At 60.0% G+C, this 56,156-nt stretch carries 60 protein-coding genes and 5 tRNA genes (1 of these 65 running past the window's edge); 61 read left to right on the plus strand and 4 right to left on the minus strand.

The genetic code is table 11. The features are described 5' to 3' along the window. The first annotated feature begins 220 nt into the window (after positions 1–220). From birA to bfr, 50 genes are all read left to right on the plus strand, one after another. On the plus strand, positions 221–1,180 hold the full coding sequence (birA, locus tag IRZ56_RS13400; RefSeq protein ID WP_196145390.1) for a bifunctional biotin--[acetyl-CoA-carboxylase] ligase/biotin operon repressor BirA: 960 nt from the start codon (positions 221–223) through the stop codon (positions 1,178–1,180). After that, the gene (locus IRZ56_RS13405) at positions 1,170–1,919 is read left to right on the plus strand and encodes a pantothenate kinase (protein ID WP_196145391.1); all 750 of its coding nucleotides are present in this window, start codon (positions 1,170–1,172) and stop codon (positions 1,917–1,919) included. The genes birA and IRZ56_RS13405 overlap by 11 nt, the downstream gene beginning before the upstream one ends. Before the next feature lie 7 nt (positions 1,920–1,926). Beyond that, positions 1,927–2,352 carry a hypothetical protein gene (locus IRZ56_RS13410; protein ID WP_196145392.1) on the plus strand — a complete coding sequence of 142 codons (426 nt, stop codon included), beginning with the start codon at positions 1,927–1,929 and terminating at the stop codon, positions 2,350–2,352. 144 nt (positions 2,353–2,496) lie between these two features. Then, positions 2,497–2,581: transfer RNA gene (locus IRZ56_RS13415), tRNA-Tyr, on the plus strand. Positions 2,582–2,604: 23 nt separating this feature from the next. Then, positions 2,605–2,678: transfer RNA gene (locus IRZ56_RS13420), tRNA-Gly, on the plus strand. A 28-nt stretch (positions 2,679–2,706) separates the two neighbouring features. Continuing rightward, a tRNA-Thr gene (locus IRZ56_RS13425) sits at positions 2,707–2,782 on the plus strand. Between the two features lie 80 nt (positions 2,783–2,862). Next, positions 2,863–4,056, plus strand: a complete 1,194-nt coding sequence (gene tuf / locus IRZ56_RS13430; RefSeq protein WP_196145393.1) for an elongation factor Tu — start codon at positions 2,863–2,865, stop codon at positions 4,054–4,056. A 55-nt stretch (positions 4,057–4,111) separates the two neighbouring features. After that, a tRNA-Trp gene (locus tag IRZ56_RS13435) sits at positions 4,112–4,187 on the plus strand. 43 nt (positions 4,188–4,230) lie between these two features. Beyond that, positions 4,231–4,599 carry a preprotein translocase subunit SecE gene (secE, locus tag IRZ56_RS13440; protein ID WP_196145394.1) on the plus strand — a complete coding sequence of 123 codons (369 nt, stop codon included), beginning with the start codon at positions 4,231–4,233 and terminating at the stop codon, positions 4,597–4,599. A gap of 9 nt (positions 4,600–4,608) precedes the next feature. Beyond that, complete coding sequence (nusG, locus tag IRZ56_RS13445; RefSeq protein WP_011531880.1) at positions 4,609–5,142, plus strand: transcription termination/antitermination protein NusG; 534 nt, start codon at positions 4,609–4,611, stop codon at positions 5,140–5,142. A 119-nt stretch (positions 5,143–5,261) separates the two neighbouring features. Next, positions 5,262–5,693 (plus strand): 50S ribosomal protein L11, encoded by a 432-nt coding sequence (gene rplK / locus IRZ56_RS13450; RefSeq protein WP_084859380.1) that lies wholly within the window; start codon positions 5,262–5,264, stop codon positions 5,691–5,693. After that, entirely contained in the window at positions 5,693–6,388 is a 696-nt protein-coding gene (gene rplA / locus IRZ56_RS13455; protein ID WP_084859378.1) for a 50S ribosomal protein L1, read from the plus strand. Before rplK ends, rplA begins: the two co-directional genes overlap by 1 nt. A gap of 200 nt (positions 6,389–6,588) precedes the next feature. Beyond that, a complete protein-coding gene (gene rplJ / locus IRZ56_RS13460; protein WP_084859376.1) occupies positions 6,589–7,089 on the plus strand; it encodes a 50S ribosomal protein L10 in 501 nt (166 codons plus the stop codon). 80 nt (positions 7,090–7,169) lie between these two features. Further along, positions 7,170–7,541, plus strand: coding sequence for a 50S ribosomal protein L7/L12 (rplL, locus tag IRZ56_RS13465; protein ID WP_043215349.1), 372 nt, complete (start codon positions 7,170–7,172; stop codon positions 7,539–7,541). A 220-nt stretch (positions 7,542–7,761) separates the two neighbouring features. Then, entirely contained in the window at positions 7,762–11,835 is a 4,074-nt protein-coding gene (rpoB, locus tag IRZ56_RS13470) for a DNA-directed RNA polymerase subunit beta (protein ID WP_196145395.1), read from the plus strand. Between the two features lie 64 nt (positions 11,836–11,899). Next, complete coding sequence (rpoC, locus tag IRZ56_RS13475) at positions 11,900–16,099, plus strand: DNA-directed RNA polymerase subunit beta' (RefSeq protein ID WP_196145396.1); 4,200 nt, start codon at positions 11,900–11,902, stop codon at positions 16,097–16,099. A gap of 210 nt (positions 16,100–16,309) precedes the next feature. After that, a complete protein-coding gene (gene rpsL / locus IRZ56_RS13480; protein ID WP_003257088.1) occupies positions 16,310–16,681 on the plus strand; it encodes a 30S ribosomal protein S12 in 372 nt (123 codons plus the stop codon). A gap of 106 nt (positions 16,682–16,787) precedes the next feature. Beyond that, positions 16,788–17,258 (plus strand): 30S ribosomal protein S7, encoded by a 471-nt coding sequence (gene rpsG / locus IRZ56_RS13485; protein WP_003246741.1) that lies wholly within the window; start codon positions 16,788–16,790, stop codon positions 17,256–17,258. Positions 17,259–17,288: 30 nt separating this feature from the next. Beyond that, positions 17,289–19,433 carry an elongation factor G gene (fusA, locus tag IRZ56_RS13490; RefSeq protein WP_196145397.1) on the plus strand — a complete coding sequence of 715 codons (2,145 nt, stop codon included), beginning with the start codon at positions 17,289–17,291 and terminating at the stop codon, positions 19,431–19,433. Between the two features lie 30 nt (positions 19,434–19,463). After that, positions 19,464–20,657 (plus strand): elongation factor Tu, encoded by a 1,194-nt coding sequence (gene tuf, locus IRZ56_RS13495; protein WP_196145393.1) that lies wholly within the window; start codon positions 19,464–19,466, stop codon positions 20,655–20,657. Positions 20,658–20,799: 142 nt separating this feature from the next. Next, the gene (gene rpsJ / locus IRZ56_RS13500) at positions 20,800–21,111 is read left to right on the plus strand and encodes a 30S ribosomal protein S10 (protein ID WP_003186070.1); all 312 of its coding nucleotides are present in this window, start codon (positions 20,800–20,802) and stop codon (positions 21,109–21,111) included. Between the two features lie 80 nt (positions 21,112–21,191). Beyond that, entirely contained in the window at positions 21,192–21,827 is a 636-nt protein-coding gene (rplC, locus tag IRZ56_RS13505; protein ID WP_043210317.1) for a 50S ribosomal protein L3, read from the plus strand. A gap of 12 nt (positions 21,828–21,839) precedes the next feature. Next, positions 21,840–22,442 (plus strand): 50S ribosomal protein L4, encoded by a 603-nt coding sequence (rplD, locus tag IRZ56_RS13510; protein ID WP_043210315.1) that lies wholly within the window; start codon positions 21,840–21,842, stop codon positions 22,440–22,442. After that, positions 22,439–22,738, plus strand: coding sequence for a 50S ribosomal protein L23 (rplW, locus tag IRZ56_RS13515; RefSeq protein ID WP_003255484.1), 300 nt, complete (start codon positions 22,439–22,441; stop codon positions 22,736–22,738). Before rplD ends, rplW begins: the two co-directional genes overlap by 4 nt. 14 nt (positions 22,739–22,752) lie before the next feature. Next, complete coding sequence (rplB, locus tag IRZ56_RS13520; protein WP_084857313.1) at positions 22,753–23,577, plus strand: 50S ribosomal protein L2; 825 nt, start codon at positions 22,753–22,755, stop codon at positions 23,575–23,577. A 16-nt stretch (positions 23,578–23,593) separates the two neighbouring features. Further along, a complete protein-coding gene (gene rpsS / locus IRZ56_RS13525) occupies positions 23,594–23,869 on the plus strand; it encodes a 30S ribosomal protein S19 (protein ID WP_010486981.1) in 276 nt (91 codons plus the stop codon). Positions 23,870–23,880: 11 nt separating this feature from the next. Beyond that, the gene (gene rplV / locus IRZ56_RS13530; protein ID WP_003103908.1) at positions 23,881–24,213 is read left to right on the plus strand and encodes a 50S ribosomal protein L22; all 333 of its coding nucleotides are present in this window, start codon (positions 23,881–23,883) and stop codon (positions 24,211–24,213) included. Positions 24,214–24,226: 13 nt separating this feature from the next. Next, positions 24,227–24,913, plus strand: coding sequence for a 30S ribosomal protein S3 (rpsC, locus tag IRZ56_RS13535; RefSeq protein ID WP_003255481.1), 687 nt, complete (start codon positions 24,227–24,229; stop codon positions 24,911–24,913). A gap of 12 nt (positions 24,914–24,925) precedes the next feature. Then, on the plus strand, positions 24,926–25,339 hold the full coding sequence (gene rplP / locus IRZ56_RS13540; RefSeq protein ID WP_009397508.1) for a 50S ribosomal protein L16: 414 nt from the start codon (positions 24,926–24,928) through the stop codon (positions 25,337–25,339). Continuing rightward, entirely contained in the window at positions 25,339–25,530 is a 192-nt protein-coding gene (gene rpmC / locus IRZ56_RS13545) for a 50S ribosomal protein L29 (RefSeq protein WP_042123524.1), read from the plus strand. Before rplP ends, rpmC begins: the two co-directional genes overlap by 1 nt. A gap of 2 nt (positions 25,531–25,532) precedes the next feature. After that, the gene (rpsQ, locus tag IRZ56_RS13550; protein WP_084857315.1) at positions 25,533–25,799 is read left to right on the plus strand and encodes a 30S ribosomal protein S17; all 267 of its coding nucleotides are present in this window, start codon (positions 25,533–25,535) and stop codon (positions 25,797–25,799) included. 23 nt (positions 25,800–25,822) lie between these two features. Next, complete coding sequence (gene rplN / locus IRZ56_RS13555) at positions 25,823–26,191, plus strand: 50S ribosomal protein L14 (protein ID WP_008089810.1); 369 nt, start codon at positions 25,823–25,825, stop codon at positions 26,189–26,191. 11 nt (positions 26,192–26,202) lie between these two features. Beyond that, positions 26,203–26,517: a 50S ribosomal protein L24 gene (rplX, locus tag IRZ56_RS13560; RefSeq protein WP_013970637.1), complete on the plus strand. Its 315-nt coding sequence runs from the start codon at positions 26,203–26,205 to the stop codon at positions 26,515–26,517. A 20-nt stretch (positions 26,518–26,537) separates the two neighbouring features. Then, complete coding sequence (gene rplE, locus IRZ56_RS13565; RefSeq protein WP_084857317.1) at positions 26,538–27,077, plus strand: 50S ribosomal protein L5; 540 nt, start codon at positions 26,538–26,540, stop codon at positions 27,075–27,077. Between the two features lie 13 nt (positions 27,078–27,090). After that, positions 27,091–27,396 carry a 30S ribosomal protein S14 gene (gene rpsN, locus IRZ56_RS13570; RefSeq protein WP_013970638.1) on the plus strand — a complete coding sequence of 102 codons (306 nt, stop codon included), beginning with the start codon at positions 27,091–27,093 and terminating at the stop codon, positions 27,394–27,396. Positions 27,397–27,605: 209 nt separating this feature from the next. Next, positions 27,606–27,998 (plus strand): 30S ribosomal protein S8, encoded by a 393-nt coding sequence (gene rpsH, locus IRZ56_RS13575; protein ID WP_084857318.1) that lies wholly within the window; start codon positions 27,606–27,608, stop codon positions 27,996–27,998. 12 nt (positions 27,999–28,010) lie between these two features. Next, positions 28,011–28,544 carry a 50S ribosomal protein L6 gene (gene rplF / locus IRZ56_RS13580; RefSeq protein WP_196145398.1) on the plus strand — a complete coding sequence of 178 codons (534 nt, stop codon included), beginning with the start codon at positions 28,011–28,013 and terminating at the stop codon, positions 28,542–28,544. Positions 28,545–28,554: 10 nt separating this feature from the next. Continuing rightward, complete coding sequence (gene rplR, locus IRZ56_RS13585; RefSeq protein WP_009397496.1) at positions 28,555–28,905, plus strand: 50S ribosomal protein L18; 351 nt, start codon at positions 28,555–28,557, stop codon at positions 28,903–28,905. 3 nt (positions 28,906–28,908) lie between these two features. Then, a complete protein-coding gene (gene rpsE, locus IRZ56_RS13590; protein ID WP_023382626.1) occupies positions 28,909–29,409 on the plus strand; it encodes a 30S ribosomal protein S5 in 501 nt (166 codons plus the stop codon). 2 nt (positions 29,410–29,411) lie between these two features. Next, positions 29,412–29,588 carry a 50S ribosomal protein L30 gene (rpmD, locus tag IRZ56_RS13595; protein ID WP_028690238.1) on the plus strand — a complete coding sequence of 59 codons (177 nt, stop codon included), beginning with the start codon at positions 29,412–29,414 and terminating at the stop codon, positions 29,586–29,588. 3 nt (positions 29,589–29,591) lie between these two features. Continuing rightward, positions 29,592–30,026 (plus strand): 50S ribosomal protein L15, encoded by a 435-nt coding sequence (gene rplO, locus IRZ56_RS13600; RefSeq protein WP_084857322.1) that lies wholly within the window; start codon positions 29,592–29,594, stop codon positions 30,024–30,026. Next, the gene (gene secY, locus IRZ56_RS13605; RefSeq protein WP_084857323.1) at positions 30,027–31,358 is read left to right on the plus strand and encodes a preprotein translocase subunit SecY; all 1,332 of its coding nucleotides are present in this window, start codon (positions 30,027–30,029) and stop codon (positions 31,356–31,358) included. Positions 31,359–31,386: 28 nt separating this feature from the next. Continuing rightward, positions 31,387–31,503: a 50S ribosomal protein L36 gene (gene rpmJ / locus IRZ56_RS13610; protein ID WP_011531897.1), complete on the plus strand. Its 117-nt coding sequence runs from the start codon at positions 31,387–31,389 to the stop codon at positions 31,501–31,503. A 131-nt stretch (positions 31,504–31,634) separates the two neighbouring features. Beyond that, positions 31,635–31,991: a 30S ribosomal protein S13 gene (gene rpsM / locus IRZ56_RS13615; RefSeq protein ID WP_084857325.1), complete on the plus strand. Its 357-nt coding sequence runs from the start codon at positions 31,635–31,637 to the stop codon at positions 31,989–31,991. Positions 31,992–32,009: 18 nt separating this feature from the next. Then, positions 32,010–32,399 carry a 30S ribosomal protein S11 gene (gene rpsK / locus IRZ56_RS13620; RefSeq protein ID WP_003255454.1) on the plus strand — a complete coding sequence of 130 codons (390 nt, stop codon included), beginning with the start codon at positions 32,010–32,012 and terminating at the stop codon, positions 32,397–32,399. A 15-nt stretch (positions 32,400–32,414) separates the two neighbouring features. Beyond that, positions 32,415–33,035: a 30S ribosomal protein S4 gene (gene rpsD / locus IRZ56_RS13625; RefSeq protein ID WP_196145399.1), complete on the plus strand. Its 621-nt coding sequence runs from the start codon at positions 32,415–32,417 to the stop codon at positions 33,033–33,035. 22 nt (positions 33,036–33,057) lie between these two features. Continuing rightward, positions 33,058–34,059 (plus strand): DNA-directed RNA polymerase subunit alpha, encoded by a 1,002-nt coding sequence (locus IRZ56_RS13630; RefSeq protein ID WP_003255452.1) that lies wholly within the window; start codon positions 33,058–33,060, stop codon positions 34,057–34,059. A gap of 42 nt (positions 34,060–34,101) precedes the next feature. Continuing rightward, a complete protein-coding gene (gene rplQ / locus IRZ56_RS13635; protein WP_043210290.1) occupies positions 34,102–34,488 on the plus strand; it encodes a 50S ribosomal protein L17 in 387 nt (128 codons plus the stop codon). A 171-nt stretch (positions 34,489–34,659) separates the two neighbouring features. Further along, positions 34,660–36,099 (plus strand): catalase, encoded by a 1,440-nt coding sequence (locus tag IRZ56_RS13640; protein WP_196145400.1) that lies wholly within the window; start codon positions 34,660–34,662, stop codon positions 36,097–36,099. Between the two features lie 162 nt (positions 36,100–36,261). Then, entirely contained in the window at positions 36,262–36,726 is a 465-nt protein-coding gene (gene bfr, locus IRZ56_RS13645; protein ID WP_012316512.1) for a bacterioferritin, read from the plus strand. Positions 36,727–36,843: 117 nt separating this feature from the next. Here bfr and uvrA read toward each other — a convergent pair whose 3' ends face one another. Next, positions 36,844–39,678, minus strand: a complete 2,835-nt coding sequence (gene uvrA / locus IRZ56_RS13650; RefSeq protein WP_196145401.1) for an excinuclease ABC subunit UvrA — start codon at positions 39,676–39,678, stop codon at positions 36,844–36,846. A gap of 129 nt (positions 39,679–39,807) precedes the next feature. On the opposite strand from uvrA, the gene IRZ56_RS13655 reads away from it, so the two are divergent. From IRZ56_RS13655 to IRZ56_RS13695, 9 genes are all read left to right on the plus strand, one after another. Further along, positions 39,808–41,202, plus strand: coding sequence for an MFS transporter (locus IRZ56_RS13655; protein WP_196145402.1), 1,395 nt, complete (start codon positions 39,808–39,810; stop codon positions 41,200–41,202). Positions 41,203–41,211: 9 nt separating this feature from the next. Continuing rightward, positions 41,212–41,751: a single-stranded DNA-binding protein gene (locus IRZ56_RS13660; RefSeq protein WP_196145403.1), complete on the plus strand. Its 540-nt coding sequence runs from the start codon at positions 41,212–41,214 to the stop codon at positions 41,749–41,751. A 263-nt stretch (positions 41,752–42,014) separates the two neighbouring features. Next, complete coding sequence (fdnG, locus tag IRZ56_RS13665; protein WP_196145404.1) at positions 42,015–45,083, plus strand: formate dehydrogenase-N subunit alpha; 3,069 nt, start codon at positions 42,015–42,017, stop codon at positions 45,081–45,083. After that, positions 45,084–46,034, plus strand: a complete 951-nt coding sequence (fdxH, locus tag IRZ56_RS13670; protein ID WP_196145405.1) for a formate dehydrogenase subunit beta — start codon at positions 45,084–45,086, stop codon at positions 46,032–46,034. It abuts the gene before it with no gap. Further along, complete coding sequence (locus tag IRZ56_RS13675) at positions 46,031–46,687, plus strand: formate dehydrogenase subunit gamma (protein WP_196145406.1); 657 nt, start codon at positions 46,031–46,033, stop codon at positions 46,685–46,687. The genes fdxH and IRZ56_RS13675 overlap by 4 nt, the downstream gene beginning before the upstream one ends. A 4-nt stretch (positions 46,688–46,691) precedes the next feature. Further along, the gene (gene fdhE, locus IRZ56_RS13680; RefSeq protein WP_196145407.1) at positions 46,692–47,618 is read left to right on the plus strand and encodes a formate dehydrogenase accessory protein FdhE; all 927 of its coding nucleotides are present in this window, start codon (positions 46,692–46,694) and stop codon (positions 47,616–47,618) included. Between the two features lie 135 nt (positions 47,619–47,753). Then, on the plus strand, positions 47,754–49,181 hold the full coding sequence (selA, locus tag IRZ56_RS13685) for an L-seryl-tRNA(Sec) selenium transferase (RefSeq protein WP_196145408.1): 1,428 nt from the start codon (positions 47,754–47,756) through the stop codon (positions 49,179–49,181). Next, positions 49,178–51,100, plus strand: coding sequence for a selenocysteine-specific translation elongation factor (selB, locus tag IRZ56_RS13690; RefSeq protein ID WP_196145409.1), 1,923 nt, complete (start codon positions 49,178–49,180; stop codon positions 51,098–51,100). Before selA ends, selB begins: the two co-directional genes overlap by 4 nt. A gap of 6 nt (positions 51,101–51,106) precedes the next feature. Continuing rightward, positions 51,107–51,202: transfer RNA gene (locus tag IRZ56_RS13695), tRNA-Sec, on the plus strand. A gap of 17 nt (positions 51,203–51,219) precedes the next feature. Here the strand turns inward: IRZ56_RS13695 and IRZ56_RS13700 are convergent. Both IRZ56_RS13700 and IRZ56_RS13705 read right to left on the minus strand, forming a co-directional pair. Further along, complete coding sequence (locus IRZ56_RS13700; RefSeq protein ID WP_196145410.1) at positions 51,220–52,209, minus strand: asparaginase; 990 nt, start codon at positions 52,207–52,209, stop codon at positions 51,220–51,222. A 69-nt stretch (positions 52,210–52,278) separates the two neighbouring features. Beyond that, on the minus strand, positions 52,279–53,721 hold the full coding sequence (locus IRZ56_RS13705) for an alanine/glycine:cation symporter family protein (protein ID WP_196145411.1): 1,443 nt from the start codon (positions 53,719–53,721) through the stop codon (positions 52,279–52,281). Between the two features lie 178 nt (positions 53,722–53,899). Here IRZ56_RS13705 and IRZ56_RS13710 point away from each other — a divergent pair, with 178 nt between their 5' ends. Then, positions 53,900–54,712, plus strand: a complete 813-nt coding sequence (locus tag IRZ56_RS13710) for a helix-turn-helix domain-containing protein (RefSeq protein WP_196145412.1) — start codon at positions 53,900–53,902, stop codon at positions 54,710–54,712. 154 nt (positions 54,713–54,866) lie between these two features. Then, entirely contained in the window at positions 54,867–55,328 is a 462-nt protein-coding gene (locus IRZ56_RS13715; protein ID WP_328311568.1) for an HIT family protein, read from the plus strand. 91 nt (positions 55,329–55,419) lie between these two features. On the opposite strand, the gene IRZ56_RS13720 is transcribed toward IRZ56_RS13715, so the two are convergent. Then, positions 55,420–56,156, minus strand: partial view of a TSUP family transporter gene (locus tag IRZ56_RS13720; protein WP_196145414.1) — the 3' portion only. Its footprint extends 49 nt past the window's final position; the window shows 737 of its 786 coding nt (coding positions 50–786); the start codon falls outside the window, past its right edge — the gene reads right to left on this strand; the stop codon is at positions 55,420–55,422.

Raw genomic sequence — 56,156 nt, forward strand, 5'->3', positions numbered from 1 at the left:
CCTATCTGCGCGAGCAGGTAGGGGTTTTGTCTTTCCGGGTCTGATAACCGCGCCCGGGGTCTACGGCCGCTGCGCGCCCGATTCGCGGCACGAGGCCGCTCCTACAAGGGGGTGCCGGTCGGCCACGGCCATGCCTATGGGTCTTGTATTGCTGCCTTTTCCTATGCAAGCCCCCTGACGCGTCGCTATCATGCCAGCCTTATTCCTGGTCGAGACTGGCATGCTGAAGTTGTTGAATCTCCTCAAGGATGGCCGGTTCCATTCCGGGCAGGCCCTGGGGGAAGCACTGGGGGTGAGTCGCAGCGCCGTGTGGAAGCAGCTGCAGCACCTGGAAAGCGAATTGAACCTTGTTATCCACAAGGTGCGCGGTCGTGGCTATCAGTTGGCTGCTCCGCTTACCCTGCTCGAATCGCAGTCGATCGCCGAATATACGCAGGGAGAAGCGTGGCCGCTCGCGATCCATGACGCCATCGATTCGACCAACGCCGAAGCCTTGCGCTGTATTGGCGAAGGGCGACCTGCGCCGTTCGTGGTGCTGGCCGAGCGTCAGAGTGCAGGTCGGGGAAGGCGAGGGCGCCAATGGATAAGCCCATTCGCCGAAAATCTTTATTACAGTCTGGTGCTGCGGGTGGACGGCGGTATGCGTCAGCTCGAAGGACTGAGTTTGGTCGTTGGCCTGGCCGTGATGCGCACCCTCCAGGGTTTTGGTTTGGTGGGGGTCGGGTTGAAGTGGCCCAATGACCTGTTGGTCGGTCAGCAAAAGATCGCGGGTATCCTGCTGGAGCTGGTGGGAGACCCAGCAGATGTCTGCCATGTCGTACTGGGTATAGGCATCAATGTGAACATGCAGGTCAACGACCAGGTTGATCAGCAATGGACGTCAATGAGGCGTGAGGCGGGAATGACGATCGATCGCAATCGTCTCGTTGCAAAGCTCAACCAACAACTTCAGCATGAGTTGGCTCGCCATCGTCGTTACGGTTTTGCGGCATTCCAGGAGGAATGGGAGCAGGCGAACCTGTGGCAAGGGCGAGCGGTATCGCTGGTTGCGGGTAGCAATCGTATCGATGGGGTGGTGCTTGGGGTCGATGGGCAGGGGGCCTTGCGCCTCGAGGTCGACGGCGTAGAAAAGAGCTTCAGTGCAGGAGAGCTCAGTTTGAGGTTGCGTGATGATTCTTGAGCTCGATTGCGGTAATAGCTTTATCAAGTGGCGGGTAATCCATGCCGGCGATGCAACTATCGTCGGCGGCGGCATAGTCGATTCCGACCAGGCCTTGCTGGCCCAGATCGCAGCGTTGCCCGGTCAGCGGCTGAGCGGTTGTCGAATGGTGAGTGTGCGCAGCGAAGACGAAACCGATGTGCTCTGCGCGCATCTGGAGCAGAGTTTCGGTGTGCGGGTCCAGGTTGCTCAGCCGGCCCAGGAAATGGCAGGCGTGCGTAACGGATACGACGACTACCAACGCCTGGGTATGGACCGTTGGCTCGCCGCATTGGGCGCCTATCATCTGGCGAAAGGCGCCTGTCTGGTAATCGATCTGGGAACGGCAGCCAAGGCGGATTTCGTGGCTGGCGACGGCCAGCACCTCGGTGGATATATCTGCCCGGGCATGCCGCTGATGCGCAGCCAACTGCGCACGCATACTCGCAGAATCCGATACGACGATGCTTCGGCAGAGCGCGCCTTGAGCAGCCTGGCTCCCGGGCATTCCACTGTCGAAGCGGTCGAGCGAGGTTGCGTATTGATGTTGCAGGGATTTGCTCGCACCCAGATCGAGCAGGCGCGTGCGTTATGGGGAGAGGCGTTCTCCGTATTCCTTACCGGCGGTGATGCACCTCTGGTTCAGGATTCGGTCCCGCAGGCTCGGGTGATACCCGACCTGGTCTTCGTCGGTCTGGCCATGGCCTGCCCATTGGATTGAGGTGCCTATGCGTTGGTTGTTTCTGCTATTGGTGGTGCTCAATGTCGTCTATTACGTCTGGCACCAGCAGGAAGCGCCGCTGAAGGCCAAGGAAGTGGCCCCGCTTTCCTTATATAAAGGTAACCAGCAGGAGATTCGCCTGTTGCGTGAGACTGGTGCCTCTGCGCCGGCCAAACGCCGTGAAGAATGCCTGGTGGTGGGTGGGGTGGCGACGCAGGAGCAGCTCGTGGCCCTGCGTCAGCGTCTGGTGAGCCTGGATATCGCGACGGTGCCGGTGGCGGGACAACTGCCCGGCGCGGAGGGCCGCTGGCTGAAAGTGGCCGTTGAAAGCGAGCGTTTGCTGGACTCGGCGGTGCTGTCCAGTCTTTCCAAGGATTTCAAAGACTTAAAACACAAAATTATTTTGTGCGAGGGTATTGCAACTGCCGAATAGCTTGATAGAATGGCGCCCGCTTCGCAGGGAACACCACTGAGGTGGTAGGACCGGAAGCTGTTGTCAAAGTAGCTAACCTCAAGATTTTAATGAGAAAAAGCTTGACAGCAGGACGGCAAGAGTTGAAAATGCCGCCCACACTTAGGAGGGGTTCCCGAGTGGCCAAAGGGATCAGACTGTAAATCTGACGTCTACGACTTCGAAGGTTCGAATCCTTCCCCCTCCACCAGTTTAGCGAGAGCCGCAAGCTCCGCGGGTATAGTTTAGTGGTAGAACCTCAGCCTTCCAAGCTGATGATGCGGGTTCGATTCCCGCTACCCGCTCCAAGTTTGCTGTTGTTGCACAATGTGTTTCGCTCTTGTAGCTCAGTTGGTAGAGCACACCCTTGGTAAGGGTGAGGTCAGCGGTTCAAGTCCGCTCAAGAGCTCCATATAAACAAGGCAGATATGAAAATATCTGCCTTTGTTTTATCAGTAGTAATGACTATTTCTTCTGCGGAGGACTGTATCGATGGCTAAGGAAAAGTTTGATCGTTCCCTTCCCCACGTTAACGTCGGCACCATCGGCCACGTTGACCACGGTAAGACCACTCTGACCGCAGCTCTGACTCGCGTCTGCTCCGAAGTTTTCGGTTCGGCAGTCGTTGAGTTCGACAAGATCGACTCGGCTCCGGAAGAAAAAGCGCGCGGTATCACCATCAACACCGCTCACGTCGAGTACAACTCGAACATTCGTCACTACGCTCACGTTGACTGCCCAGGTCACGCTGACTACGTGAAGAACATGATCACCGGTGCTGCCCAGATGGACGGCGCGATCCTGGTTTGCTCGGCCGCCGATGGTCCGATGCCACAAACCCGTGAGCACATCCTGCTGTCCCGTCAGGTTGGCGTTCCATACATCGTGGTCTTCCTGAACAAGGCTGACCTGGTAGACGACGCTGAGCTGCTGGAACTGGTCGAGATGGAAGTTCGCGACCTGCTGTCCACCTACGACTTCCCAGGCGACGACACCCCGATCATCATCGGTTCGGCTCGTATGGCTCTGGAAGGCAAAGACGACAACGAAATGGGTACCAGCGCTGTCAAGAAGCTGGTTGAAACTCTGGATGCCTACATCCCTGAGCCAGTTCGTGCCGTTGACCAGCCGTTCCTGATGCCGATCGAAGACGTCTTCTCGATCTCGGGTCGTGGTACCGTTGTTACCGGTCGTATCGAGCGTGGTATCGTCCGCGTTCAGGATCCGCTGGAAATCGTTGGTCTGCGTGAAACCAGCACCACCACCTGCACCGGTGTTGAGATGTTCCGCAAGCTGCTGGACGAAGGTCGTGCTGGCGAGAACTGCGGCGTTCTGCTGCGTGGTACCAAGCGTGACGACGTTGAGCGTGGTCAGGTTCTGGTCAAGCCGGGTTCGGTCAAGCCGCACACCAAGTTCACCGCAGAAGTCTACGTTCTGTCGAAGGAAGAAGGCGGTCGTCACACTCCGTTCTTCAAAGGCTACCGTCCTCAGTTCTACTTCCGTACCACTGACGTGACCGGTAACTGCGAACTGCCGGAAGGCGTTGAAATGGTAATGCCAGGTGACAACATTCAGATGACTGTCACCCTGATCAAGACCATCGCAATGGAAGACGGTCTGCGCTTCGCTATCCGTGAAGGCGGTCGTACCGTCGGCGCCGGTGTCGTAGCAAAAATTATTGAATAAGTAGTTGATTTCTCATGATCAGGCCGGCATAATGGCCGGCCTGATACAGCGTTAAAGGTCAGTAGCTCAATTGGCAGAGCGACGGTCTCCAAAACCGTAGGTTGGGGGTTCGATTCCCTCCTGACCTGCCATTCACCTCGGTGTGATGGCTTTCTTCTCACAGGATCCTCCTCGATGACTCCCAAAACTGAAGCCCAAGAATCGCGTTTTGATCTGTTCAAGTGGCTGGCTGTTGTAGTGTTGGTGGTCGTTGGTGTTGTGGGTAATCAGTATTACTCCGCAGCTCCAATCCTGTATCGCGTCCTTGCACTTCTCGCCCTGGCTGCCGTTGCAGGCTTTGTTGCCTTGCAGACTGCGAAGGGTAAGTCGTTCTTTACGCTGGCGAAGGAAGCTCGTGCTGAGATCCGTAAAGTCGTGTGGCCGACCCGCCAGGAAACCACTCAGACCACGCTCATTGTCGTGGTCGTCGTGTTGGTTATGGCGCTGCTGCTGTGGGGTCTTGATTCCCTGCTCGGCTGGGCGGTCTCCTTGATTGTTGGCTAAGGGTGTCCCGTGGCTAAGCGTTGGTACGTCGTGCATGCTTACTCGGGTTACGAGAAGCATGTCATGCGCTCTCTGATCGAGCGCGTCAAGCTGGCTGGCATGGAAGACGAGTTCGGCGAGATCCTGGTCCCGACCGAAGAAGTCGTCGAAATGCGCAACGGCCAGAAGCGCAAGAGCGAGCGCAAGTTCTTCCCTGGCTATGTATTGGTCCAGATGGAAATGAACGAAGGGACTTGGCACCTCGTCAAGGACACCCCTCGTGTTATGGGTTTCATTGGTGGTACCGCAGACAAACCTGCGCCGATCACCGATAAAGAAGCTGAAGCTATCCTACGTCGCGTCGCCGACGGTAGCGACAAGCCGAAGCCGAAGACGCTGTTCGAGCCGGGTGAAGTGGTTCGCGTCATTGACGGTCCCTTCGCTGACTTCAATGGCAGTGTCGAAGAAGTTAACTATGAAAAGAGTCGCTTGCAGGTTGCAGTGCTCATTTTCGGTCGCTCTACTCCGGTGGAGCTCGAGTTCAGCCAGGTCGAGAAGGTCTAGGCGAACGACGCATCCCATACCCCGCAGCCCTATGTGCTGCGGGGTTTTGTCGTCACTGGGATAAAACGCAAGTCATACGGGGAGCCATCTGGCGTTCGTACCCGATTTTGGAGTAGCTCATGGCTAAGAAGATTCAGGCTTACATCAAGCTGCAAGTTAAGGCCGGCCAGGCCAACCCAAGCCCACCCGTCGGTCCAGCACTGGGTCAGCACGGCGTGAACATCATGGAATTCTGCAAGGCCTTCAACGCCCGTACTCAGGGTCAAGAGCCAGGTCTGCCGACTCCAGTGATCATCACTGTCTACAGTGACCGTAGCTTCACCTTCGAAACCAAGAGCACCCCTGCCTCGGTTCTGCTGAAGAAAGCTGCTGGCCTGGCTAGCGGTTCGGCTCGCCCGAACACCGTCAAGGTCGGTACCGTTACCCGTGCTCAGCTGGAAGAGATCGCCAAGACCAAGCAGGCTGATCTGACTGCCGCTGACCTGGATGCAGCTGTGCGCACCATCGCCGGCTCTGCCCGCAGCATGGGCCTGAACGTGGAGGGTGTGTAATGGCTAAGCTGACTAAGCGCCAAAAGGCTATCGCCGAGAAAATCGAAGCAGGCAAGGCCTACAACTTCGAAGAGGCCGCCAATCTGCTGGCTTCGCTGCCGGCTGCCAAGTTTGTCGAGTCCTACGACATCGCCGTCAACCTCGGTGTTGACCCGCGTAAATCCGACCAAGTCGTTCGCAGCGCTACCGTGCTGCCGCACGGCACTGGCAAAACCGTTCGCGTAGCCGTCTTCACCCAGGGTCCAGCTGCTGAAGCTGCTCTGGCTGCCGGCGCTGACCGCGTAGGTATGGACGATCTGGCTGCCGAAATGAAAGGCGGCGACCTGAACTATGACGTCGTCATCGCATCGCCTGATGCCATGCGCGTTGTGGGTCAGCTGGGTCAGGTCCTGGGTCCTCGCGGCCTGATGCCAAACCCGAAAGTGGGTACTGTGACTCCAGACGTAGCCGGCGCCGTCAAGAACGCCAAGGCTGGTCAGGTGCGCTACCGTACCGACAAGAACGGTATCATCCACACCTCCGTTGGCAAGGTCGGCTTCGAAGCTGGCAAGCTGAAGGAAAACGTTGAAGCCCTGATCGCCGATCTGAAGCGTATCAAGCCGGCTTCCTCGAAAGGTATCTACGTCAAGCGCGTTACCCTGAGCACCACTATGGGCCCAGGTCTGATCATCGATCAGAGCTCGCTGAACGTGTAATGCTCGGCCGGCGCGGCCTTGTCCGCGCCGGCTGCTGAAAATTGGGGTCCCTGCCTGGCGGGGGCTATCCAAGACCGTAGGCGGCGCAAGCCTTAAACCACAAGCCTACGCAGATGGTGCTCCCGATTCGTTACCGAATCAGACACCAAAACGACATCCGGCCTCGGCTGGATGAAACGGTAAAAACCAGGAGTAAACCCGTGGCAATTAAACTCGAAGACAAGAAGGCCATCGTCGCTGAAGTCAACGAGGCTGCCAAAGTCGCTCTGTCCGCTGTCGTGGCCGATGCCCGTGGTGTGACTGTAGGCGCAATGACCGGACTCCGTAAAGAGGCCCGCGAAGCTGGCGTTTACGTACGTGTCGTACGTAACACCCTGCTCAAGCGCGCTGTTGAAGGCACCGAGTACTCGGTCCTCAACGACGCGTTCAAAGGCCCGACCCTGATCGCTTTCTCCAACGAACACCCGGGCGCTGCTGCTCGTCTGTTCAAAGAGTTCGCCAAGGGTCAGGACAAGTTCGAGATCAAGGCAGCTGCGTTCGACGGCAAGTTCCTTGCCGCTAACCAGATCGACGTGCTGGCAACTCTGCCAACTCGCGACGAGGCTATCGCACAGCTGATGAGCGTGATCCAAGGTGCAACCAGCAAGCTGGCTCGTACCCTGGCTGCTCTGCGCGACCAGAAAGAAGCCGCTGCTGCCTAAGGCCGCGCAGTCTCTTTCGAAATCAAACGTTTAATTTGATGGCCGCGTAGGCTGTCACCCCAATACAGGAATTCATAGTCATGTCTCTGACTAACGAGCAAATCATCGAAGCGATCGGCCAGAAAACCGTTCTGGAAATTGTTGAACTGATCAAAGCGATGGAAGAAACCTTCGGCGTTACCGCTGCTGCCGCTGTTGCTGCTGCCCCTGCTGGTGGCGCTGCTGCCGCTGCTGAAGAGCAGACCGAGTTCAACGTTGTTCTGGCCGAAGCCGGCGACAAGAAAGTCAACGTGATCAAGGCCGTTCGTGAACTGACCGGTCTGGGCCTGAAAGAAGCCAAAGAGAAAGTTGACGGCGCTCCTGCTGTGATCGCTGAAGGCGTTTCGAAAGAAGCCGCTGAAGACGCCAAGAAGAAGCTGGAAGAAGCAGGCGCTAAAGTCGAGCTGAAGTAATTTCGACTTTGCGACTCCAGCCCGAGCGTTAAGCAAAAGGCTGACGGCTGGTGGCTTATGCCACCGGCCTTTTTCCGTTATTGGTGGCCGATCAGGTCGGCCCCGATAACGTGCTGCAAGAACACCCAAGAGGGTGTGCAAACCATGGGGTTTGCAGATTTTCTGGCTGCTCCCGCTCGGGAGGAGCCAAACAAGCAGGTGACCAAGCTGGGGAACGCTGATGGCTTACTCATACACTGAGAAAAAACGTATCCGCAAGGACTTTAGCAAGTTGCCGGACGTCATGGATGTGCCTTACCTCCTGGCCATCCAGCTGGATTCGTATCGCGAATTCCTGCAGGCGGGAGCATCCAAGGATCAGTTCCGCGACGTCGGCCTGCACGCGGCCTTCAAATCGGTATTCCCGATCATCAGCTACTCCGGCAATGCTGCCCTGGAGTACGTCGGCTATCGCCTGGGCGAGCCGGCTTTCGATGTGAAGGAATGTGTCCTGCGTGGCGTGACGTTCGCTGTCCCGCTGCGTGTGAAGGTGCGCCTGATCATCTTCGACAAGGAATCGTCGAACAAAGCGATCAAGGACATCAAAGAGCAAGAAGTCTACATGGGTGAAATCCCCCTGATGACTGAAAACGGTACCTTCGTTATCAACGGTACCGAGCGTGTTATCGTTTCCCAGCTGCACCGCTCGCCAGGTGTGTTCTTCGACCACGACCGTGGCAAGACTCACAGCTCCGGCAAGCTGCTGTACTCCGCCCGCATCATTCCTTACCGCGGCTCCTGGTTGGACTTCGAGTTCGATCCGAAGGACTGCGTGTTCGTACGTATCGACCGTCGCCGCAAGCTGCCGGCTTCGGTACTGCTGCGTGCCCTGGGCTACAGCACCGAGGAAGTCCTCAACACCTTCTACACCACCAACGTGTTCCACGTTTCCGGCGAAAAACTCAGCCTGGAACTGGTCCCTCAGCGTCTGCGTGGTGAAGTCGCGGTCATGGACATCCATGACGGCAGTGGCAAGGTTATCGTCGAGCAGGGCCGCCGTATTACCGCGCGCCACATCAACCAGCTCGAGAAGGCCGGCGTAAAACAGCTGGACGTTCCAATGGAATACGTCCTGGGCCGTACCACCGCCAAGGCCATTGTGCATCCGGCCACTGGCGAGATCCTGGCCGAGTGCAACACCGAGCTGACCACCGAGCTGCTGATCAAGGTTGCCAAGGCGCAGGTCGTCCGCATCGAGACCCTGTACACCAACGACATCGACTGCGGCCCGTTCATCTCCGATACCCTGAAGATCGACACCACCAGCAACCAGCTGGAAGCCCTGGTCGAAATCTACCGCATGATGCGTCCAGGCGAGCCGCCAACCAAGGATGCCGCCGAGACCCTGTTCAACAACCTGTTCTTCAGCGCCGAGCGTTACGATCTGTCCGCCGTGGGCCGCATGAAGTTCAACCGTCGTATCGGTCGTACCGAGATCGAAGGTTCGGGCGTGCTGAGCAAGGAAGACATCGTCGACGTGCTCAAGACCCTGGTCGACATCCGTAACGGCAAGGGTATCGTCGATGACATCGACCACCTGGGTAACCGTCGCGTTCGTTGCGTCGGCGAGATGGCCGAGAACCAGTTCCGCGTTGGCCTGGTGCGTGTAGAGCGCGCGGTCAAGGAACGCCTGTCGATGGCTGAAAGCGAAGGCCTGATGCCGCAGGACCTGATCAACGCCAAGCCGGTCGCGGCGGCGGTGAAGGAGTTCTTCGGTTCCAGCCAGCTCTCGCAGTTCATGGACCAGAACAACCCGCTCTCCGAGATCACCCACAAGCGCCGTGTCTCCGCACTCGGCCCAGGCGGTCTGACCCGTGAGCGTGCTGGCTTCGAGGTTCGTGACGTACACCCGACCCACTATGGTCGCGTGTGCCCGATCGAAACCCCTGAAGGTCCGAACATCGGTCTGATCAACTCCCTGGCGGCCTACGCCCGCACCAACCAGTACGGCTTCCTGGAAAGCCCGTACCGCGTGGTGAAAGAGGGTGTGGTCACCGACGACATCGTCTTCCTGTCCGCCATCGAAGAAGCCGATCACGTCATCGCCCAGGCCTCGGCCGCGATGAACGAGAAGAAGCAACTGATCGACGAGCTGGTAGCGGTCCGTCACCTGAACGAATTCACCGTCAAGGCGCCGGAAGACGTCACCCTGATGGACGTTTCGCCGAAGCAGGTTGTTTCCGTCGCTGCCTCGTTGATTCCGTTCCTCGAGCACGACGACGCCAACCGTGCATTGATGGGTTCGAACATGCAGCGTCAGGCTGTTCCGACCCTGCGCGCCGACAAGCCGCTGGTAGGTACCGGCATGGAGCGCAACGTTGCCCGTGACTCCGGCGTCTGCGTCGTGGCCCGCCGCGGTGGCGTGATCGACTCGGTCGATGCCAGCCGTATCGTGGTTCGCGTGGCCGACGACGAAGTCGAGACCGGCGAAGCAGGTGTGGATATCTACAACCTGACCAAGTACACCCGTTCGAACCAGAACACCTGCATCAACCAGCGTCCGTTGGTGAGCAAGGGTGACGTGGTCGCGCGTGGCGACATCATGGCCGACGGTCCGTCCACCGACATGGGCGAACTGGCGCTGGGTCAGAACATGCGCATCGCGTTCATGGCGTGGAACGGCTTCAACTTCGAAGACTCCATCTGCCTGTCCGAGCGTGTGGTCCAGGAAGACCGCTTCACCACCATCCACATCCAGGAACTGACCTGTGTGGCCCGTGACACCAAGCTTGGCCCAGAGGAAATCACCGCGGACATCCCGAACGTGGGTGAGGCTGCGCTGAACAAGCTGGACGAAGCCGGTATCGTCTACGTAGGTGCCGAAGTCGGCGCTGGCGACATTCTGGTCGGCAAGGTCACCCCGAAAGGCGAGACCCAGCTGACGCCGGAAGAAAAACTGTTGCGCGCGATCTTCGGTGAGAAGGCCAGCGACGTTAAGGACACCTCCCTGCGCGTGCCGACCGGCACCAAGGGTACCGTCATCGACGTCCAGGTCTTCACCCGTGACGGCGTCGAGCGCGACAGCCGCGCCCTGGCCATCGAGAAGATGCAGCTGGACGAGATCCGCAAGGACCTCAACGAAGAGTTCCGCATCGTTGAAGGTGCGACCTTCGAGCGTCTGCGCGCTGCCCTGAACGGCCAGGTGGTCGACGGTGGTGCGGGTCTGAAGAAAGGCACCGTGATCACCGACGAAGTCCTGAACGGTCTGGAGCACGGTCAGTGGTTCAAACTGCGCATGGCCGAAGATGCACTGAACGAGCAGCTGGAAAAAGCTCAGCAGTACATCGTCGATCGCCGCCGCCTGCTGGACGACAAGTTCGAAGACAAGAAGCGCAAGCTGCAGCAAGGCGATGACCTGGCACCGGGCGTACTGAAGATCGTCAAGGTCTACCTGGCTATCCGCCGTCGCATCCAGCCGGGTGACAAGATGGCCGGTCGTCACGGTAACAAGGGTGTGGTCTCGGTGATCATGCCGGTCGAAGACATGCCGCACGACGCCAACGGTACTCCGGTGGACGTCGTCCTGAACCCGCTGGGCGTACCTTCGCGTATGAACGTCGGTCAGATCCTCGAAACCCACCTGGGCCTCGCGGCCAAGGGCCTGGGCGAGAAGATCGATCGCATGATCGAAGAACAGCGCAAGGCCGCTGAGCTGCGCAGCTTCCTGACCGAGGTCTACAACGAGATCGGTGGTCGCCAGGAAAACCTGGACGAGTTCTCGGACGAAGAGATCCTCGCCCTGGCCAACAACCTGAAGAAGGGCGTGCCGATGGCTACCCCAGTCTTCGATGGTGCCAAGGAGCGCGAGATCAAGGCCATGCTGAAGCTGGCCGACATGCCTGAGAGCGGCCAGATGGTCCTGTTCGACGGCCGTACCGGCAACAAGTTCGAGCGTCCTGTAACCGTGGGTTACATGTACATGCTCAAGCTGAACCACTTGGTGGACGACAAGATGCACGCGCGTTCCACTGGTTCGTACAGCCTGGTTACCCAGCAGCCGCTGGGTGGTAAGGCACAGTTCGGTGGTCAGCGTTTCGGGGAGATGGAAGTGTGGGCGCTGGAAGCATACGGCGCGGCATACACCCTGCAAGAAATGCTCACAGTGAAGTCGGACGACGTGAACGGCCGTACCAAGATGTATAAGAACATCGTGGATGGCGATCACCGTATGGAGCCGGGCATGCCCGAGTCCTTCAACGTGTTGATCAAAGAGATCCGTTCGCTCGGTATCGATATCGATCTGGAAACCGAATAACACGTGACGCGAAGGGGAGCGGGGCAGGTAATGCCCGCTTCCTGCTCCGCCAGGAGGAAAGGCCTTGAAAGACCTACTGAATTTGCTGAAAAACCAGGGTCAAGTCGAAGAGTTCGACGCCATCCGCATCGGTCTGGCGTCGCCTGAAATGATCCGTTCGTGGTCGTTCGGTGAAGTTAAGAAGCCGGAAACCATCAACTACCGTACGTTCAAACCTGAGCGTGACGGCCTGTTCTGCGCCAAGATCTTTGGCCCAGTCAAGGACTACGAGTGCCTGTGCGGCAAGTACAAGCGCCTCAAGCACCGCGGTGTGATCTGTGAGAAGTGCGGCGTCGAAGTCGCCCTGGCCAAGGTTCGTCGTGAGCGCATGGCGCACATCGAGCTGGCCTCGCCGGTTGCCCACATCTGGTTCCTGAAGTCGCTGCCGTCCCGTATCGGCCTGCTGATGGACATGACCCTGCGTGACATCGAGCGCGTGCTCTATTTCGAGAGCTATGTCGTTATCGACCCGGGCATGACCACCCTGGAAAAGGGCCAGCTGCTGAACGACGAGCAGTACTTCGAGGCGCTGGAAGAGTTCGGTGACGATTTCGACGCCCGCATGGGTGCCGAGGCTGTCCGCGAGCTGCTGCACGCGATCGACCTGGAGCACGAGATCGGCCGCCTGCGCGAAGAGATTCCGCAGACCAACTCGGAAACCAAGATCAAGAAGCTGTCCAAGCGCCTGAAGCTGATGGAAGCTTTCCAGGGCTCGGGCAACCTGCCTGAGTGGATGGTCCTGACCGTTCTGCCGGTTCTGCCGCCAGACCTGCGTCCGCTGGTTCCGCTGGACGGCGGTCGCTTCGCGACTTCCGACCTGAACGACCTGTACCGCCGGGTGATCAACCGTAACAACCGTCTGAAGCGCCTGCTGGATCTGTCGGCGCCGGACATCATCGTGCGCAACGAAAAGCGCATGCTGCAGGAAGCGGTCGACGCCCTGCTGGACAACGGCCGTCGCGGTCGCGCCATCACTGGCTCGAACAAGCGTCCGCTGAAGTCCCTGGCCGACATGATCAAAGGTAAGCAAGGTCGCTTCCGTCAGAACCTGCTCGGTAAGCGCGTGGACTACTCCGGCCGTTCGGTAATTACCGTAGGTCCGACCCTGCGCCTGCACCAGTGCGGTCTGCCGAAGAAGATGGCCCTGGAGCTGTTCAAGCCGTTCATTTTCGGCAAGCTGGAAATGCGTGGTCTGGCGACCACCATCAAGGCTGCCAAGAAGATGGTCGAGCGTGAGCTGCCGGAGGTCTGGGACGTCCTGGCCGAGGTGATCCGCGAACACCCCGTACTGCTCAACCGTGCACCGACCCTCCACCGTCTGGGTATCCAGGCGTTCGAGCCGGTGCTGATCGAAGGCAAGGCAATCCAGCTGCACCCGTTGGTGTGTGCTGCGTACAACGCCGACTTCGACGGTGACCAGATGGCCGTTCACGTACCGCTGACGCTGGAAGCCCAGCTGGAAGCGCGTGCGCTGATGATGTCGACCAACAACATCCTGTCGCCTGCCAACGGCGAGCCGATCATCGTTCCTTCGCAGGACGTGGTTCTGGGTCTCTACTACATGACCCGTGAAGCCATCAACGCCAAGGGCGAAGGCCGTGTGTTCGCTGACCTGCAGGAAGTCGACCGCGTATTCCGCGCCGGCGAGGCAGCGCTGCACGCCAAGATCAAGGTCCGTATCAACGAGACCGTGAAGGACCGTGACGGCAGCATCACCAAGAACACCCGTATCGTCGACACTACCGTCGGCCGTGCGCTGCTGTTCCAGGTAGTACCTGCTGGCCTGCCGTTCGACGTCGTCAACCAGTCGATGAAGAAGAAGGCGATTTCCAAGCTGATCAACCAGTGCTACCGCGTGGTGGGTCTGAAGGAAACCGTTATCTTCGCCGACCAGCTGATGTACACCGGCTTTGCCTACTCGACCATTTCCGGCGTATCGATCGGTGTCAACGACTTCGTTATCCCGGACGAGAAAGCCCGCATCATCGGTACCGCTACCGACGAAGTGAAGGAAATCGAGAGCCAGTACGCCTCCGGCCTGGTAACCCAGGGCGAGAAGTACAACAAGGTCATCGACTTGTGGTCGAAGGCGAACGATGAAGTGTCCAAGGCGATGATGGCCAACCTCTCGAAAGAGAAGGTCATTGACCGCGAAGGCAATGAAGTCGAGCAGGAATCCTTCAACTCGATGTACATGATGGCTGACTCCGGTGCGCGGGGTTCCGCGGCCCAGATCCGTCAGCTGGCCGGTATGCGTGGCCTGATGGCCAAGCCGGACGGCTCCATCATCGAGACGCCGATCACCGCGAACTTCCGTGAAGGCCTGAGCGTTCTGCAGTACTTCATTTCGACCCACGGTGCTCGTAAAGGTCTGGCGGATACCGCACTGAAGACCGCGAACTCCGGTTACCTGACCCGTCGTCTGGTTGACGTGGCCCAGGATCTGGTCGTGACCGAGATCGACTGCGGCACCGACCAGGGCCTGGTCATGACCCCGCACATCGAAGGCGGCGACGTTGTCGAGCCGCTGGGTGAGCGCGTACTGGGTCGTGTCATCGCCCGAGACGTGTTCAAGCCGGGCACCGAGGACGTCATCGTTCCGGCGGGTACCCTGGTCGACGAGAAGTGGGTCGAGTTCATCGAGCTGAACAGCATCGACGAAGTGGTCGTGCGTTCGCCGATCAGCTGCGAAACCCGCTACGGCATCTGCGCCAAGTGCTACGGTCGCGACCTGGCTCGCGGTCACCAGGTGAACATCGGTGAGGCTGTCGGCGTTATCGCTGCCCAGTCGATCGGTGAGCCGGGTACCCAGCTGACCATGCGTACCTTCCACATCGGTGGTGCTGCAAGCCGTACCTCGGCTGCCGACAGCGTCCAGGTGAAGAACGGCGGCATGGTGCGTCTGCACAACCTCAAGCAGGTCGAACGTGCCGATGGCAACCTGGTTGCCGTATCGCGTTCCGGCGAGCTGGCCATTGCCGACGAGTTCGGCCGTGAGCGTGAGCGCTACAAGCTGCCATACGGTGCGGTGATTTCGGTCAAGGAAGGTGAGAAGGTCGAGGCTGGCGCCATCGTCGCCAAGTGGGACCCGCACACCCACCCGATCGTGACCGAGCTGAAAGGTACCGTGACCTTCGTGGGCATGGAAGAAGGCATCACCATCAAGCGTCAGACCGACGAATTGACCGGTCTGACCAATATCGAAGTGATGGACGTCAAGGATCGCCCTGCCGCCGGCAAGGAAATCCGTCCGGCGATCAAGATGGTCGACGCCGCTGGCAAGGACCTGTACCTGCCAGGTACCGACGTACCTGCCCAGTACTTCCTGCCGGCCAACGCCCTCGTCGGTGTGGCTGACGGTGCACAGATCGGTGTGGGTGACGTTATCGCGCGTATTCCGCAGGAAACGTCCAAGACCCGTGACATCACCGGTGGTCTGCCGCGCGTTGCCGACCTGTTCGAAGCGCGTCGTCCGAAAGAAGCGTCGATCCTGGCTGAAGTCAGCGGCACCATTGCCTTCGGTAAAGAAACCAAGGGCAAGCGCCGTCTGGTGATCACCCCGACCGATGGCAGCGAGCCGTACGAAGAGCTGATTCCGAAGTGGCGCCACCTGAACGTCTTCGAAGGCGAACAGGTAAACCGCGGCGAAGTCATCTCCGACGGCCCGAGCGATCCGCACGACATCCTGCGTCTGCTGGGTGTAAGCGCGCTGGCCAAGTACATCGTCAACGAGATCCAGGACGTTTACCGCCTGCAGGGCGTGAAGATCAACGACAAGCACATCGAGACCATCCTGCGTCAGATGCTGCGTAAGGTTGAGATCACCGAGTCCGGCGATTCCAGCTTCATCAAGGGCGACCAGATGGAACTGACCCAAGTGCTGGTCGAGAACGAGCGTCTCGCCGCCGAGGACAAGTTCGTCTCGAAGTTCTCGCGTGTTCTGCTGGGTATCACCAAGGCGTCGCTGTCGACCGAATCGTTCATCTCCGCGGCTTCTTTCCAGGAAACCACCCGCGTTCTGACCGAAGCGGCCGTCACTGGCAAGCGCGACTACCTGCGCGGCCTGAAAGAGAACGTGGTCGTGGGTCGTCTGATCCCGGCCGGTACCGGTCTGGCCTACCACAGCGAGCGCAAGCGTCGCCGTGATGCCGACAAGCCGCTGCGTGTGAGCGCCAGTGAGGTGGAAGCCGCACTGACCGAAGCGCTGAACTCCAGCGGTAACTGAGAACAGGGCAGGGCCCCGGTTCATCCTGCAGGGCATCGGTGACATGAATTGTTGCCGATGACCGGGCGAGGAGGGCCGGGGCCTCGTCTTGACTGGGTGCAAGATCCTCTTTAGACTTTTGTACCCTTAAATTTGGTGAGGCTCCGTCTCGCCAATTTTTGGCTTTCTTGCAAGACAATAGCGTCGCAAGACAATCAGTGGAGCTAGTAGATGGCAACTATCAACCAGCTGGTACGTCAGCCGCGTAAGCGTACCGTCGAGAAATCCGACGTACCTGCGCTGCAGAACTGCCCGCAGCGTCGTGGCGTGTGCACCCGCGTGTACACCACCACGCCGAAAAAACCTAACTCGGCACTGCGTAAAGTATGCCGTGTGCGTCTGACCAACGGTTTCGAGGTTTCCTCGTACATCGGTGGTGAAGGCCACAACCTGCAAGAGCACAGCGTCGTCCTGATCCGTGGCGGCCGTGTAAAAGACTTGCCAGGTGTTCGTTACCACACCGTTCGCGGTTCTCTGGATACTTCGGGCGTCAAAGGCCGTAACCAGGGTCGTTCCAAGTACGGTACCAAGCGTCCGAAGTAATCGGCCGTTTGCAGACATCCAATTTTTTGAGTCGATAAGAGTAAGGTCGGGCAGGGGTCGAAGACCCACGTCCCGGGCTAACCTGAAGACCGTTTGAGGGCTTATCATGCCAAGACGTCGTGTAGCAGCAAAACGTGAGATCCTGGACGATCCGAAGTACGGATCCCAGATCCTCGCCAAGTTCATGAACCACGTGATGGAAAGCGGCAAGAAGGCCGTAGCCGAGCGCATCGTTTACGGTGCCCTGGATACCGTCAAAGCACGCAAGAACAGCGACCCCCTGGAAATCTTCGAGAAAGCTCTCGACGCCATCGCTCCGCTGGTCGAAGTAAAGTCCCGCCGTGTCGGCGGTGCCACTTACCAGGTTCCGGTTGAAGTTCGCCCATCCCGTCGTAACGCTCTGGCAATGCGCTGGCTCGTAGACTACGCCCGTAAGCGTGGCGAGAAGTCCATGGCGCTGCGCCTGGCTGGTGAACTGCTGGATGCTGCCGAAGGCAAGGGTGCTGCAGTCAAGAAGCGTGAAGACGTGCACCGTATGGCCGAAGCCAACAAGGCGTTCTCGCACTACCGCTTCTAATTCAAGCATCAATTTTTTTGCGAGGGCTTTATGGCTCGTACTACAGCTATTAACCGCTACCGTAACATCGGTATCTGCGCGCACGTCGATGCGGGCAAGACTACCACTACCGAGCGGATCCTGTTCTACACAGGTCTGAGCCACAAGATGGGCGAGGTGCATGACGGCGCCGCGACCACCGACTGGATGGTGCAAGAGCAAGAGCGCGGTATCACCATTACCTCCGCTGCCGTTACCACCTTCTGGAAAGGCTCCCGTGGTCAGTACGACAACTACCGCGTAAACGTCATCGATACCCCCGGCCACGTTGACTTCACTATTGAAGTAGAGCGTTCGCTGCGTGTACTCGACGGCGCGGTCGTCGTATTCTGCGGTACCTCCGGCGTTGAGCCGCAGTCCGAAACCGTATGGCGTCAGGCCAACAAGTACGGCGTTCCACGTGTTGTCTACGTGAACAAGATGGACCGTGCCGGTGCCAACTTCCTGCGCGTTGTCGGCCAGATCAAGAACCGCCTGGGCCACACCCCGGTTCCAATCCAGCTGGCTATCGGTGCAGAAGACAACTTCCAGGGTCAGGTCGACCTGATCAAGATGAAAGCCATCTACTGGAACGAAGACGACAAGGGCACCACCTATCGCGAGGAAGAAATTCCGGCCGATATGCTGGACCTGGCCACCGAGTGGCGCAGCAACATGGTTGAAGCCGCCGCCGAAGCCAACGAAGAGCTGATGAACAAGTACCTTGAAGAAGGTGACCTGTCCGTCGAAGAGATCAAGGCTGGTCTGCGCGCCCGTACCCTGGCGAGCGAGATCGTTCCTGCTGTCTGCGGCTCCTCGTTCAAGAACAAGGGCGTTCCCCTGGTTCTGGACGCCGTCATCGACTTCCTGCCGGCTCCGACCGAGATCCCTGCCATCCAGGGTATCAACCCGGACGACAAAGACCTGGCCAAGGACGATCCTGCCGTTCGTCACGACGAGCGTCATGCTGACGACAACGAGCCGTTCTCGGCTCTGGCGTTCAAGATCGCTACCGACCCGTTCGTAGGTACCCTGACCTTCGTTCGCGTGTACTCGGGCGTTCTGAGCTCCGGTGACTCGGTCATCAACTCGGTAAAAGGCAAGAAAGAGCGCGTTGGTCGTATGGTGCAGATGCACGCCAACCAGCGTGAAGAGATCAAGGAAGTTCGCGCTGGCGACATCGCGGCCCTGATCGGCATGAAAGACGTCACCACCGGTGAAACCCTGTGCGACGCCGACAAGCCAATCATCCTTGAGCGCATGGACTTCCCAGAGCCAGTGATCTCGCTGTCTGTTGAGCCGAAGACCAAGCAAGACCAGGAAAAGATGGGTATCGCGCTGGGCAAGCTGGCCCAGGAAGACCCGTCGTTCCGCGTCAAGACCGACGAAGAAACCGGCCAGACCATCATCTCCGGTATGGGTGAGCTGCACCTGGACATCATCGTTGACCGCATGAAGCGCGAGTTCAACGTTGAAGCCAACATCGGCAAGCCGCAGGTTTCCTATCGCGAGAAGATCACCAAGTCCAACGTCGAGATCGAAGGCAAGTTCGTTCGTCAGTCGGGCGGTCGTGGTCAGTTCGGTCACTGCTGGATCCGCTTCTCCGAGCCGGACCAGGATGACAAGGGCAACATCACCGAAGGCCTGGTCTTCACCAACGAAGTCGTTGGCGGTGTGGTTCCTAAGGAATACATCCCGGCGATCCAGAAGGGTATCGAAGAGCAGATGAAGAACGGCGTTGTTGCCGGCTATCCTCTGATCGGCCTGAAGGCTACCGTGTTCGACGGTTCGTACCATGACGTCGACTCCAACGAGATGGCGTTCAAGATCGCGGCCTCCATGGCGACCAAGCAGCTGGCCCAGAAGGGCGGCGGTGTTGTGCTTGAGCCGATCATGAAGGTTGAGGTAGTAACCCCTGAGGATTACATGGGTGACGTGATGGGTGACCTGAACCGTCGTCGTGGTCTGATCCAGGGTATGGATGACTCCGTCTCCGGCAAAGTTATCCGTGCAGAAGTCCCGCTGGGAGAGATGTTCGGTTATGCGACCGACGTTCGTTCCATGTCTCAGGGTCGCGCAAGCTACTCCATGGAATTCTCCAAGTACTCGGAAGCTCCGTCGAACATCGTCGAAGCACTCGTTAAAAAACAAGGCTAATCCAGCCCTTTAGGCAAGAGGTTCACTGTCGTGGCTAAAGAAAAATTTGATCGTTCCCTTCCCCACGTTAACGTCGGCACCATCGGCCACGTTGACCACGGTAAGACCACTCTGACCGCAGCTCTGACTCGCGTCTGCTCCGAAGTTTTCGGTTCGGCAGTCGTTGAGTTCGACAAGATCGACTCGGCTCCGGAAGAAAAAGCGCGCGGTATCACCATCAACACCGCTCACGTCGAGTACAACTCGAACATTCGTCACTACGCTCACGTTGACTGCCCAGGTCACGCTGACTACGTGAAGAACATGATCACCGGTGCTGCCCAGATGGACGGCGCGATCCTGGTTTGCTCGGCCGCCGATGGTCCGATGCCACAAACCCGTGAGCACATCCTGCTGTCCCGTCAGGTTGGCGTTCCATACATCGTGGTCTTCCTGAACAAGGCTGACCTGGTAGACGACGCTGAGCTGCTGGAACTGGTCGAGATGGAAGTTCGCGACCTGCTGTCCACCTACGACTTCCCAGGCGACGACACCCCGATCATCATCGGTTCGGCTCGTATGGCTCTGGAAGGCAAAGACGACAACGAAATGGGTACCAGCGCTGTCAAGAAGCTGGTTGAAACTCTGGATGCCTACATCCCTGAGCCAGTTCGTGCCGTTGACCAGCCGTTCCTGATGCCGATCGAAGACGTCTTCTCGATCTCGGGTCGTGGTACCGTTGTTACCGGTCGTATCGAGCGTGGTATCGTCCGCGTTCAGGATCCGCTGGAAATCGTTGGTCTGCGTGAAACCAGCACCACCACCTGCACCGGTGTTGAGATGTTCCGCAAGCTGCTGGACGAAGGTCGTGCTGGCGAGAACTGCGGCGTTCTGCTGCGTGGTACCAAGCGTGACGACGTTGAGCGTGGTCAGGTTCTGGTCAAGCCGGGTTCGGTCAAGCCGCACACCAAGTTCACCGCAGAAGTCTACGTTCTGTCGAAGGAAGAAGGCGGTCGTCACACTCCGTTCTTCAAAGGCTACCGTCCTCAGTTCTACTTCCGTACCACTGACGTGACCGGTAACTGCGAACTGCCGGAAGGCGTTGAAATGGTAATGCCAGGTGACAACATTCAGATGACTGTCACCCTGATCAAGACCATCGCAATGGAAGACGGTCTGCGCTTCGCTATCCGTGAAGGCGGTCGTACCGTCGGCGCCGGTGTCGTAGCCAAAATCATCGAGTAATCACTCGGTCGATTGAAAAAAGCCCCCGCTCAGCGGGGGCTTTTTTTATTGGGTTGACACTAATTGGGGGCGTCTATAGAATCACGCCTCCTTTTAACGGGCGTAGTGCGCCCGATGGGAACAGCCTGGAGTCTGAAATCCAATGCAAAATCAGCAAATCCGTATCAGGTTGAAGGCTTTTGACCATCGCCTGATCGACCAATCCACCCAGGAAATCGTGGAAACCGCGAAACGTACTGGTGCACAAGTGCGTGGTCCAATTCCACTGCCAACCCGCAAAGAGCGTTTCACCGTTCTGGTTTCCCCGCACGTCAACAAAGACGCGCGTGACCAGTACGAGATTCGCACTCATAAGCGTGTTCTGGACATCGTCCAGCCGACGGATAAAACCGTTGACGCGCTGATGAAGCTTGATCTCGCGGCAGGCGTGGAAGTGCAGATCAGCCTCGGCTAAGACTTCGGTCTGGTCGTGTAACGCTCTGAAATGGGCGGCCATAGCGGGTGAAAGCCCCGTACACTCATGAGGTTTACAACATGACTATTGGTGTAGTCGGTCGTAAGTGCGGCATGACCCGCATTTTCACCGAAGAAGGTGTCTCCATTCCGGTCACGGTCATCGAGATCGAGCCGAATCGCGTCACCCAGTTCAAAACTGAAGAAACCGATGGCTACCGTGCAGTGCAAGTCACTGTAGGCGAGCGTCGTGCTTCGCGCGTGACTGCCGCTCAGGCAGGTCACTTCGCCAAGGCTAACGTTGCCGCTGGTCGCGGTGTTTGGGAGTTCCGTCTTGAAGAAGGCGATTTCCAGGCTGGCGATCTGATCAAAGCTGAACTCTTCACTGCAGGCCAGCTGGTAGACGTAACCGGTCAGTCCAAAGGTAAAGGCTTCGCCGGTACCATCAAGCGTTGGAACTTCCGTGGTCAGGACAACACCCACGGTAACTCCGTATCGCACCGTGTCCCTGGCTCCATCGGCCAGTGCCAGACTCCTGGTCGTGTATTCAAGGGCAAGAAGATGTCCGGTCACATGGGCGCCGAGCGCGTGACTGTTCAGTCCCTGGAAGTAGTACGCGTAGACGCAGAACGCAACCTGCTGCTGGTCAAGGGTGCCGTTCCAGGCGCTACTGGCGGCGACGTGGTTGTGCGTCCAGCTGTCAAGGCTCGCGGTTAAGGGGAAACTGACATGCAACTCAATGTAAATGACGCTCAGGCGATCGAAGTTTCCGAACTGACTTTCGGTGGCGAATTCAACGAGACGCTGGTACACCAAGCAGTCGTGGCCTACATGGCCGGCGGCCGTCAGGGCACCAAGCAGCAGAAGACCCGTTCCGACGTGGCTGGTGGCGGTAAGCGCCCATGGCGTCAGAAGGGCACCGGCCGTGCTCGTGCCGGTACCACTCGTGGCCCGATCTGGCGCGGCGGTGGTGTCACCTTCGCAGCTCGTCCTCAGGATCACTCGCAGAAGCTCAACAAGAAGATGTACCGCGCAGCCCTGCGCTCCATCCTCTCCGAGCTGGTACGTAGCGAGCGCCTGGTCGTAGTTCAGGACTTCGCAGTCGAAGCCCCGAAGACCAAGGACCTGCTGAACAAGCTGAACGGCATGGGTCTGAACGACGTACTGATCGTTTCCGACGCCGTTGATCAGAACCTGTACCTGGCTGCTCGTAACCTGCCGCACGTCGACGTACGTGACGTTCAGGGTTCCGATCCGGTCAGTCTGATCGCATACGAGAAAGTGTTGATCACTGTCTCGGCCGTGAAGAAATTCGAGGAGCTGCTGGGATGAACCAGGAACGCGTATTTAAAGTCCTCCTTGGCCCGCACGTTTCCGAGAAGGCTACCGTTCTGGCTGAGAAGAAAGGCCAGTTCGTATTCAAGGTTGCTACCGACGCAACCAAGCTGGAAATCAAGAAAGCTGTCGAAGGCCTGTTCAACGTAAAAGTTGAAAACGTGTCGACCGTCAACGTTCTGGGTAAAACCAAGCGTACCGCACGTGGTCTGGGCAAGCGCAATGACTGGAAGAAGGCGATCGTCTCCCTTCAGCCAGGCCAAGATCTCGATTTCAGCAGCAGTGCTGAGTAAGGAAGGGGTGCATCATGGCAATCGTTAAATGCAAACCGACTTCCCCTGGCCGCCGTTTCGTGGTCAAGGTGGTCAACAAGGAGCTGCACAAAGGCGCTCCTCACGCACCGCTGATCGAGAAGAAATCGAAGTCTGGTGGTCGTAACAACAATGGCCGCATCACCACTCGTCACGTTGGTGGTGGTCATAAGCAGCATTACCGTCTGGTCGACTTCCGTCGCAACGACAAAGATGGCATCCCTGCCACTGTCGAGCGTATCGAATACGACCCGAACCGTACTGCTCACATCGCCCTGCTGTGCTACGCAGACGGCGAGCGTCGCTACATCATCGCCCCTAAGGGCGTTGTTGCCGGTGACCAGCTGATCGCAGGTGCCCTGGCCCCAATCAAGGCCGGTAACACCCTGCAACTGCGCAACATCCCAGTAGGTAGCACCATTCACGGCATCGAACTGAAGCCGGGCAAAGGTGCACAGATCGCTCGTTCCGCTGGTGCTTCGGCTCAGCTGATCGCTCGTGAAGGCGCTTACGTGACCCTGCGTCTGCGCTCTGGTGAAATGCGTAAAGTACTGGCTGAGTGCCGTGCGACCCTGGGCGAAGTCTCGAACTCCGAGCACAGCCTGCGTTCGCTGGGTAAAGCTGGTGCCAAACGCTGGCGCGGCGTTCGCCCAACCGTTCGTGGTGTTGCCATGAACCCGGTTGACCACCCGCATGGTGGTGGTGAAGGTCGTACCTCCGGTGGTCGTCATCCGGTATCGCCATGGGGCTTCCCAACCAAGGGTGCGAAAACCCGTGGTAATAAGCGTACCGACAACATGATCGTCCGTCGTCGCAAGTAACTAGAGGGATACGACAGTGCCACGTTCTCTGAAAAAAGGTCCTTTTATCGATCTTCACCTTCTGAAGAAGATCGAAGTGGCGGTGGAGAAGAACGATCGCAAGCCAGTTAAAACCTGGTCGCGCCGTTCGATGATCCTGCCACAAATGGTCGGTCTGACCATCGCGGTACACAACGGTCGCCAGCACGTCCCCGTTCTCGTGAACGAAGACATGGTCGGCCACAAACTGGGCGAGTTCGCCGGTACCCGCACCTATCGCGGGCACGTGGCTGACAAGAAAGCCAAGCGTTAAGGGGTAAGGAAATGGAAGTAGCCGCTAAGTTGTCGGGCGCTCGAATCTCCGCCCAGAAAGCCCGCTTGGTCGCCGACCAGATCCGCGGGAAGAAGGTGGGCGAAGCGCTCAACCTGTTGGCCTTCAGCAGCAAAAAAGCCGCTGAAATCATGAAGAAAGTCCTCGAGTCGGCCGTTGCCAACGCCGAACACAACGAAGGCGCAGACGTTGATGACCTGAAGGTCTCCACCGTCTTCGTCAACGAAGGGCGTTCGCTGAAGCGCATCATGCCGCGTGCCAAAGGCCGCGCTGATCGCATCGTCAAGCGGTCTTGCCATATCACTGTCAAGGTTGCGGACAAGTAACGGAGTCGATCAGATGGGTCAGAAAGTACATCCCACTGGCATTCGCCTGGGAATCGTCAAGGAGCACACCTCCGTCTGGTATGCAGACGGCGCTACTTACGCAGATTACCTGTTGAAGGATCTGAAAACGCGTGAGTACCTCCAGGACAAACTAAAAAGCGCGTCCGTAAGCCGTATCGATATTCATCGTCCGGCTCAAACTGCACGCATCACCATCCACACCGCTCGTCCCGGTATCGTTATCGGCAAGAAAGGTGAGGACGTTGAGAAGCTGCGTCAGGACCTGACCAAGCAGATGGGTGTGCCTGTGCACATCAACATCGAAGAGATCCGCAAGCCGGAACTCGACGCTATGCTGGTTGCGCAGAGCGTAGCTCAGCAGCTGGAGCGCCGCGTAATGTTCCGTCGCGCCATGAAGCGCGCCGTACAGAACGCCATGCGTATTGGTGCCAAAGGCATCAAGATCCAGGTGAGCGGTCGTCTCGGCGGTGCCGAGATCGCACGTACCGAGTGGTATCGCGAAGGTCGTGTGCCCCTGCACACCCTGCGTGCCGATATCGACTACAACACCTACGAAGCTCACACCACCTACGGTGTGATCGGTGTGAAGGTTTGGATCTTCAAAGGCGAAGTGATTGGTGGTCGCCAAGAAGAGCTGAAGCCGCAAGCACCAGCGCCTCGTAAAAAAGCTGCTAAGTAAGGGGTACGCCAAATGTTGCAACCAAAGCGTACAAAATTCCGCAAGCAGATGACCGGCCACAACCGTGGTCTGGCACTGCGCGGTAGCAAGGTCAGCTTCGGCGAATTCGCCCTGAAGGCTGTTGCTCGCGGTCGTCTCACCGCCCGTCAGATCGAGTCGGCACGTCGTGCCCTGACCCGTCACGTAAAACGTGGCGGCAAGATCTGGATCCGTGTATTCCCGGACAAGCCGGTTACCAAGAAGCCTCTCGAGGTTCGTATGGGTAAAGGTAAGGGTTCCGTTGAGTACTGGGTTGCCCAGATCCAGCCAGGCAAGGTCCTGTACGAGATCGAGGGTGTTTCTGAAGAGCTGGCGCGTGAGGCCTTCGCCCTGGCTGCTGCAAAGCTGCCACTCGCCACCTCCTTTGTTAAGCGGACGGTGATGTGATGAAAGCGAATGAACTTCGTGAACAATCGGCACAGCAGCTGAACGAGCAACTGCTCGGCTTGCTGCGCGACCAGTTCAATCTGCGTATGCAGAAAGCAACTGGCCAGTTGGGGCAGTCGCACCTGCTCTCGCAAGTTAAGCGTGACATCGCTCGCGTGAAAACTGTGCTCAACCAGCAGGCAGGTAAGTGATCATGGCTGAAGCTGAAAAAACCGTCCGTACGCTGACTGGCCGTGTCGTCAGCGACAAAATGGACAAGACCATCACCGTTCTGATCGAGCGTCGCGTCAAGCACCCGATCTACGGTAAATACGTTAAGCGTTCGACTAAGCTGCACGCGCACGACGAGACCAACCAGTGCAAGATCGGCGACAAGGTTTCCATCCGTGAAACCCGTCCGCTGGCCAAGACCAAGTCCTGGGCACTGGTTGAAGTCCTCGAACGCGCTGTTGAAGTCTAAGGGCGAAGGGTCGGAGAAATTTTATGATTCAGACTCAATCCATGCTCGATGTGGCCGATAACAGCGGCGCTCGTCGCGTCATGTGCATCAAGGTGCTCGGCGGTTCCCACCGCCGTTACGCCGGTATCGGTGACATCATCAAAGTTACCGTCAAGGAAGCAATTCCGCGCGGTAAGGTCAAAAAAGGCCAGGTGATGACTGCTGTTGTCGTCCGTACCCGTCACGGTGTACGTCGCGCTGACGGTTCCATCATTCGTTTCGACGGCAACGCTGCTGTTCTGCTGAACACCAAGCAAGAGCCGATCGGCACTCGCATCTTCGGGCCAGTGACCCGTGAACTTCGTACCGAGAAGTTCATGAAGATCGTCTCGCTCGCCCCTGAAGTGCTCTAAGGAGATCCGACATGCAAAAGATTCGTCGTGACGACGAGATCATCGTGATCGCCGGCAAGGACAAAGGTAAGCGCGGTAAGGTGCTGAAGGTGCTCGCTGACAACCGTCTGGTTGTTGGCGGTGTCAACCTGGTCAAGCGTCATACCAAGCCTAACCCGATGGCGGGCGTCCAGGGCGGTATCGTCGAAAAAGAAGCGCCTCTGCACGCTTCCAACGTTGCCATTTTCAATGGTGAAACCAACAAGGCTGACCGCGTTGGCTTCAAGGTTGAAGACGGCAAGAAAATTCGTGTCTTCAAGTCGACCCAGAAAGCGGTTGATGCTTGAACACTGCTAGGTAGAAGACAATGGCACGACTGAAAGAGATTTACCGGAACGAAATCGCTCCCAAGCTTAAGGAAGAACTTAAGCTGGCGAACGTGATGGAAGTTCCTCGCGTAACCAAGATCACCCTGAACATGGGTCTGGGCGAAGCGGTCGGTGACAAGAAGGTCATCGAGAACGCCGTTGCCGACCTGGAAAAGATCACCGGTCAAAAGCCGGTCGTGACTTTCGCTCGCAAGTCGATTGCGGGTTTCAAGGTTCGTGAAGGTTGGCCGATCGGCGTCAAGGTAACCCTGCGCCGCGATCGTATGTACGAATTCCTGGACCGCCTGCTGGCGATCTCCCTGCCTCGGGTTCGCGACTTCCGCGGCCTGAATGCCAAGTCCTTCGATGGTCGTGGCAACTACAGCATGGGCGTGAAAGAGCAGATCATCTTCCCGGAAATCGATTACGACAAGATCGATGCTCTGCGCGGTCTGGACATCACCCTGACCACCACTGCTCGTACGGATGACGAAGGCCGCGCCCTGCTGCGTGCTTTCAAATTCCCGTTCCGCAACTGATTGGAGTAGGAAAATGGCCAAGAAGAGCATGAAGAACCGCGAGCTGAAGCGTCAGCTCACGGTAGCCAAGTACGCTAAAAAGCGCGCTGAGCTGAAAGCGACCATCGTCAACCTGAACGCCTCTCCAGAAGAGCGTTTTGCTGCCGTAGTCGCCCTGCAGAAGCAGCCGCGTGACGCCAGCGCCTCGCGCCTGCGCAACCGTTGCCGCCTGACCGGTCGTCCTCACGGTGTATACCGTAAGTTCGGCCTGGGCCGTAACATGCTGCGTCAAGCTGCAATGCGCGGTGACGTACCAGGTCTGGTCAAGGCCTCCTGGTAATCGCTGCCGGTGCAGTCCCGACGGAAGGGGAGCAATCTTCCGACCGTCGGTGACCTCGCCAACAAACAAGCCCCTTCATGGGGCTTGTTTCGTTTCTGTCTTGTGTCTAGAATGACCGGCTCACCTGAGCCCGGGTTTTTTACCCTGCCCGCTCGGGTGGTTGTGATAGCCGCAAGGCTAATAATTCTTGTATCAGGAGCATCTAGCCCATGAGTATGCAGGACCCGTTAGCGGACATGCTAACTCGCATCCGTAATGCCCAGATGGCTGAAAAGTCCGTCGTAAGCATGCCTTCCTCCACCCTGAAGGTCGCGGTTGCCAAAGTTCTGAAGGACGAAGGTTACATCGCTGGCTACCAGGTCAGTGGCGAAGCCAAACCCTCCCTGTCGATCGAACTGAAGTACTTCGAAGGCCGTCCGGTCATCGAGGAACTGAAGCGCTCCAGCCGTCCAGGCCTGCGCCAGTACAAGTCCGTCGCAGACCTGCCGAAAGTACGTGGCGGCCTGGGCGTGTCTATTGTCTCCACCAACAAAGGTGTGATGACTGATCGCGCTGCGCGCGCTGCCGGTGTTGGCGGCGAAGTTCTGTGCACAGTGTTCTAAGGGGAGATAGGCATGTCTCGCGTCGCTAAGAACCCCGTTAAGCTGCCTTCCGGCGTCGAAGTCAAATTCGCCGGCCAGCAGCTTTCGGTGAAGGGTGTCAAGGGCACTCTCGAACTGAACGTTCACTCGTCTGTTGAAATCACCCAGGAAGCTGGTGAGCTGCGTTTCGCCGCTCGCAACGGTGACCAGCAAGCTCGCGCCATGGCCGGTACTACCCGTGCCCTGGTGAACAACATGGTCCAGGGCGTAAGCCAAGGCTTCGAGCGTAAGCTCCAGCTGGTCGGTGTTGGTTACAAGGCACAGGCCAAGGGCAGCGTCCTGAACCTGGCTCTGGGCTTCTCGCACCCAGTGGACTACGAACTGCCAGCCGGCATCACCGCTGAAACCCCCAGCCAGACCGACATCCTGATCAAGGGTATCGACAAGCAGCTGGTTGGTCAGGTGGCCGCTGAAATCCGCGACTTCCGTCCGCCAGAGCCTTACAAAGGCAAGGGTGTGCGTTACGCGGACGAAGTAGTCCGTCGTAAAGAAGCCAAGAAGAAGTAGGGCCTAGCAAATGACCGACAAAAAAGTTACTCGACTGCGTCGCGCTCGCAAAGCACGCCTGAAAATGCACGAACTCGAAGTCGTGCGTCTCTGCGTGTTCCGCTCCTCGCAGCACATCTACGCCCAGGTCATTTCGGCCGACGGCAGCAAGGTTCTGGCAAGCGCCTCGACCTTGGACAAAGAACTGCGTGATGGCGCCACCGGCAACATCGACGCGGCCACTAAGGTTGGCAAGCTGGTAGCTGAGCGTGCGAAAGCCGCCGGTGTATCTCAAGTTGCCTTTGACCGTTCCGGCTTCAAGTACCACGGCCGCGTCAAGGCGCTGGCTGATGCTGCTCGTGAAGGCGGGCTGGAGTTCTAAGTTATGGCAAATAACGATCAAAAGCGCGACGAAGGCTACATCGAGAAGCTGGTTCAAGTTAACCGCGTAGCTAAAACCGTTAAAGGCGGCCGTATCTTCACCTTCACCGCGCTGACCGTGGTAGGTGACGGCAAGGGGCGTGTTGGTTTCGGCCGTGGCAAATCGCGCGAAGTACCTGCCGCGATCCAGAAAGCCATGGAAGCTGCCCGTCGCAACATGATTCAAGTCGACCTGAAGGGCACCACCCTGCAGTACGCCACCAAGGCCGCCCACGGCGCCTCGAAGGTCTACATGCAGCCTGCCTCGGAAGGTACCGGTATCATCGCCGGCGGCGCAATGCGTGCTGTCCTGGAAGTTGCTGGTGTCCAGAACGTTCTGGCCAAGTGCTACGGTTCGACCAACCCAGTGAACGTGGTTTACGCCACCTTCAAGGGTCTGAAAGCCATGCAATCTCCTGAGTCCATTGCTGCCAAGCGCGGCAAGAGCGTTGAGGAGATCATCTGATCATGGCAACTGTAAAAGTAACGCTGATCAAAAGCACCGCCGGCCGTCTGCCTAACCACAAACTGTGCGTTAAAGGCCTGGGTCTGCGTCGCATCGGTCACACTGTAGAAGTCCAGGATACTCCCGAGAACCGCGGGATGATCAACAAGGCTTACTACATGCTGAAGGTCGAGGGTTAATCGATGAAACTCAATGATCTGAGTCCAGCGCCGGGTTCCCGTCGCGAGAAGCATCGTCCGGGTCGTGGTATCGGTAGCGGTTTGGGTAAGACTGGTGGCCGTGGTCACAAAGGTCAGACCTCCCGTTCCGGTGGTTCGATCGCTCCGGGCTTCGAAGGCGGTCAACAGCCGCTGCACCGTCGTCTGCCGAAGTTCGGCTTCGTTTCCCTGAAAGCCATGGACCGCGCCGAAGTGCGTCTGTCCGAGCTGGCCAAGGTGGAAGGCGACGTGATCTCCGTGCAATCCCTGAAGGATGCCAACGTGATCGGCCAGCACGTACAGCGCGTGAAAATCATGCTGTCGGGCGAAGTCACTCGCGCAGTCACCATCAAGGGTATCGCAGCCACCAAGGGTGCGCGTGCGGCTATCGAAGCAGCTGGCGGCAAGTTCGAGGAATAAATGGCTAAGCAAGGTGCTCTCTCTTCGCTCGGAAAGGGCGGGATGTCGGAACTCTGGGCTCGTCTGCGCTTTCTGTTCATGGCGATCATCGTCTATCGGATCGGCGCGCATATCCCGGTGCCTGGCATCAACCCGGACCGTCTGGCGGATCTGTTTCGGCAGAATGAGGGGACCATTCTTAGCTTGTTCAACATGTTTTCCGGTGGCGCGCTGGAGCGCATGAGCATCTTTGCACTGGGGATCATGCCGTACATCTCGGCGTCGATCATCATGCAGCTCATGACCGCGGTCAGCCCGCAACTGGAGCAGTTGAAGAAGGAAGGTGAAGCTGGCCGTCGCAAGATCAGCCAGTACACCCGCTACGGCACCGTTATCCTGGCACTGGTTCAAGCCATTGGCATGTCCATTGGCCTGGCCAACCAGGGCGTGGCGTTTTCTGTTGGTCTGGGCTTCCATGTTGTCGCCGTTGCTACTTTCGTGGCCGGCGCGATGTTCATGATGTGGCTGGGCGAGCAGATCACCGAGCGCGGTGTGGGCAACGGTATCTCGATGTTGATCTTCGCAGGTATCGTTGCCGGTCTTCCGAGAGCAATCGGGCAGTCTTTCGAGTCTGCGCGTACGGGTGATATCAACATTTTCGCCCTGGTCGCTATCGGTTTGCTTGCAGTAGCGATTATCGGCTTCGTGGTGTTCATCGAGCGTGGTCAGCGTCGTATCGCCGTTCACTACGCCAAGCGTCAGCAGGGCCGTAAGGTCTTTGCCGCGCAGACCAGCCACTTGCCGCTCAAGGTGAACATGGCAGGGGTTATCCCGGCCATTTTCGCCAGCAGCATTCTGCTGTTCCCGGCTTCGCTGGGTGCCTGGTTCGGTCAGTCCGAGGGTATGGGCTGGCTGCAGGACATCTCGCAGTCGATCGCTCCTGGTCAGCCGTTGAACATTCTGCTGTTTAGTGCAGGGATCATTTTCTTCTGCTTCTTCTACACAGCGCTGATGTTCAACCCGAAAGACGTAGCGGAAAACCTGAAGAAGTCCGGTGCCTTTATTCCGGGTATCCGTCCTGGTGAGCAGTCGGCACGCTACATTGATGGCGTTCTGACCCGTTTGACCATGTTCGGTGCTCTTTACATGATGGCCGTCTGCCTTCTGCCCCAGTTCCTGGTGGTGGCAGCAAACGTGCCGTTCTACCTTGGCGGGACCTCGTTGCTGATTGTGGTAGTGGTTGTGATGGACTTCATGTCCCAAGTACAATCGCACCTCGTTTCGCACCAGTACGAATCCCTGATGAAGAAAGCCAACCTGAAAGGCTACGGTGGCAGCGGTCTGCTGCGCTGATAGACCCCTAAGGTTCGAGGAGTCGGTAATGAAAGTTCGTGCATCGGTGAAAAAGCTGTGCCGCAACTGCAAGATCATTCGTCGCGAAGGTATCGTTCGCGTGATCTGCAGCGCGGAACCGCGTCACAAGCAGCGCCAAGGCTGAGTGTGATCCGCGCTTCAAACCCAGCAGCTAGTGTGCTGCTGGGTTGATTATTCGTTTCTACAGCGATATTATCTCGCGCCCTATTTCTTGGCTTCCGGGGCGTAGGTAGCTGTCAATTGGAGTCCCACTGAATGGCCCGTATTGCAGGCGTCAACATTCCAGATAACAAGCACACTGTTATCTCGCTGACCTACATCTATGGTGTCGGTCGCACTACTGCACAGAAGATCTGTGCAGATGCTGGTGTGAACCCAGCCGCTAAGATCAAGGATCTGAGCGACGAGCAAATCGAAACCCTGCGTGGCGAAGTTGCGAAGATCACCACCGAAGGTGATCTGCGTCGTGACATCAACATGAAGATCAAGCGCTTGATGGACCTGGGTTGCTACCGCGGCCTGCGTCATCGTAAAGGTCTGCCGGTTCGCGGTCAGCGCACCAAGACCAACGCACGCACCCGTAAGGGCCCGCGTAAGCCGATCCGCAAGTAATCGCCCAGGAATATAGACATGGCAAAACCTGCTGCTCGTCCTCGTAAAAAAGTCAAAAAGACAGTGGTTGATGGCATCGCCCACATCCATGCGTCTTTCAACAACACCATCGTGACCATCACCGACCGTCAGGGCAACGCTTTGTCCTGGGCGACCTCCGGTGGTTCGGGTTTCCGTGGTTCGCGCAAATCCACCCCGTTCGCAGCCCAGATCGCTGCTGAGCGTGCTGGTCAAGCTGCGCTGGAATATGGCCTGAAGAACCTCGACGTCAACGTCAAGGGCCCAGGTCCAGGTCGTGAGTCCGCCGTTCGTGCACTGAACAGCTGCGGCTACAAGATCGCCAGCATCACCGACGTGACGCCAATCCCGCACAACGGGTGCCGTCCGCCGAAGAAGCGTCGCGTGTAATCAGGAGACAGATAAATGGCACGTTACATTGGTCCAAAATGCAAACTGTCTCGTCGTGAAGGCACCGATCTGTTCCTGAAGAGCGGCGTTCGCGCTCTGGAATCGAAGTGCAACATCGAAGCAGCCCCAGGTATCCACGGCCAGCGCCGTGGCCGTCAGTCCGACTACGGTACCCAGCTGCGCGAGAAGCAAAAAATTCGTCGTATCTACGGTGTCCTGGAGCGTCAGTTCCGCGGTTACTACCAGCTGGCAGCCTCGAAGAAGGGTGCTACCGGTGAGAACCTGCTGCAACTGCTCGAGTGCCGTCTGGACAACGTCGTCTACCGTATGGGCTTCGGTTCCACTCGTTCGGAATCGCGCCAGCTGGTTTCGCACAAGGCAATCAGCGTCAACGGCAAGACCGTAAACATTCCATCCTACCAAGTTCGTCCGGGTGACGTGGTCGCGGTTCGCGAGAAGTCGCAGAACCAGCTGCGCATTGTTCAAGCCCTTGAACTGTGCGCCCAGCGTGGCCGAGTTGAGTGGGTTGACGTGGATGCTGCCAAGAAGTCGGGCGTTTTCAAGAACGTTCCTGCTCGCAGCGACCTGTCCGCCGACATCAACGAAAACCTGATTGTCGAGCTCTACTCCAAGTAAGGGCTAGAAAATAGGTGCATCCATGCAGATTTCGGTAAATGAGTTCCTGACACCCCGCCACATCGATGTGCAGGTTGTCAGTCCGACCCGCGCCAAGATCACGCTCGAGCCTCTCGAGCGTGGTTTCGGCCATACCCTGGGCAACGCGCTGCGCCGCATCCTGTTGTCCTCCATGCCTGGCTGTGCAGTAGTCGAGGCCGAGATCGATGGCGTACTCCATGAGTACTCCGCGATCGAAGGTGTACAGGAAGACGTCATTGAAATCCTGTTGAACCTCAAAGGCCTGGCCATCAAGCTGCACGGTCGTGACGAAGTTACGCTGACCTTGTCGAAAAAGGGTTCGGGGGTGGTTACCGCTGCCGATATTCAGCTGGATCACGATGTCGAGATCGTCAATCCCGATCACGTAATCGCGAACCTGGCGTCCAACGGCGCCCTGAACATGAAGCTCACCGTAGCTCGTGGTCGCGGTTACGAGCCGGCCGACTCCCGTCAAACCGACGAAGACGAAAGCCGCAGCATCGGCCGTCTGCAGCTGGACGCTTCGTTCAGCCCGGTGCGTCGTATCGCCTACGTGGTCGAGAACGCCCGTGTTGAACAGCGTACCAACCTGGACAAGCTGGTCATCGACCTGGAAACCAACGGTACCCTGGATCCTGAAGAGGCCATCCGTCGTGCCGCGACCATCCTGCAGCAGCAGCTGGCCGCGTTCGTCGACCTCAAAGGTGACAGCGAGCCTGTTGTAGTCGAGCAGGAAGACGAGATCGATCCGATCCTGCTGCGTCCGGTTGACGATCTGGAACTGACCGTACGTTCGGCCAACTGCCTCAAGGCGGAGAACATCTACTACATCGGCGACCTGATTCAGCGTACCGAAGTAGAGCTGTTGAAGACTCCGAACCTGGGCAAGAAGTCCCTGACTGAAATCAAGGACGTCCTGGCCTCCCGTGGTCTGTCTCTCGGCATGCGCCTCGACAACTGGCCGCCTGCAAGTCTTAAGAAAGACGACAAGGCGACCGCCTGATCGTCGTAATCACCGAACGTAGTGTTTGGTAAGGAATGAATCATGCGTCATCGTAAAAGTGGACGTCACCTGAGCCGTACCAGCTCTCACCGCAAGGCTATGTTCCAGAACATGGCAGTGTCGCTGATCGAGCACGAGCTGATCAAAACCACCCTGCCGAAAGCCAAGGAACTGCGCCGCGTTGCCGAGCCGCTGATCACCCTGGCCAAGGAAGACAGCGTCGCCAACCGTCGCCTGGCTTTCGACCGTACCCGTTCGAAAGCTGCCGTTGGCAAGCTGTTCAACGACCTGGGCAAGCGCTACGCCACCCGTCAGGGCGGCTACCTGCGTATCCTGAAGTGCGGTTTCCGCGCTGGCGACAACGCGCCTATGGCGTACGTCGAGCTGGTTGATCGTCCGGTCGGTGGTGCTGTAGAAGCTGCCGAGTAAGACATCAGTCTGCTACAAGAAACCGGGCCTCGTGCCCGGTTTTTTGTGCGTGTATGAATTGCTATTTTCTATCGATCTTACTTATTCAATGAATTAGTTCTTGTCACCTGGCTCGACCATACTTGTCAGCACGCCGATACAGCGGCAGCCCTAGACTGATAAGGAGAGCCCATGAGCAAGATTCTCACCACCGCCAGCGGTGCCCCAGTAGCCGACAACCAGAACTCCCGTTCGGCAGGCCCACGCGGCCCGCTGCTGCTCGACGATTTCCACTTGGTCGAGAAGCTCGCCCATTTCAACCGCGAGAACATCCCTGAGCGCCGTGTGCATGCCAAGGGATCGGGCGCCTACGGCACCTTCACCGTGACCCGTGACATCACCCAGTACACTAGCGCCAAGCTGTTCGACAGCATCGGTAAGCAAACCGAGACCTTCCTTCGTTTCTCTACGGTCGGCGGCGAGCGGGGCTCGGCCGACACCGAGCGTGACCCGCGCGGTTTCGCAGTCAAGTTCTACACCGAGGAAGGCAATTGGGACATCGTGGGCAACAACACGCCGGTGTTCTTCATCCGCGATCCGCTCAAGTTCCCTGACTTCATCCATACCCAGAAGCGCCACCCGCAAAGCAACCTGAAGAATGCCCAGATGATGTGGGATTTCTGGTCCCATTCCCCTGAGGCGCTGCACCAGGTCACCATCCTGTTCTCCGACCGTGGTATCCCTGACGGGTACCGGCACATGCACGGCTTCGGTAGCCATACCTACAGCCTGATCAATGCCGAGGGCGAGCGCACCTGGGTCAAATGGCACTTCAAGACCCAGCAGGGCATCAAGAACCTCGCGCCCGCCGAAGCTGCCCGCTTGGCAGGTACTGACCCGGACTACGCCCAGCGTGACCTGTTCGAAGCCATCGAACGCGGTGACTACCCACGTTGGACCGTGTGCATCCAGGTGATGAGCGAGGCCGAAGCCGCGGGGCGCGCTGAGAACCCCTTCGACGTGACCAAGACCTGGTCGCAGAAGGACTACCCGCTGATCGAGGTCGGTGTGCTGGAGCTCAACCGCAACCCGCTCAACTATTTCGCGGAAGTCGAGCAGGCGGCCTTCGGCCCGAGCAACATGGTTCCGGGTGTCGGCTTGTCGCCGGACCGGATGCTGCAAGGTCGGGTATTCGCCTACGCTGACGCCCACCGCTACCGTGTCGGTACCAATCACCAGCAGTTGCCGGTGAATGCCCCGCGCAGCCCGGTGCACAGCTACCAGCGCGATGGTGCGATGGCCTCCGGCAGCTATGGCGGTGCCCCGAACTATGAGCCCAACAGCTACAGCGACGCGCCTAAGCAATCTCCGCGGCATGCCGAGCCGGCGCTGGCCCTGCAAGGTGCTGCCGATCGCTACGATCATCGCGAGGACAACGATTACTTCAGCCATGCCGGTGCGTTGTTCCGGCTGATGAATGCTGAGCAGCAAGCTTTGCTCATCAGCAATATCGCCGGCGCGATGACCGGGGTCAGCATGGATGTGGTGCAGCGCCAGTTGCAGTACTTCTTCAAGGCGGACCCGGCCTATGGCGAGGGGATCGCCAAGGCGTTGGGCGTGAATCTCGCCTAAGTCGAAGTGATAAGAAGAACCGCCCTCATTTGGGCGGTTTTTCAATGAATATCACTACTGTTTAACCGATTTTTTGCTTCTAATTGCGCGTTTCTCCGTGACCGCGAGGCAAAGCTGGTTCACACTATTGGCATTGACGCATTCACAGGGAGAAGCAGGGCGATGCAAGGTCACCCGGACGTAATCAACTACCTCGTCACGTTGCTGAAGGGCGAACTGGCAGCGCGCGACCAGTACTTCATCCATTCGCGCATGTACGAAGACTGGGGCCTGTCCAAGCTCTACGAACGTATCAATCACGAAATGGAAGAAGAGACCCAGCACGCCGACGCCCTGATGCGCCGCATCCTCATGCTCGAAGGTACGCCGGACATGCGCGCCGATGATCTGGAAGTGGGCAGCACTGTGCCCGAGATGATCGAGGCCGACCTCAAGCTCGAGTACAAGGTGCGTGCGGCGCTGTGCAAAGGCATCGAGTTGTGCGAGCTGCACAAGGACTACATCAGCCGCGACATCCTGCGTGCGCAGTTGGCCGATACCGAGGAAGACCACACCTATTGGCTGGAGAAGCAGCAGGGGTTGATCAAGGCCATCGGCCTGGAGAACTACCTGCAGTCGCAGATGTAAAAGCTGGGCTGCTTTGCAGCCCTTTCGCGGCACGAGGCCGCTCCTACAGGACAGCGCAAACCGCGGTCTTGTAAGAGCGGCCTCGTGCCGTGAAAGGGGCGCAAAACGCCCCCGTCCTCAAGCCCGATCCCGCTCCAGCAGCGGCTTGAGGTAATGCCCGGTATAGGACTGCTTCATCTCGGCCAGTTCCTCTGGCGTACCGCAGGCAATGATCTGGCCGCCCTTGGAGCCTCCCTCCGGTCCCAGATCCACCAACCAGTCCGCGGTCTTGATCACATCCAGGTTGTGCTCGATCACCACCACGGTATTGCCGTGGTCACGCAAGCGATGCAGCACGTCCAACAGTTGCTGGATGTCGGCGAAATGCAGGCCGGTGGTCGGCTCGTCGAGGATATACAGTGTCTTGCCGGTATCGCGCTTGGACAGTTCGCGAGACAACTTGACCCGCTGTGCCTCACCGCCTGACAGTGTTGTGGCCGACTGCCCCAGCTTGATGTAGGACAGGCCCACGTCCATCAACGTCTGCAGCTTGCGCGCCAGGGCTGGTACCGCGTCGAAGAACGCACGGGCATCCTCGATGGTCATTTCCAGCACTTCGTGGATGTTCTTGCCCTTGTATTTGATCTCCAGGGTCTCGCGGTTGTAGCGCTTGCTCTTGCACACATCGCACGGCACGTAGATGTCCGGCAGGAAGTGCATCTCCACCTTGATCAGGCCATCGCCCTGGCACGCCTCGCAGCGTCCGCCCTTGACGTTGAACGAGAAGCGTCCCGGGCCGTAGCCCCGAGCGCGCGACTCCGGCACGCCGGCGAACAATTCGCGGATCGGCGTGAAGATGCCGGTGTAGGTCGCCGGGTTGGAGCGCGGTGTGCGGCCGATCGGGCTCTGGTCGATGTCGACTACCTTGTCCAGGTGCTGCAGGCCGTCCAGGCTGTTGTGCGGTGCGGCCTCCAGGCTGCTGGCACCATTGAGCGCGGTGGCGGCCAGGGGGAACAGGGTATTGTTGATCAGAGTCGACTTGCCCGAGCCGGAAACCCCCGTGACGCAGGTCAGCAGGCCGATCGGGACTTCCAGGTCGACGTTCTGCAGGTTATTGCCACGGGCGCCTTTGAGCTTGAGCGCAAGCTTCTTGTTGCGCGGCGTGCGCTTGGCTGGCACGACGATCTTCTTGCGCCCGGACAGGTACTTGCCGGTGAGCGAGTCGGGGTGGGCCATCACCTCTTCTGGCGAGCCCTCGGCAACGATCCGGCCACCATGCACGCCTGCGCCAGGGCCAATGTCGACCACGTAGTCGGCCAAGCGAATGGCATCCTCGTCATGCTCCACCACGATCACCGTGTTACCTAGGTCGCGCAGGTGGTTCAGGGTGGCCAGCAGGCGGTCGTTGTCGCGCTGGTGCAGGCCAATGGACGGTTCATCGAGAATGTACATGACGCCCACCAGACCGGCACCGATCTGGCTGGCCAAGCGGATTCGCTGGGCTTCGCCGCCGGACAAGGTCTCGGCGCTGCGGTCCAGGGTCAGGTAGTCCAGGCCGACATTGACCAGGAACTGCAGGCGCTCGCAGATCTCCTTGAGGATCTTCGCCGCGATCTCGCCGCGTCGACCGGTCAGGGTCAGGTCGCTGAAATAGTCGCTGGCTTCGCCGATCGGCAGGTTGGTGACTGCCGGCAGGGTTTTCTCGCCTACCCAGACGTGACGCGCTTCGCGGCGCAGGCGGGTGCCGCGGCAATCCGGGCAGGGCTGGGTGCCGAGGTATTTGGCCAGCTCCTCGCGTACGGTGGCGGACTCGGTCTCGCGGTAGCGTCGCTCCAGGTTGGGCACGATGCCCTCGAAGGGGTGCGAGCGCTTGACGATGTCGCCACGGTCGTTGAGGTACTTGAAGTCGACGCTCTGCTTGCCGCTGCCGTGCAGGATCACCTTCTGGTGTTCAGCCGACAGCTCGCCGAACGGCAGCTCGAGGCTGAACCCGTAGTGCGAGGCCAGGGAGCCGAGCATCTGGAAGTAATAGACGTTGCGTCGGTCCCAGCCGCGTATGGCGCCCTCGGCCAGGGTCAGCTCGTTGTTGACCAGGCGCTTGGTATCGAAGAACTGTTTCACGCCCAGGCCGTCGCAGGTCGGGCAGGCGCCGGCCGGGTTGTTGAAGGAGAACAGCTTCGGCTCGAGCTCGCTGATGGCATGGCCGCACACCGGGCAGGCGAAACGGGCAGAGAAGATCATCTCTTCGCCGGCCTCGTCGTCCATCGGCGCCACCAGGGCGATGCCATCGGCGAGCTTCAGCGCGGTCTCGAAGGACTCGGCCAAGCGTTGCTGCAGGTCTTCGCGGACCTTGAAGCGGTCCACCACCACATCGATGCTGTGCTTCTTCTGCTTGTCCAGCTTGGGCAGTTCGTCGAGCTCGTACAGCTTGCCGTTGACCCGGGCGCGTACGAAACCTTGGGCGCGCAGTTCATCGAACACCGCCAGGTGCTCGCCCTTGCGCTCGCGCACTACCGGCGCCAGCAGCATCAGCTTGCTGCCTTCGGGCTGGGCGAGCACCAGGTCGACCATCTGGCTGATCGTTTGCGCCTCCAGCGGAATGTCATGGTCCGGGCAGCGTGGCGTGCCGACGCGGGCATAGAGCAGGCGCAGGTAGTCGTAGATCTCGGTGATGGTGCCGACGGTGGAGCGGGGGTTGTGCGACGTGGATTTCTGCTCGATGGAAATGGCCGGCGACAGACCCTCGATGGTATCGACGTCGGGCTTTTCCATCATGGACAGGAACTGCCGGGCGTAGGCCGACAGGGACTCCACGTAGCGACGCTGTCCCTCGGCGTACAGGGTGTCGAACGCCAGGGACGACTTGCCGGAACCGGACAGGCCGGTGATCACGATCAGCTTGTCCCGAGGCAGGGTCAGGTCGATGTTCTTCAGGTTGTGGGTGCGTGCCCCACGAATCAGGATCTTGTCCACTGCGGCCTCGCTCGGCGGGCATAAACAAAGGAGTATAAGGCGCGCTGCCAGTACGCGGCAAAGCGTCGCGTGGATGCTGTTACGCTGTCGGACTGATAGAATCGCCGCCGGTTCACACGAGGTTATTCCATGCACGACACCCACAACGAACGCATGAGTGGCAGCGAAACCCGCGCCGCAAGCGGCCTGGCCCTGGTCTTTGCCTTTCGTATGCTGGGCATGTTCATGGTTCTGCCTGTGCTGGCCACCTATGGCATGGACTTGGCCGGTGCGACCCCTGCGCTGATCGGCCTGGCCATCGGTGCCTATGGCCTGACCCAGGCCGTGCTGCAGATTCCGTTCGGGGTGATTTCCGACCGCATCGGGCGCCGCCCGGTGATTTACCTGGGCCTGGTGGTGTTCGCCCTCGGCAGCCTGCTGGCGGCCCAGGCCGATTCGATCTGGGGAGTGATCGCCGGGCGCATCCTACAAGGTGCAGGTGCCATCTCGGCGGCGGTCATGGCGCTGCTTTCCGACCTGACCCGCGAGCAGCACCGTACCAAGGCCATGGCCATGATCGGCATGAGCATCGGCCTTTCGTTCGCGGTGGCCATGGTCATAGGCCCGCTGTTGACCCGTGCCTTTGGCTTGTCAGGATTGTTCCTCGCCACTGCAGGACTTGCCCTGGTCGGCATCGCGTTGATCGCCTTCGTCGTGCCCAGCGGCCACAAGGCCTTGCAACATCGCGAGTCCGGCGTGGCGCGCCAGGCCCTGGGGCCGACCCTGCGTCATCCGGACCTTCTGCGCCTGGACGTGGGCATTTTCGTCCTGCATGCAATCCTCATGGCCAGCTTCGTCGCGCTGCCCCTGGCCTTCGTCGAGCGCGGCGGCCTGCCGAAGGAACAACATTGGTGGGTATACCTGACCGCCTTGCTGGTCTCATTTTTTGCAATGATCCCGTTCATCATCTACGGCGAGAAGAAGCGCAAGATGAAGCGTGTGCTGATCGGCGCAGTCAGCGTGCTAATGGTGGTCGAGCTGTTCTTCTGGCAATGGGCTGACAACTTGCGCGGACTGGTGACCGGCACCGTGGTATTCTTTACGGCATTCAACCTGCTGGAGGCATCGCTGCCTTCGCTGGTGAGCAAAGTGTCGCCCGCAGGCGGCAAGGGGACGGCGATGGGGGTCTATTCCACCAGCCAGTTCCTCGGTGCTGCCTTGGGAGGAATCATCGGTGGCTGGTTGTTCCAGCACGGTGGCCTGGGCATGGTGTTCCTCGGTTGCGCAGGGCTGTGTGCCGTGTGGCTGGTGACGGCCTTGAGCATGAACGAGCCGCCGTACGTGACCAGCCTGCGCATGCCGCTGACGCCGGAGGGTCTCCGGGAGGCCGGCTTGACCGAACGCCTGTTGGCCGTGCCGGGTGTGACCGACGCCGTGGTGGTGGCAGAAGAAGCCGCCATCTATATCAAACTGGATACGAAAATTTTGGACCGCGCGACCCTCGAGCGTCTGGTGAACCCAGCCGCTTCGGCGTGCGAAGCCTAGGAGAACGTTATGGCCCGTGGGGTTAACAAAGTCATTCTGGTCGGCACCTGCGGTCAGGATCCCGAAGTCCGCTACCTGCCCAACGGTAACGCCGTGACCAACCTGAGCCTGGCCACCAGCGAGCAGTGGACCGACAAGCAGTCCGGCCAGAAGGTCGAGCGTACCGAATGGCACCGCGTGGCTCTGTTCGGCAAGGTCGCCGAGATCGCCGGCGAGTACCTGCGCAAAGGTTCGCAGTGCTACATCGAAGGCAAGCTGCAGACCCGCGAGTGGGAAAAAGACGGCATCAAGCGCTATACCACCGAAATCATCGTCGACATCAACGGCACCATGCAGCTGCTCGGCGGCCGTCCGCAGAACCAGCAGGGCGGTGATCCGTACAACCAGGGTGGTGGCAACTACAACCAGGGCGGTCAGCAGCAGTACAACCAGGCCCCTCGCCAGCAGGCTCCGCGTCCGCAGCAGGCCCCGCAGCGTCCTGCACCGCAGCAGCCAGCTCCGCAGCCGGCGGCTGACTTCGACAGTTTCGATGACGATATTCCGTTCTGATTCGAACGGTTAGGCATCACGTCAGACTAGAAACCCGGAGCAACCGCTCCGGGTTTTTTCATGTTCTGAATTTTGGTTGGCTACAGGTTCGCGTTAGCCATCGATGGTGAGGTCCCGCGATCGCTTCATACCTGACCCACGTCATCGCACATTCCTGATTCTTGACTAGAGTTACAGGTTGGTGGCCATCCCGATGGCCGCTACCGTGAGTCCTAGAGGCGCCGGCACGTTCCAGGCGCCCAGAACCTGATCAGGAGTGCACGATGGACCTCAACCGTCGGCAATTCTTCAAGGTCGCCGCCGTCGGCCTTGGAGGCTCGAGCCTTGCGGCGTTGGGCATGGCCCCTACGCCTGCGTTCGCCGAGCAGGTGCGTCACTTCAAGTTGGCGCATACCAAAGAAACCCGCAACACCTGCCCCTACTGCTCGGTCGGCTGCGGCCTGATCATGTACAGCCAGGGCGATGCGGGCAAGAACGTCAAGCAGAACATCATCCACATCGAGGGCGACGCGGACCACCCGGTCAACCGCGGCACCCTGTGCCCGAAGGGCGCCGGGCTGCTGGACTTCATCCACAGCCCCAACCGTCTGCAGTACCCCGAGGTGCGCAAGCCAGGCAGCAAGGAATGGACTCGGATCAGCTGGGACGAGGCGCTCGATCGCATCGCCGACCTGATGAAGAAGGACCGCGACGCCAATTTCATCGAGAAGAACGACCAAGGCCAGACGGTCAACCGTTGGCTCACTGTGGGCTTCCTCGCCGCGTCGGCCGCCTCCAGCGAGGCCGGCTATCTGACGCACAAGGTGGTCCGTTCGCTGGGTGTACTGGGGTTCGATAACCAAGCGCGTGTCTGACACGGCCCGACGGTGGCAAGTCTTGCCCCGACGTATGGCCGTGGCGCCATGACCAATCACTGGTCTGACATCGCCAACGCGAACCTGGTCCTGGTGATGGGTGGCAACGCAGCAGAAGCGCACCCGTGCGGCTTCAAGTGGGTGACCGAGGCCAAGGCGCACAACAAGGCGCGGCTGATCGTGGTCGACCCGCGATTCACGCGTACCGCCTCGGTGGCGGACTACTATGCGCCGATCCGCACCGGTACTGATATCGCCTTCATGGGCGGGCTGATCAACTACCTGCTGAGCAACGACAAGATCCAGCACGAATACGTGCGCAACTACACCGACGTGTCGTTCATCGTCAACGAAGGCTATGGCTTCGAAGATGGGTTGTTCAGCGGCTACGACGCGGACAAGCGCATCTATGCCGACAAGTCCGGCTGGGGCTACGAGCTCGGCGAAGACGGCTTCGCCAAGGTCGACCCGACCCTGCAGCACCCGCGTTGCGTCTTCCAATTGATGAAGCAGCACTACAGCCGCTACACCCCGGAAGTGGCGAGCATGACCTGTGGCATGCCCCAGGACGCCATGATGAAGATCTGGGAAGAGATCGCCACCTGCTCGCAACCGGGCAAGACCATGACGATCCTCTACGCGCTGGGCTGGACACAGCACTCGATCGGTGCGCAGATCATCCGCAGTGCAGCCATGGTCCAGCTGCTGCTGGGCAACGTCGGTATGCCGGGAGGTGGGGTCAACGCACTGCGTGGGCACTCCAATATCCAGGGCCTGACCGACCTGGGGCTGCTGTCCAACTCGCTGCCTGGCTACCTGACCCTGGCCGGCGACGCCGAGCAGGACTACGCCACCTTCATCGACAAGCGTGCCTCGAAGCCGCTGCGCCCAGGGCAGCTGTCCTACTGGCAGAACTACGGCAAGTTCCATGTCAGCCTGATGAAGGCCTGGTATGGCGCCAACGCCACCGCCGAGAACGACTGGGGCTATGAGTGGCTGCCCAAGCTGGACGTCGGCGCCTACGACGTGTTGCGCATGTTCGAGATGATGGGGCAGGGCAAGGTCAACGGCTATATGTGCCAGGGCTTCAACCCCATCGCCGCATTGCCGGACAAGAACCGCGTCACCGCCGCGCTGGCCAAGCTCAAGTGGCTGGTGGTGATGGACCCGCTGGCCACCGAAACGTCCGAGTTCTGGCGCAACGCCGGCCCGTTCAACGACGTCGACACAACCAACATCCAGACCGAGGTGTTCCGCCTGCCCACCACGTGTTTTGCCGAGGAGGACGGCTCGCTGGTCAACAGCAGCCGATGGCTGCAGTGGCACTGGAAGGGTGCCGACGGCCCGGGCCAGACCCGCACCGATGTGCAGATCATGAGCGAACTGTTCCTGCGCCTGCGCCATCGCTACAAGGCAGAGGGCGGCGCCTACCCCGACCCGATGCTCAACATCAGCTGGCCCTACAAGATTCCTGAAGAGCCATCCCCGGAGGAGCTGGCCAAGGAAATGAACGGCTGGGCGATCACCGACCAGGTCGATGCCGCCGGCGCTACGCTCAAGGCCGGCCAGCAGCTTTCCGGCTTCGGCCAGCTCAAGGACGACGGCAGCACCGCGTCCGGCTGCTGGATCTTCGCCGGCAGCTGGACCGAGCAGGGCAACCAGATGGCCCGGCGCGACAACAGCGACCCCTACGGCATGCACCATGTGCAGAACTGGGCCTGGGCGTGGCCTGCCAACCGGCGCATCCTCTACAACCGTGCCTCCAGCGACCCGCAAGGCAAGCCGTGGGACCCGGAGAAAAAACGCCTGGTGTGGTGGAACGGCAAGGCCTGGACCGGCACCGACGTGCCGGACTTCAAGGTCGATTCGCCGCCGGAGGCCGGGATGAACCCGTTCATCATGAACCCCGAAGGTGTGGCGCGGTTCTTCGCCATCGACAAGATGGCCGAGGGGCCGTTCCCCGAACACTACGAGCCGTTCGAGACGCCCATCGGCATCAACCCGCTGAACCCGCAGAACAAGCAGGCCACCAGCAACCCGGCTGGGCGGGTCTTCGACTCGGTGTGGGACACCCTCGGCAAGGCCGACGAGTTCCCCTACGCGGCCACCACCTACCGGCTGACCGAGCACTTCCACTTCTGGAGCAAGCATTGCCGCCTCAACGCCATTGCCCAGCCCGAGCAATTCGTCGAGATCGGCGAAGTGCTGGCCAATGAGAAGGGCATCAAGGCGGGCGACCGGGTGCGGGTCAGCTCCAAGCGGGGGCATATCGAGGCAGTGGCGGTGGTGACCAAGCGGATCCGCCCGCTGAAGGTCAACAACCAGACCGTCCACCACGTGGGTATCCCGTTGCACTGGGGCTTCACCGGTATCACCCGGCATGGCTACCTGACCAACACCCTGGTGCCGTTCCTGGGCGATGGCAACACCCAGACACCGGAGTCCAAGTCGTTCCTCGTCAACGTGGAGAAAATCTAAATGGCCCAGCAAGACATCATCGCCCGCTCGGCCACCACGACCGTACCCCCTTCGGTACGCCAGCAACAGGAAGTGGCCAAGCTGATCGACACCACCAAGTGCATCGGCTGCAAGGCCTGCCAGGTGGCGTGCTCGGAGTGGAACGAACTGCGTGACGAGGTCGGCCACAACCATGGCTCCTACGACAACCCTCAGGACCTGACCGCCGACACCTGGACCCTGATGCGCTTCACCGAGCACGAGCGCGACGACGGCAACCTGGAATGGCTGATCCGCAAGGATGGCTGCATGCATTGCGCCGAGCCTGGTTGCCTGAAGGCCTGCCCGAGCCCGGGGGCGATCATCAAGCACGCCAACGGCATCGTCGACTTCAACCAGGACCATTGCATCGGCTGCGGCTATTGCATCACCGGCTGCCCGTTCAATATCCCGCGTATCTCGCAGAAGGACCACAAGGCCTACAAGTGCAGCCTGTGTTCCGACCGTGTGGCCGTGGGGTTGGAGCCGGCCTGCGTGAAGACCTGCCCGACCGGGGCGATCGTCTTCGGCAGCAAGGACGAGATGAAGGTGCATGCCGCCGAGCGCATCGTCGACCTCAAGTCCCGTGGTTACGATAACGCCGGGCTGTACGACCCGGACGGCGTCGGTGGCACCCATGTGATGTACGTGCTGCACCATGCCGATACGCCCACGTTGTACGCCGGCTTGCCCGACCAGCCGGTGATCAGCCCCCTGGTGGGGTTGTGGAAGGGCATCAGCAAGCCATTGGCATTGCTGGCCATGGGCGCGGCGGTGTTGGCCGGGTTCTTCCATTACGTACGGGTCGGCCCACAGCGGGTCGAGGAGCAAGACCACCCGGCAGCGGGCGAAGACGGCGTGCATCAGGTGGACCCGTCGGTCCATGTCTATGATCCGACCAAGCCCGGTGGGCAAGGGGAGCCACGGCCATGAGCGACCACAAACCTATCGTGCGCTACAACGCCAACGAGCGAAGCAATCACTGGATCGTCGCGATCCTGTTCGTGATGGCCGGGCTGTCGGGGCTGGCGCTGTTCCACCCGGCACTGTTCTGGCTCAGCCACCTGTTTGGCGGCGGGCCGTGGACACGCATCCTGCACCCGTTCATCGGGGTGGCGATGTTCGTGTTCTTCCTTGGCCTGGTGTTGCGCTTCTGGCGCGCCAACTACATCACGGCCAACGATCGTCTATGGCTGCGTCGCATCGACCGGGTCATGCTGAACAAGGAAGAGGGCGTGCCACCGATCGGCAAGTACAACGCCGGGCAGAAGCTGCTGTTCTGGACGCTGCTGTTGTGCATGCTCGTGTTGCTGGTCAGTGGTGTGGTGATCTGGCGAGCCTGGTTCAGCCAGTACTTCGATATCGGTGCCATTCGCCTGGCCACCTTGCTGCATGCCCTGGCGGCGTTCGTGCTGATCCTAGGCATCATCGTGCACATTTACGCTGGCATCTGGATCAAAGGCTCGGTGGGCGCGATGCTGCATGGCACGGTGAGCCGTGCCTGGGCGCGCAAGCACCATGAACTGTGGTACCGGGACGTGACGGGCGACAAGGCCCCGCCAAGCCCGGGTAGAAAAAAAGGATGAGCGCTTGAGCACGATTCTCGAACCTGGGCAGATCGAGGCGGCGGCGACTGCGCCGCCGTTCCTGCATCTTCCGTCAGCCGAACTGTTCCAACTGCGTGCCGAACGGCTCGAGCATCTGGCCGAGGGGCATGCCTTGGGCGATTACCTTCGGCTGGTCGCTCGGCTGTGTCGTGTCCAGCAGCAGTTGCTGGCGCAGCCACCCAGCCCCATGCCGTTGGCCGAAGAGCGTCGGCGCCTGTGCCTGAGCCACGGCCTGCCGCCGCTGGCCGCCGACAGCCTGGTGCGCGAGGGGCCTTGGCTGCCTTGGCTGGAGGCATTGCTCGAGCACTTCCAGGACGCGCCGGGCGGCCCGCTGGCCGATGCCGTGCGGTCCTTGGGCAAAAGTGATCAAGCGCAGCGCAAGGGCTGGGCCATCGCCCTGCTCGGTGGCCAGTATGATGCTGTGCCGGCGGCGTTGGTGCCTTTCATTGGCGCTGCATTGCAGGCGGCGTGGAGCCATTGGTTGCTGAGCCTGCCGGAACCGGACCTGAAACCAGGTAGCAGCCTTTCGCAATGCCCAGCCTGTGGCTCGCCGGCCATGGCCGGGGTGGTGCGTAACCGAGGCAAGCACAATGGCCTGCGTTACCTGGCCTGTTCGCTGTGTGCCTGCGAGTGGCATGTGGTCCGGGTCAAGTGCGTGTACTGCGACTCGAGCAAGGGCCTGCGCTATACCAGCTTGGAGGATGACCGCCATGCCCCGGGCAAGGCGCCGCTGCGTGCCGAGTGTTGCCCGGGCTGCAACAGCTACCTCAAGCAGTGCTACCTGGAGAACGACAGTGCTGCCGAGCCCTTGGCCGACGACCTGGTCAGCCTGGCACTGGACATGCGCCTGGACGAAGAAGGCTTCCAGCGCCTGGCGCCGAACCTGCTGCTGGCGCCGGGTGGGGGGTGAGTGTCTACACTTCACTATCGAGTTGCCCCCATCGCCGGCAAGCCGGCTCCCACAGGTACAACGCAAGCCTGTAGGAGCGGGCTTGTCCCGCGATAAGGCCCGCCCAGACAACGGATCAGTCCAAGGTAGTACTGCATGTCTTCCAACCTCGCCAGCGACACCCCCCGCTTGCCCTCCATCGATACCCTGCTACGCCACCCGACCTGCGAGCCACTGATCGAGCGTCACGGCCGCGACGCCGTGCTGGCCACCCTGCGCCAGTTGCTCGATGACCTGCGCGAGCCCACCCGTCTCGGCCAGCTGGACGCAGTGGAGCTGGCGCCGGGGGGCCTCAATGGCCGTGCTGCAGAGCGCCTGACCGCTCTGCAGCGCAGCCAGGTCCGCCGGGTCTTCAACCTCACCGGCACCGTGCTGCACACCAACCTCGGCCGTGCGCTGCTGCCGGAAGAGGCCGTCGAGGCCATGCAGACCGCTGCCCGCTACCCGCTCAACCTGGAATTCGACCTGGCCACCGGCAAGCGTGGTGACCGCGACGACTTGATCGAAGGCCTGATCCGCGAGCTCACCGGCGCCGAAGCGGTCACCGTGGTCAACAACAATGCCGCTGCCGTGTTGCTGGCGCTCAACAGCCTGGGCGCTCGCAAGGAGGGCATTATCTCCCGCGGTGAGTTGATCGAGATCGGCGGTGCCTTCCGTATCCCTGACATCATGGCCCGCGCCGGCGTGCGCCTGCACGAGGTGGGCACCACCAATCGCACCCACGCCCGCGACTACCAAGGGGCGATCAACCCACGCACCGGCCTGCTGATGCGTGTGCATTGCAGCAACTACAGCATCCAGGGCTTCACCACCCAGGTGCCCACGGCCGAGCTGGCCACCATCGCCCACGCCCACGGCCTGCCCCTGCTCGAAGACTTGGGCAGCGGCAGCCTGCTCGACCTCACCCGCTGGGGCCTGCCGGCCGAACCTACGGTGCGCCAGGCCTTGGCCGATGGCGCCGACATCGTCACCTTCAGTGGTGACAAGCTGCTCGGCGGCCCTCAGGCCGGCATCATCGTGGGGCGCAAGGCGCTGATCGCCAAGATCAAGAAGAACCCGCTCAAGCGTGCCCTGCGCGTCGACAAGATCACCCTGGCTGCCCTGGAAGCGGTACTGGCGCTGTACCGCAACCCTGACCGCCTGGCCGAGCGCCTGCCTAGCCTGCGTTTGCTGACACGCCCTCAGGGCGAGATCGCCGCCCAGGCCGAGCGCCTGGCGCCGGTATTGGCCCACTGCTTGGGGTCGCAATGGGCGGTCAGCGTGGAGCCTGCGCTGGGCATGATCGGCAGTGGCAGCCAGCCGGTGGCACGCCTGCCCAGTGCCGCGTTGTGCCTGCGCCCGCTGGTGTCGAAGAAGCTGCGCGGGCGCAGCCTGCACGTGCTGGAGCGGGCCCTGCGTGCCTTGCCGGTGCCGGTGCTGGGCCGCATCGACGACGATGCCTTGTGGCTCGACCTGCGCCAGCTGGATGACGAGGCGCAATGGCTGGCGCAGCTTCCCGAGCTGCAGTTGGGGCCGGTCCAGTGATCGTCGGCACCGCCGGCCATATCGATCATGGCAAGACCGCGGTGCTCCAGGCTCTGACCGGCCAGGCGGGTGACCATCGCCAGGAGGAGCGCGCCCGGGGCATGACCATCGACCTTGGCTATCGCTACGCCGCCCTGGCCGAAGGGGCACCGCTGACCGGTTTCATCGATGTGCCGGGCCACGAGCGCTTCATCCATAACATGCTGGCCGGTGCCCATGGCATCGACCTGGTACTGTTGGTGGTGGCTGCCGACGACGGCGTGATGCCACAGACCCGTGAGCACCTGGCGATCATCGAGCTGCTGGGAATTTCCCAGGCCCTGGTGGCAATCAGCAAATGCGACCGCGTCGACCCGCAGCGCGTGGCGCAGGTTCAGGCCGAAGTCAACGACCTGCTAGCCCCTGGCCCTTATGCCGATGCGGCGCAGTTTCCGTTGTCCAGCGTCACCGGTGAAGGCATCGAGGCGCTGCGCCAGGCCTTGCTGGCGGCCGAGGGGCGCGTGCGCCAGCGCAGCGCCCGGGGTGGTTTCCGGCTGGCGGTGGACCGGGCATTCGCCGTGGCCGGTGCCGGTATCGTGATCACCGGCACGGCACTGGCGGGGCGAGTCAGCGCCGGGGATACCCTGCTGCTGGGCAAGGCAGGCAAACCTGTACGGGTCCGCGGGCTGCATGCGCAGAACCAGGCCGCGCTGGTGGCTGACGCCGGCCAACGGGTGGCCCTGAACATCAGTGCCGAGCGCCTGGCTCTGGAACATATCCACCGCGGCGACTGGCTGGTGCCGGACTGGCTGCATGCCCCCAGCCTGCGGGTAGACATCGAACTCACCTTGCTGGCAGGCGAAACACGCACCTTCGAGCATTTCAGCGCCGTGCATGTGCACCTGGGCACCCAGGATGTCACTGCGCGTGTGGCGTTGCTCGAAGGCGAGATACTGGGGGCTGGCCAGCGGATGTTCGCCCAACTGCTGCTGAACGCGCCGTTGCAGGCGGTGCACGGCGATCGCCTGGTGCTGCGTGACCAGCGTGCCCAGCGCACCTTGGGCGGCGGCCGGGTGCTCGATCCTTTTGCCCCCAGCCGCCAGCGGCGCAGCGCAATGCGCCTACGCCAGTTGCAGGTACTGCGCCAAGCCACGGAGCTGGAGCAAGCCTTGCCAGGCTTGCTGGAGGCGGCGCCGGGTGGGCTGGACCCCCAGCGCCTTGAGCGCCAGTTCAATCGCTTGCGTGAGGGCTGGCGGCTGCCCGGCGGCGTGCAAGCCATCACCACGAAACAGGGTTCGCTGCTGTTTGCCCAGCATCATTGGCAGGCACTCAAGCAGCAGGTCATCGCACAGCTTGCGCACTTCCACGAACAGGAACCGGACCAGCTAGGCCCTGACCGCGATCGCCTGCGCCGTTTCGTCGCCTTGGCCGTGGAGCGGCCGACGTTCATCGCCCTGCTGGAAGAGCTGTTGGCATCGGGCGATATCGTCAATAGCGGCCCCTGGCTGCACCTGCCGGAACACAAGGTGCAGTTGAGTGATGACGATGCTGCCTTGTGGGCGCGTCTGGAGCCGGCATTGCTGGAGGGATTGTATGACCCGCCGTGGGTCCGTACCCTGGCCACGGCGCAAGCGCGCGACGAAGGCGAAGTACGTCTGCTGCTGCGCAAACTGGCCCGGCTGGGGTTGGTGCACCAAGTGGTGCGTGACCTGTTCTACCCTGAAGCGACGATCCGGCGCATGGCCGACATGCTGTTGCAGCATTCAGCCAGTACACCGATAGTGCAGGTCGCGGCGTTTCGCGATATGTTGGGCATCGGTCGCAAGCGAAGCGTACAGATTCTCGAATACTTCGACCGCCTCGGCTTGACCCGGAGGGTCGCCGACCAGCGTCACATCCGCGCCGACAGCGCCCTGGCCCAGCAATCGGCCAGGCACTGACTACAAGGAAGGCAATCGCGCCCGGTGGCGCGGCCGGGCTTCAAACCCGGTTGGGGACGGCAGCCGTTCCCGGGCAGGTTCGACTCCCGCTGCCTTCCGCCATTCAACTCGACACGCGCCTACACGCGCTCGCCGCACAGGTCCAGGGCAAACCAGTGCTCCGCCGCCTGCACATCGAGCCCGGCGCCCAGCAGCGCGAACAGCTTGCCCAGCGCCGCCTCGCGGGTCATCCCGCCGCCGCTGACCAGGCCGGTATCACGCAACCGGCTACCTGCGGCATAGGTATCGAACACCACCGAGCCCTCCGGGCACTGGCTGATCGCGACGATCATCACACCGCCCTGGCGGGCATCGTGCAAGGCGTCGAGCAGGGCCTGGTCATCGGACGGGCCGGTGCCGCTGCCATAGCATTCGAGCACCAAGCCCTGGATGCCCGTTGCGAGCAAAGCCTGGACGAAACCGGCCTGCAGGCCGGGCACTACCGGCAATACCGCAAGCCTCACCGGTTCGCGACGCTGCCGGTAATCGAGTGCTGGGGGAATCGCCGCGGCTCGCTCGCCCTCGCGATGGCGGGGCAGGGCCGCGAAGGCATCGAATGCCTCGCTACGCAGCTTCGAGGCACGGCAGCCATGCAACAACTGCCCGTGGAAATACAGCTGTACCCCACTTTCCAAACCTCGTTCCAATAGCCGCAGGGCGCCGAGCAGGTTATCCCAGGCATCGCTGTCGGGTGCACCGGCGGGCAGCATGGAACCGGTCAGCAACACCGGCACCGGCAGGCCCAGCAGCAGGAACGACAACGCCGCCGCGCTGTAGGCCAGGGTGTCGGTGCCGTGCAGCACCAGCACACCGTCATGGCCATCGCGCTCCACCGCCTCGACGATGGCATCGCGCATGGCCAGCCAGTTGGCCTGCTGCATGTTGGCGCTGTCGATCAGCGGGTCGAGCTCACGCAGCGACCAGGTCAGGCCTGGTGCGTCGGCCTGCGAGGCCAGATAGTCGCGCATCCGCGCCTCGAAGCCGCTGGCCGGGGCCAGGCCTTCTGGGGTTTGCAGCATGCCGATGGTGCCACCGGTATAGAGGACGAGAAGATTCTTGACTGCACGCATGGAAAGCTTCCGTAGCGATGAGCGGAGAAGAGAGCCGCCCCGGATGGGGCGGCTGGGCAGGGGAGGATATCAGCGCTGCGGTTGAGCCTGGGCGGCGGCTTTGTCAGCGGCTGTGTCAGCTTGTGGGTTGGCTGGCCAGGCGTTGCGGTCCAGGTCCAGGTCGGCGAACTTGCTGGAATCGAATACCGGCTGCTCGATGCCTGCGCGGCGTTGGTCGTCGTAGTCGCGCATCACCCGCAGGCCGGTCTTGAACAGCAGGGCCAGAGCGATCAGGTTGACGAACGCCAGGCAGGTCATGGTGATGTCGGCGAAGGCGAACACGGTGGACAGGTTCTGCACCGAACCCCAGATCACCAGCGCCAGTACCAGGCCACGGAAGATCATCAGCACGACGCGGTTGCGGCTGAGGAATTGCAGGCTGTTCTCGCCCAGGTAGTAGTTGTAGAGGATGCAGGTGAAGACGAACAGCGACAGCGCGACGCTGACGAACAGGCGGCCCCAGTCACCGACCACGGCGGCCAGCGAGTTCTGGGTCAGGACGATGCCATCACCTTCGAAGCCTGGGGTGTAGAAGCCCGACAGCAGGATCAACAGCGCGGTGCAGGTGCAGATCACGAAGGTGTCGAGGAACACGCTGAAGGCCTGGACCACGCCCTGGGCGCCGGGGTGCTTCACGGCGGCTACGGCGGCGACGTTCGGCGCGCTGCCCAGGCCCGCTTCGTTGGCGAACACGCCACGCTTCACGCCCATGACGATGGCGCTGCCGAGCAGGCCGCCGAACGCCGGGTCGAGGCCGAAGGCGCTCTTGAAGATGGTTTCCAGCATGGCCGGCACGTGTTCGATCTGGGTGCCGATCACATACAGGGTCACACCGATGTAGGCCAGGGTCTTGACCGGTACCAGCAGGTCGGACACCGCAGCGATGCGCTTGATGCCGCCGATGAAGGTGATGGCCAGCAGTGCGGCGAGGACGATACCGGTGGTGCCCGGATCGAAGCCGAAGGCGTTCTGCAGCGAGTGAGTCATGGTGTACGACTGCACGCCGATGAAGGCGAAGCCGTAGGTGACCAGCAGCAGGATCGAGAACACGATCGCCATGCTTTTCAGCTTCAGGCCGTGCAGGATGTAGTAAGCCGGGCCGCCGCGGTACAGGCCGTCGCCGTCGGCGCGCTTGTAGACCTGGGCCAAGGTGCATTCGAAGAAGCTGCTGGCCATACCGACCAGTGCGGTGACCCACATCCAGAACACGGCGCCTGGGCCACCGAGGGTCACGGCGATGCCGACCCCTGCGATATTACCGGCACCGACACGGCCGGCCAGGCTCAGCATCAGGGCCTGGAAAGAGCTCAGTTGGCCTGCCTGGCCGCGAAGGGATTCCTTGAAGACACCGAACATGTGGCCGAAATGACGGAATTGGACGAAGCGAGAGCGGATGGTGAAGTAACCGCCGAGTCCGACGATCAGCACGATGAGAAGTTTCCCCGAAAGGAAATCGTTGAGTGCTTCGAGCATTGGGAATGACCTCGATTCTTGTTCTTCGCGTGGAAAGACCAGCGGGCGGCAGAGACGCACCGCTTTCATTGGCGCGCATGGTTGGCCATGACAACTATGGTTACAATTTCGCGGGTTGCTCTGACTTGATGCGACTTGATGCTAACATTGCATCACTCGCATCATCTGGACCCTGCTCATGGGCGATCATTTCGCTATCAACCTCAAACTGGCCTGCAGCCATTACCGCTCTATTTCAGAGGTTTGCCGGCAGCTGTCGATCAACCGCGCTCAGTTCAACAAGTACCTGAGCGGCCAGAGCCGTCCGACGGCCTACAACCTCAAGCGCATCGGTGACTTCTTCGGCGTGGAGGACTACGAGCTGGGCCTGCCGCCGGAACAGTTCGCCCGCCTGATTGGCGCCCGCACCCTGTCTGCCCAGGCCGAGCAGCAGAACGACCCGATCAGCGAACTGTTCAAGCCGCTGCACGCGCAGGCCGGCAACTTGTCACGTTACTGTGGCTATTACTTCGAGTATTCCAACTGCATGTCGGTACCCGGCTCGATCCTCGTATCGCTGGTGCACCTGTGGGAGGAACGCGGCAGTTTCCTGTTCGAACGCCTTGAACGCCAAGAGCGCTCCACTGCAACCGATCCGCACGCCGAAGTACGGTGTCGCTACCTCGGTGCGGCGTTCCAGTTGCAGGACAGGGTATTTCTCATCGACTACGAGTCGCTGACATTCAACGAGATGAGCCAGACCATTCTCATCCCGAGCTTCAAGAGCCGCATCACCCGCCTCAATGGCCTGAAGAATGGCGTCTCCAGTGGTGACCGCCGCAACCCGGCCTGCACCCGCGTGGTCTGGGAATACCTGGGCGAAGAGGTCAACCGCATCAACGCCTACCGCCAGGTCAAGCTGTACCGCCCGGACGACCCGCGCATCGATGATGACGTGCGTGAACGCCTGAGCGTCGGGCCGCTCAAGAATGGGTTGTTTGAAATCGAGTGAGCCTGCTGTCGAGTGTTCATTTAATTTACTCGATATTTCCTACGGCTATATAGGAAGTTTCTGGCTATATAGGTTGTTGATCATGTTCGCGGCGTTGTTAATAATACGTATTGGCTGATTTCTAGATGTCATTCGGAAAATACGGAGTGAATAAGTGTGTGTGTTCTGTGAAATAGTCGCAGGGCGCGTCCAAAGTCATATCGTATGGCAGGACGAAAACTACATGGCCTTTCTTTCCATTTACCCCAATACGCCTGGTGTAACGGTCGTGATACCCAAGGCTCATCATTCAAGCTACCTCTTCGAGCAGGACGACGTTGTAATCGCGGGCCTGCTCGCGGCAACGAAGAAGGTCGCGAAACTATTGGTCGAAGGCCTGGAGGGGGTCGGGCGTACAGCGCTGGTGTTCGAGGGGTATGGCGTCGATCACCTTCACGCAAAGCTGTATCCCATGCATGGAACTGGTGAAGACAGCGCCTTCCGGAAGATCGCCTCTGTTGTCGAAACGTACTTTGATCGCTACCTGGGCTATGTCTCTTCCCATGATGGGCCACGAGCGGATGATCTGCAGCTAGCTGAAATGGCGCAGCGGCTACGTCACCCTTTGGACACCTAGCTAGTGTGGTGTCACTACCTCGGTGTCGCGCTCCTGTTGCAGTGAATACGAGTCGCGGATGTGCAACGAGACAAGCCTGACCATCCTCCCTTCACAGTTGCCTTATCCAATCGCCGATCGGGTTGCCGTCGCTGAGCAAAAGTTTCAATGCCATGAGGCAACATACGCAGATCAGTAACGGTTTTATAAGTCGTGTGCCGAAATGGATGGCGCAACGGGCGCCGACTTGAGCGCCGATAGTGGCTGACAGCGCCATGGTCAATGCGAGTGGCCATAGGATGGCACCACTGATAATGAACACCGATAGCGCACCCACATTGCAAGAGGCATTGAGCAGCTTGCTGTTGCAAACTGCTTGAAGAACGCTTTGCCCTAATAGAAGCGTGAATGCGACCATCAGAAATGAGCCGGTTCCTGGCCCGAAGACACCATCATAGAAACCGATTAGCGGAACGATAGTCAGCGCAAAGCAAGTCAGCGATATTTTTGCGGTGCGTTGGCGTCCATCCAAACTCGGGCTGCTAGCGAAGTAGATCGCGACGACAATCAGCAGTACAGGAATGGATGCTTCAAGAACAGTCCTCTCCAGCAGACTGATTGATAGGGCGCCTATCATGCCACCCGCGAAGGACAGGACAGCCATCGGCAAACCCGTTCGCCAATCGATCATGCGTTTTATGGCAAATGCCCACGTGGCGGAAACGCTGGCGGAAGAGGCCTGGAATTTATTGGTAGCGATGGCTGCCAACGGGTCCAACCCGGCGATGAACAAGGCAGGTAGTGTCAGCAGGCCACCGCCGCCTGCGATGGCATCAAAGAAACCGGCTA

The organism is Pseudomonas guariconensis (assembly GCF_015680235.1).
Taxonomy (GTDB): domain Bacteria; phylum Pseudomonadota; class Gammaproteobacteria; order Pseudomonadales; family Pseudomonadaceae; genus Aquipseudomonas; species Aquipseudomonas guariconensis_A.

Coding starts and splice junctions, on each gene's coding strand:
- birA (WP_196145390.1), top strand. CDS start 221: ATGCTGAAGTTGTTGAATCTCCTCAAGGATGGCCGGTTCCATTCCGGG.
- IRZ56_RS13405 (WP_196145391.1), top strand. CDS start 1,170: ATGATTCTTGAGCTCGATTGCGGTAATAGCTTTATCAAGTGGCGGGTA.
- IRZ56_RS13410 (WP_196145392.1), top strand. CDS start 1,927: ATGCGTTGGTTGTTTCTGCTATTGGTGGTGCTCAATGTCGTCTATTAC.
- tuf (WP_196145393.1), top strand. CDS start 2,863: ATGGCTAAGGAAAAGTTTGATCGTTCCCTTCCCCACGTTAACGTCGGC.
- secE (WP_196145394.1), top strand. CDS start 4,231: ATGACTCCCAAAACTGAAGCCCAAGAATCGCGTTTTGATCTGTTCAAG.
- rplK (WP_084859380.1), top strand. CDS start 5,262: ATGGCTAAGAAGATTCAGGCTTACATCAAGCTGCAAGTTAAGGCCGGC.
- rplA (WP_084859378.1), top strand. CDS start 5,693: ATGGCTAAGCTGACTAAGCGCCAAAAGGCTATCGCCGAGAAAATCGAA.
- rplL (WP_043215349.1), top strand. CDS start 7,170: ATGTCTCTGACTAACGAGCAAATCATCGAAGCGATCGGCCAGAAAACC.
- rpoB (WP_196145395.1), top strand. CDS start 7,762: ATGGCTTACTCATACACTGAGAAAAAACGTATCCGCAAGGACTTTAGC.
- rpsL (WP_003257088.1), top strand. CDS start 16,310: ATGGCAACTATCAACCAGCTGGTACGTCAGCCGCGTAAGCGTACCGTC.
- rpsG (WP_003246741.1), top strand. CDS start 16,788: ATGCCAAGACGTCGTGTAGCAGCAAAACGTGAGATCCTGGACGATCCG.
- fusA (WP_196145397.1), top strand. CDS start 17,289: ATGGCTCGTACTACAGCTATTAACCGCTACCGTAACATCGGTATCTGC.
- rpsJ (WP_003186070.1), top strand. CDS start 20,800: ATGCAAAATCAGCAAATCCGTATCAGGTTGAAGGCTTTTGACCATCGC.
- rplC (WP_043210317.1), top strand. CDS start 21,192: ATGACTATTGGTGTAGTCGGTCGTAAGTGCGGCATGACCCGCATTTTC.
- rplD (WP_043210315.1), top strand. CDS start 21,840: ATGCAACTCAATGTAAATGACGCTCAGGCGATCGAAGTTTCCGAACTG.
- rplW (WP_003255484.1), top strand. CDS start 22,439: ATGAACCAGGAACGCGTATTTAAAGTCCTCCTTGGCCCGCACGTTTCC.
- rplB (WP_084857313.1), top strand. CDS start 22,753: ATGGCAATCGTTAAATGCAAACCGACTTCCCCTGGCCGCCGTTTCGTG.
- rplV (WP_003103908.1), top strand. CDS start 23,881: ATGGAAGTAGCCGCTAAGTTGTCGGGCGCTCGAATCTCCGCCCAGAAA.
- rpsC (WP_003255481.1), top strand. CDS start 24,227: ATGGGTCAGAAAGTACATCCCACTGGCATTCGCCTGGGAATCGTCAAG.
- rplP (WP_009397508.1), top strand. CDS start 24,926: ATGTTGCAACCAAAGCGTACAAAATTCCGCAAGCAGATGACCGGCCAC.
- rpmC (WP_042123524.1), top strand. CDS start 25,339: ATGAAAGCGAATGAACTTCGTGAACAATCGGCACAGCAGCTGAACGAG.
- rpsQ (WP_084857315.1), top strand. CDS start 25,533: ATGGCTGAAGCTGAAAAAACCGTCCGTACGCTGACTGGCCGTGTCGTC.
- rplN (WP_008089810.1), top strand. CDS start 25,823: ATGATTCAGACTCAATCCATGCTCGATGTGGCCGATAACAGCGGCGCT.
- rplX (WP_013970637.1), top strand. CDS start 26,203: ATGCAAAAGATTCGTCGTGACGACGAGATCATCGTGATCGCCGGCAAG.
- rplE (WP_084857317.1), top strand. CDS start 26,538: ATGGCACGACTGAAAGAGATTTACCGGAACGAAATCGCTCCCAAGCTT.
- rpsN (WP_013970638.1), top strand. CDS start 27,091: ATGGCCAAGAAGAGCATGAAGAACCGCGAGCTGAAGCGTCAGCTCACG.
- rpsH (WP_084857318.1), top strand. CDS start 27,606: ATGAGTATGCAGGACCCGTTAGCGGACATGCTAACTCGCATCCGTAAT.
- rplF (WP_196145398.1), top strand. CDS start 28,011: ATGTCTCGCGTCGCTAAGAACCCCGTTAAGCTGCCTTCCGGCGTCGAA.
- rplR (WP_009397496.1), top strand. CDS start 28,555: ATGACCGACAAAAAAGTTACTCGACTGCGTCGCGCTCGCAAAGCACGC.
- rpsE (WP_023382626.1), top strand. CDS start 28,909: ATGGCAAATAACGATCAAAAGCGCGACGAAGGCTACATCGAGAAGCTG.
- rpmD (WP_028690238.1), top strand. CDS start 29,412: ATGGCAACTGTAAAAGTAACGCTGATCAAAAGCACCGCCGGCCGTCTG.
- rplO (WP_084857322.1), top strand. CDS start 29,592: ATGAAACTCAATGATCTGAGTCCAGCGCCGGGTTCCCGTCGCGAGAAG.
- secY (WP_084857323.1), top strand. CDS start 30,027: ATGGCTAAGCAAGGTGCTCTCTCTTCGCTCGGAAAGGGCGGGATGTCG.
- rpmJ (WP_011531897.1), top strand. CDS start 31,387: ATGAAAGTTCGTGCATCGGTGAAAAAGCTGTGCCGCAACTGCAAGATC.
- rpsM (WP_084857325.1), top strand. CDS start 31,635: ATGGCCCGTATTGCAGGCGTCAACATTCCAGATAACAAGCACACTGTT.
- rpsK (WP_003255454.1), top strand. CDS start 32,010: ATGGCAAAACCTGCTGCTCGTCCTCGTAAAAAAGTCAAAAAGACAGTG.
- rpsD (WP_196145399.1), top strand. CDS start 32,415: ATGGCACGTTACATTGGTCCAAAATGCAAACTGTCTCGTCGTGAAGGC.
- IRZ56_RS13630 (WP_003255452.1), top strand. CDS start 33,058: ATGCAGATTTCGGTAAATGAGTTCCTGACACCCCGCCACATCGATGTG.
- rplQ (WP_043210290.1), top strand. CDS start 34,102: ATGCGTCATCGTAAAAGTGGACGTCACCTGAGCCGTACCAGCTCTCAC.
- IRZ56_RS13640 (WP_196145400.1), top strand. CDS start 34,660: ATGAGCAAGATTCTCACCACCGCCAGCGGTGCCCCAGTAGCCGACAAC.
- bfr (WP_012316512.1), top strand. CDS start 36,262: ATGCAAGGTCACCCGGACGTAATCAACTACCTCGTCACGTTGCTGAAG.
- IRZ56_RS13655 (WP_196145402.1), top strand. CDS start 39,808: ATGCACGACACCCACAACGAACGCATGAGTGGCAGCGAAACCCGCGCC.
- IRZ56_RS13660 (WP_196145403.1), top strand. CDS start 41,212: ATGGCCCGTGGGGTTAACAAAGTCATTCTGGTCGGCACCTGCGGTCAG.
- fdxH (WP_196145405.1), top strand. CDS start 45,084: ATGGCCCAGCAAGACATCATCGCCCGCTCGGCCACCACGACCGTACCC.
- IRZ56_RS13675 (WP_196145406.1), top strand. CDS start 46,031: ATGAGCGACCACAAACCTATCGTGCGCTACAACGCCAACGAGCGAAGC.
- selA (WP_196145408.1), top strand. CDS start 47,754: ATGTCTTCCAACCTCGCCAGCGACACCCCCCGCTTGCCCTCCATCGAT.
- IRZ56_RS13700 (WP_196145410.1), bottom strand. CDS start 52,209: ATGCGTGCAGTCAAGAATCTTCTCGTCCTCTATACCGGTGGCACCATC.
- IRZ56_RS13705 (WP_196145411.1), bottom strand. CDS start 53,721: ATGCTCGAAGCACTCAACGATTTCCTTTCGGGGAAACTTCTCATCGTG.
- IRZ56_RS13710 (WP_196145412.1), top strand. CDS start 53,900: ATGGGCGATCATTTCGCTATCAACCTCAAACTGGCCTGCAGCCATTAC.